General features: G+C 59.3%; 55 protein-coding genes (2 of these 55 running past the window's edge). 33 read left to right on the forward strand and 22 right to left on the reverse strand.

The annotated features are described in order from the left end of the window. From ACN0SW_RS06440 to coxB, 5 genes are all read right to left on the reverse strand, one after another. Positions 1-471, reverse strand: partial view of a cytochrome c oxidase subunit 3 gene (locus tag ACN0SW_RS06440; RefSeq protein ID WP_417727090.1) — the 5' portion only. It extends 330 nt beyond the left edge of the window; 471 of the gene's 801 nt are visible here — the first part of the coding sequence; the start codon lies at positions 469-471; its stop codon lies off the left edge, out of view. 25 nt (positions 472-496) lie between these two features. Then, positions 497-1,078, reverse strand: coding sequence for a cytochrome c oxidase assembly protein (locus tag ACN0SW_RS06445; RefSeq protein WP_417727091.1), 582 nt, complete (start codon positions 1,076-1,078; stop codon positions 497-499). Continuing rightward, positions 1,078-1,242 carry a hypothetical protein gene (locus ACN0SW_RS06450; RefSeq protein WP_417727092.1) on the reverse strand — a complete coding sequence of 55 codons (165 nt, stop codon included), beginning with the start codon at positions 1,240-1,242 and terminating at the stop codon, positions 1,078-1,080. The genes ACN0SW_RS06445 and ACN0SW_RS06450 overlap by 1 nt, the downstream gene beginning before the upstream one ends. Next, positions 1,239-2,195: a heme o synthase gene (cyoE, locus tag ACN0SW_RS06455; protein ID WP_417727093.1), complete on the reverse strand. Its 957-nt coding sequence runs from the start codon at positions 2,193-2,195 to the stop codon at positions 1,239-1,241. Before cyoE ends, ACN0SW_RS06450 begins: the two co-directional genes overlap by 4 nt. Positions 2,196-2,279: 84 nt before the next feature. Further along, positions 2,280-3,164 (reverse strand): cytochrome c oxidase subunit II, encoded by an 885-nt coding sequence (coxB, locus tag ACN0SW_RS06460; RefSeq protein WP_417727094.1) that lies wholly within the window; start codon positions 3,162-3,164, stop codon positions 2,280-2,282. A gap of 202 nt (positions 3,165-3,366) precedes the next feature. Here coxB and tldD point away from each other — a divergent pair, with 202 nt between their 5' ends. The 5 genes from tldD (at position 3,367) to ACN0SW_RS06485 (ending at position 10,507) form a co-directional block, all read left to right on the forward strand. Continuing rightward, on the forward strand, positions 3,367-4,791 hold the full coding sequence (gene tldD / locus ACN0SW_RS06465; RefSeq protein ID WP_417727095.1) for a metalloprotease TldD: 1,425 nt from the start codon (positions 3,367-3,369) through the stop codon (positions 4,789-4,791). A 244-nt stretch (positions 4,792-5,035) separates the two neighbouring features. Continuing rightward, a complete protein-coding gene (dprA, locus tag ACN0SW_RS06470; RefSeq protein ID WP_417727096.1) occupies positions 5,036-6,187 on the forward strand; it encodes a DNA-processing protein DprA in 1,152 nt (383 codons plus the stop codon). A 159-nt stretch (positions 6,188-6,346) separates the two neighbouring features. Beyond that, the gene (gene topA / locus ACN0SW_RS06475; RefSeq protein WP_417727097.1) at positions 6,347-9,052 is read left to right on the forward strand and encodes a type I DNA topoisomerase; all 2,706 of its coding nucleotides are present in this window, start codon (positions 6,347-6,349) and stop codon (positions 9,050-9,052) included. Positions 9,053-9,182: 130 nt separating this feature from the next. Then, positions 9,183-9,878: a CoA transferase subunit A gene (locus ACN0SW_RS06480; RefSeq protein ID WP_417727098.1), complete on the forward strand. Its 696-nt coding sequence runs from the start codon at positions 9,183-9,185 to the stop codon at positions 9,876-9,878. Further along, positions 9,878-10,507, forward strand: a complete 630-nt coding sequence (locus ACN0SW_RS06485; protein ID WP_417727099.1) for a 3-oxoacid CoA-transferase subunit B — start codon at positions 9,878-9,880, stop codon at positions 10,505-10,507. Before ACN0SW_RS06480 ends, ACN0SW_RS06485 begins: the two co-directional genes overlap by 1 nt. Before the next feature lie 34 nt (positions 10,508-10,541). On the opposite strand, the gene ACN0SW_RS06490 is transcribed toward ACN0SW_RS06485, so the two are convergent. Beyond that, a complete protein-coding gene (locus tag ACN0SW_RS06490; protein ID WP_417727100.1) occupies positions 10,542-11,360 on the reverse strand; it encodes a lytic transglycosylase domain-containing protein in 819 nt (272 codons plus the stop codon). 357 nt (positions 11,361-11,717) lie between these two features. Between ACN0SW_RS06490 and ACN0SW_RS06495 the strand changes: the two genes are divergently transcribed. From ACN0SW_RS06495 to metG, 16 genes are all read left to right on the forward strand, one after another. Next, complete coding sequence (locus tag ACN0SW_RS06495) at positions 11,718-11,921, forward strand: hypothetical protein (RefSeq protein WP_037245769.1); 204 nt, start codon at positions 11,718-11,720, stop codon at positions 11,919-11,921. A gap of 213 nt (positions 11,922-12,134) precedes the next feature. Continuing rightward, on the forward strand, positions 12,135-13,004 hold the full coding sequence (cpaB, locus tag ACN0SW_RS06500) for a Flp pilus assembly protein CpaB (protein WP_417727101.1): 870 nt from the start codon (positions 12,135-12,137) through the stop codon (positions 13,002-13,004). Positions 13,005-13,194: 190 nt separating this feature from the next. Beyond that, positions 13,195-14,613, forward strand: a complete 1,419-nt coding sequence (locus ACN0SW_RS06505) for a type II and III secretion system protein family protein (protein WP_417727102.1) — start codon at positions 13,195-13,197, stop codon at positions 14,611-14,613. Positions 14,614-14,627: 14 nt separating this feature from the next. After that, positions 14,628-15,284, forward strand: coding sequence for an OmpA family protein (locus ACN0SW_RS06510; RefSeq protein ID WP_417727103.1), 657 nt, complete (start codon positions 14,628-14,630; stop codon positions 15,282-15,284). A gap of 256 nt (positions 15,285-15,540) precedes the next feature. Further along, positions 15,541-16,785, forward strand: a complete 1,245-nt coding sequence (locus tag ACN0SW_RS06515; protein WP_417727201.1) for an AAA family ATPase — start codon at positions 15,541-15,543, stop codon at positions 16,783-16,785. A gap of 17 nt (positions 16,786-16,802) precedes the next feature. Continuing rightward, the gene (locus ACN0SW_RS06520) at positions 16,803-18,242 is read left to right on the forward strand and encodes a CpaF family protein (protein ID WP_417727104.1); all 1,440 of its coding nucleotides are present in this window, start codon (positions 16,803-16,805) and stop codon (positions 18,240-18,242) included. Positions 18,243-18,247: 5 nt separating this feature from the next. Further along, positions 18,248-19,216, forward strand: coding sequence for a type II secretion system F family protein (locus ACN0SW_RS06525; RefSeq protein ID WP_417727105.1), 969 nt, complete (start codon positions 18,248-18,250; stop codon positions 19,214-19,216). Between the two features lie 10 nt (positions 19,217-19,226). Next, complete coding sequence (locus tag ACN0SW_RS06530) at positions 19,227-20,213, forward strand: type II secretion system F family protein (protein ID WP_417727106.1); 987 nt, start codon at positions 19,227-19,229, stop codon at positions 20,211-20,213. 37 nt (positions 20,214-20,250) lie between these two features. Continuing rightward, entirely contained in the window at positions 20,251-20,775 is a 525-nt protein-coding gene (locus tag ACN0SW_RS06535) for a tetratricopeptide repeat protein (protein WP_417727107.1), read from the forward strand. 29 nt (positions 20,776-20,804) lie between these two features. Then, entirely contained in the window at positions 20,805-21,662 is an 858-nt protein-coding gene (locus ACN0SW_RS06540) for a tetratricopeptide repeat protein (RefSeq protein WP_417727108.1), read from the forward strand. A 9-nt stretch (positions 21,663-21,671) separates the two neighbouring features. Continuing rightward, positions 21,672-22,172 carry a prepilin peptidase gene (locus tag ACN0SW_RS06545; RefSeq protein WP_417727109.1) on the forward strand — a complete coding sequence of 167 codons (501 nt, stop codon included), beginning with the start codon at positions 21,672-21,674 and terminating at the stop codon, positions 22,170-22,172. 93 nt (positions 22,173-22,265) lie between these two features. Further along, positions 22,266-23,576, forward strand: coding sequence for an ATPase (locus tag ACN0SW_RS06550; RefSeq protein ID WP_417727110.1), 1,311 nt, complete (start codon positions 22,266-22,268; stop codon positions 23,574-23,576). Positions 23,577-23,682: 106 nt separating this feature from the next. Further along, complete coding sequence (locus ACN0SW_RS06555; RefSeq protein ID WP_417727111.1) at positions 23,683-24,285, forward strand: ImuA family protein; 603 nt, start codon at positions 23,683-23,685, stop codon at positions 24,283-24,285. Between the two features lie 34 nt (positions 24,286-24,319). Then, the gene (locus ACN0SW_RS06560; RefSeq protein ID WP_417727112.1) at positions 24,320-24,877 is read left to right on the forward strand and encodes a YceI family protein; all 558 of its coding nucleotides are present in this window, start codon (positions 24,320-24,322) and stop codon (positions 24,875-24,877) included. A gap of 476 nt (positions 24,878-25,353) precedes the next feature. After that, the gene (locus ACN0SW_RS06565; RefSeq protein WP_417727113.1) at positions 25,354-26,589 is read left to right on the forward strand and encodes an MFS transporter; all 1,236 of its coding nucleotides are present in this window, start codon (positions 25,354-25,356) and stop codon (positions 26,587-26,589) included. Positions 26,590-26,746: 157 nt separating this feature from the next. Next, a complete protein-coding gene (gene metG / locus ACN0SW_RS06570; protein WP_417727114.1) occupies positions 26,747-28,459 on the forward strand; it encodes a methionine--tRNA ligase in 1,713 nt (570 codons plus the stop codon). A 41-nt stretch (positions 28,460-28,500) separates the two neighbouring features. On the opposite strand, the gene ACN0SW_RS06575 is transcribed toward metG, so the two are convergent. Beyond that, positions 28,501-29,235 (reverse strand): hypothetical protein, encoded by a 735-nt coding sequence (locus tag ACN0SW_RS06575; protein ID WP_417727115.1) that lies wholly within the window; start codon positions 29,233-29,235, stop codon positions 28,501-28,503. Between the two features lie 91 nt (positions 29,236-29,326). On the opposite strand from ACN0SW_RS06575, the gene ACN0SW_RS06580 reads away from it, so the two are divergent. Further along, on the forward strand, positions 29,327-29,650 hold the full coding sequence (locus ACN0SW_RS06580) for a winged helix-turn-helix transcriptional regulator (RefSeq protein ID WP_417727116.1): 324 nt from the start codon (positions 29,327-29,329) through the stop codon (positions 29,648-29,650). A 132-nt stretch (positions 29,651-29,782) separates the two neighbouring features. Here the strand turns inward: ACN0SW_RS06580 and ACN0SW_RS06585 are convergent, their stop codons facing one another. Together ACN0SW_RS06585 and ACN0SW_RS06590 are read right to left on the reverse strand one after the other, a co-directional pair. Beyond that, positions 29,783-30,019 carry a YdcH family protein gene (locus ACN0SW_RS06585; RefSeq protein ID WP_417727117.1) on the reverse strand — a complete coding sequence of 79 codons (237 nt, stop codon included), beginning with the start codon at positions 30,017-30,019 and terminating at the stop codon, positions 29,783-29,785. 144 nt (positions 30,020-30,163) lie between these two features. After that, entirely contained in the window at positions 30,164-30,961 is a 798-nt protein-coding gene (locus ACN0SW_RS06590) for a pseudouridine synthase (RefSeq protein ID WP_417727118.1), read from the reverse strand. Positions 30,962-31,060: 99 nt separating this feature from the next. Between ACN0SW_RS06590 and ACN0SW_RS06595 the strand changes: the two genes are divergently transcribed. Next, the gene (locus tag ACN0SW_RS06595) at positions 31,061-31,729 is read left to right on the forward strand and encodes a Crp/Fnr family transcriptional regulator (protein ID WP_417727119.1); all 669 of its coding nucleotides are present in this window, start codon (positions 31,061-31,063) and stop codon (positions 31,727-31,729) included. 30 nt (positions 31,730-31,759) lie between these two features. Beyond that, a complete protein-coding gene (locus ACN0SW_RS06600; RefSeq protein WP_417727120.1) occupies positions 31,760-32,221 on the forward strand; it encodes a nucleoside deaminase in 462 nt (153 codons plus the stop codon). On the opposite strand, the gene ACN0SW_RS06605 is transcribed toward ACN0SW_RS06600, so the two are convergent. From ACN0SW_RS06605 to ACN0SW_RS06620, 4 genes are all read right to left on the reverse strand, one after another. Then, positions 32,213-33,178, reverse strand: a complete 966-nt coding sequence (locus ACN0SW_RS06605) for a LysR family transcriptional regulator (protein WP_417727121.1) — start codon at positions 33,176-33,178, stop codon at positions 32,213-32,215. The two genes, ACN0SW_RS06600 and ACN0SW_RS06605, sit on opposite strands and share 9 nt — an antisense overlap. Positions 33,179-33,184: 6 nt before the next feature. Continuing rightward, positions 33,185-33,742, reverse strand: a complete 558-nt coding sequence (gene phaR / locus ACN0SW_RS06610) for a polyhydroxyalkanoate synthesis repressor PhaR (RefSeq protein WP_417727122.1) — start codon at positions 33,740-33,742, stop codon at positions 33,185-33,187. A 138-nt stretch (positions 33,743-33,880) separates the two neighbouring features. After that, positions 33,881-34,330 carry a phasin, PhaP gene (locus ACN0SW_RS06615; protein WP_417727202.1) on the reverse strand — a complete coding sequence of 150 codons (450 nt, stop codon included), beginning with the start codon at positions 34,328-34,330 and terminating at the stop codon, positions 33,881-33,883. 141 nt (positions 34,331-34,471) lie between these two features. Then, complete coding sequence (locus ACN0SW_RS06620) at positions 34,472-36,274, reverse strand: PHA/PHB synthase family protein (RefSeq protein WP_417727123.1); 1,803 nt, start codon at positions 36,272-36,274, stop codon at positions 34,472-34,474. A 108-nt stretch (positions 36,275-36,382) separates the two neighbouring features. Here ACN0SW_RS06620 and phaZ point away from each other — a divergent pair, with 108 nt between their 5' ends. Continuing rightward, complete coding sequence (phaZ, locus tag ACN0SW_RS06625; RefSeq protein ID WP_417727124.1) at positions 36,383-37,657, forward strand: polyhydroxyalkanoate depolymerase; 1,275 nt, start codon at positions 36,383-36,385, stop codon at positions 37,655-37,657. 39 nt (positions 37,658-37,696) lie between these two features. Here the strand turns inward: phaZ and ACN0SW_RS06630 are convergent, their stop codons facing one another. From ACN0SW_RS06630 to ACN0SW_RS06640, 3 genes are all read right to left on the reverse strand, one after another. Further along, complete coding sequence (locus ACN0SW_RS06630; RefSeq protein WP_417727125.1) at positions 37,697-38,425, reverse strand: alpha/beta fold hydrolase; 729 nt, start codon at positions 38,423-38,425, stop codon at positions 37,697-37,699. 88 nt (positions 38,426-38,513) lie between these two features. Next, the gene (locus tag ACN0SW_RS06635) at positions 38,514-39,260 is read right to left on the reverse strand and encodes an alpha/beta fold hydrolase (RefSeq protein ID WP_417727126.1); all 747 of its coding nucleotides are present in this window, start codon (positions 39,258-39,260) and stop codon (positions 38,514-38,516) included. Positions 39,261-39,339: 79 nt separating this feature from the next. Then, positions 39,340-39,564 (reverse strand): hypothetical protein, encoded by a 225-nt coding sequence (locus ACN0SW_RS06640; protein WP_417727127.1) that lies wholly within the window; start codon positions 39,562-39,564, stop codon positions 39,340-39,342. 248 nt (positions 39,565-39,812) lie between these two features. Here ACN0SW_RS06640 and thrS point away from each other — a divergent pair, with 248 nt between their 5' ends. Beyond that, positions 39,813-41,759: a threonine--tRNA ligase gene (gene thrS / locus ACN0SW_RS06645; RefSeq protein ID WP_417727128.1), complete on the forward strand. Its 1,947-nt coding sequence runs from the start codon at positions 39,813-39,815 to the stop codon at positions 41,757-41,759. A gap of 12 nt (positions 41,760-41,771) precedes the next feature. Here thrS and ACN0SW_RS06650 read toward each other — a convergent pair whose 3' ends face one another. Together ACN0SW_RS06650 and aspS are read right to left on the reverse strand one after the other, a co-directional pair. Continuing rightward, a complete protein-coding gene (locus tag ACN0SW_RS06650) occupies positions 41,772-42,488 on the reverse strand; it encodes a GNAT family N-acetyltransferase (protein ID WP_417727129.1) in 717 nt (238 codons plus the stop codon). 68 nt (positions 42,489-42,556) lie between these two features. Next, positions 42,557-44,332, reverse strand: a complete 1,776-nt coding sequence (aspS, locus tag ACN0SW_RS06655; protein WP_417727130.1) for an aspartate--tRNA ligase — start codon at positions 44,330-44,332, stop codon at positions 42,557-42,559. A 238-nt stretch (positions 44,333-44,570) separates the two neighbouring features. Here aspS and ACN0SW_RS06660 point away from each other — a divergent pair, with 238 nt between their 5' ends. Continuing rightward, positions 44,571-45,803 carry a class I SAM-dependent methyltransferase gene (locus tag ACN0SW_RS06660; RefSeq protein WP_417727131.1) on the forward strand — a complete coding sequence of 411 codons (1,233 nt, stop codon included), beginning with the start codon at positions 44,571-44,573 and terminating at the stop codon, positions 45,801-45,803. A 1-nt stretch (position 45,804) separates the two neighbouring features. On the opposite strand, the gene ACN0SW_RS06665 is transcribed toward ACN0SW_RS06660, so the two are convergent. Next, entirely contained in the window at positions 45,805-46,929 is a 1,125-nt protein-coding gene (locus ACN0SW_RS06665; RefSeq protein WP_417727132.1) for an aminodeoxychorismate synthase component I, read from the reverse strand. Positions 46,930-47,089: 160 nt separating this feature from the next. Between ACN0SW_RS06665 and ACN0SW_RS06670 the strand changes: the two genes are divergently transcribed. The 3 genes from ACN0SW_RS06670 (at position 47,090) to ACN0SW_RS06680 (ending at position 51,694) form a co-directional block, all read left to right on the forward strand. Continuing rightward, a complete protein-coding gene (locus ACN0SW_RS06670; RefSeq protein WP_417727133.1) occupies positions 47,090-47,611 on the forward strand; it encodes a hypothetical protein in 522 nt (173 codons plus the stop codon). Between the two features lie 108 nt (positions 47,612-47,719). After that, on the forward strand, positions 47,720-51,019 hold the full coding sequence (gene carB, locus ACN0SW_RS06675; RefSeq protein WP_417727134.1) for a carbamoyl-phosphate synthase large subunit: 3,300 nt from the start codon (positions 47,720-47,722) through the stop codon (positions 51,017-51,019). Positions 51,020-51,268: 249 nt separating this feature from the next. After that, positions 51,269-51,694, forward strand: a complete 426-nt coding sequence (locus tag ACN0SW_RS06680) for a helix-hairpin-helix domain-containing protein (protein WP_417727135.1) — start codon at positions 51,269-51,271, stop codon at positions 51,692-51,694. 2 nt (positions 51,695-51,696) lie between these two features. Here the strand turns inward: ACN0SW_RS06680 and ACN0SW_RS06685 are convergent, their stop codons facing one another. Continuing rightward, positions 51,697-52,521 (reverse strand): SDH family Clp fold serine proteinase, encoded by an 825-nt coding sequence (locus ACN0SW_RS06685; RefSeq protein ID WP_417727136.1) that lies wholly within the window; start codon positions 52,519-52,521, stop codon positions 51,697-51,699. A gap of 162 nt (positions 52,522-52,683) precedes the next feature. On the opposite strand from ACN0SW_RS06685, the gene ACN0SW_RS06690 reads away from it, so the two are divergent. Then, entirely contained in the window at positions 52,684-53,022 is a 339-nt protein-coding gene (locus ACN0SW_RS06690) for a hypothetical protein (protein WP_417727137.1), read from the forward strand. 256 nt (positions 53,023-53,278) lie between these two features. Beyond that, the gene (locus ACN0SW_RS06695) at positions 53,279-54,973 is read left to right on the forward strand and encodes a type I secretion protein (protein ID WP_417727138.1); all 1,695 of its coding nucleotides are present in this window, start codon (positions 53,279-53,281) and stop codon (positions 54,971-54,973) included. Between the two features lie 28 nt (positions 54,974-55,001). Here ACN0SW_RS06695 and ACN0SW_RS06700 read toward each other — a convergent pair whose 3' ends face one another. Continuing rightward, entirely contained in the window at positions 55,002-55,832 is an 831-nt protein-coding gene (locus ACN0SW_RS06700) for an ABC transporter permease (RefSeq protein WP_417727139.1), read from the reverse strand. A 180-nt stretch (positions 55,833-56,012) separates the two neighbouring features. Between ACN0SW_RS06700 and ACN0SW_RS06705 the strand changes: the two genes are divergently transcribed. After that, the gene (locus tag ACN0SW_RS06705) at positions 56,013-56,615 is read left to right on the forward strand and encodes a GcrA family cell cycle regulator (RefSeq protein ID WP_417727140.1); all 603 of its coding nucleotides are present in this window, start codon (positions 56,013-56,015) and stop codon (positions 56,613-56,615) included. A gap of 46 nt (positions 56,616-56,661) precedes the next feature. Here ACN0SW_RS06705 and ACN0SW_RS06710 read toward each other — a convergent pair whose 3' ends face one another. Then, positions 56,662-56,869, reverse strand: the end of a protein-coding gene (locus ACN0SW_RS06710; RefSeq protein ID WP_417727141.1) for a TIGR04282 family arsenosugar biosynthesis glycosyltransferase. The gene runs 386 nt beyond the window's last position; the window shows 208 of its 594 coding nt (coding positions 387-594); its start codon lies beyond the right edge, outside the window — the gene reads right to left on this strand; its stop codon occupies positions 56,662-56,664.

The following is a 56,869-nucleotide window of genomic DNA, read 5'->3' on the forward strand; positions in this document are numbered from 1 at the left end:
ATGCACCAGCGCATGGTGCGCCCAAGTGGCGGCACAGCCAGAACAGAGCAGGATCAGCGTGTTGATCAGCGGCAGGTGCCAGGGGTCAAAGGTCTCGATCCCGACAGGCGGCCAGACGCCATCGACCATCGGAGAGTTTTCGCCCATCGGGTACATGGCATGCTTGAAAAAGCTCCAGAACCATGCGGCAAAGAACATCACCTCGGACATGATGAACATGATAAAGCCGTAGCGCAGGCCGATCCGCACGACGGGCGTGTGATCGCCGGTCTGTCCCTCATTCACCACATCGGCCCACCAGCCGAACATGACGTAGAGGACACCGACAACACCTGCCAGAAGCATCCAAGGCCCATGGTCATGGAAAAACAGGACCGCCCCGAAGAGCATGACGAACCCCGCCAGCGCGCCCAACAGCGGCCAGATGGAGGGGGGCAGAATGTGGTAATCGTGGTTCTTTTCGTGTGCCATCTTTGTCTTATCCCTCGTCGAAGGCTCAGTTCAGTTTTTTGTCGTTTTTGCTGTCCTGCTCAAGTGCAGCATGCGTCTCGGGCAGGTCAATCTCGTAGAACGTATAGGACAGCGTGATCGTGTGAACATACTGCCCCTCACGGTCGCTGACAATCTCGGGGTCGACGTAAAAGGTTACGGGCATCTGCACCCGTTCCCCCGGCTGTAGCACCTGCTGCTCGAAACAGAAACAGTCGATCTTGGTGAAAAAGCCGCCCGCCTCGTAAGGCGTCACATTATAGCTGGCCGATCCGGCCACCACACGGTCGGTGGGGTTGTAGGCCTCATAAAACGCCAGGCCGGTCTCGCCGATGCGCAGCTCCATCTGGCGCTGCATCGGTTTGAACTCCCACGGCATGCTGCGCTCTTTACTGGCGTCGAACCGGATTTTGACGGTCTGATCCAGCACATCTTCGCTCGCCACCTCAGAAACGCCCGTCGCGCCGCCAAAGCCGGTGACACGGCAGAACCAGTCATAAAACGGCACCGACGCCCAAGCGAGCCCGCCCATCAAAACAACCACGCCAACAGTCTGGGTCACGGTCTTGGTTTTCGGGTCGAGCGCCATCAGTTCGCCCCCTGTTCGATCTTGGGCACGGCAAAGGAGTCATTGGACACCTTGGCAATCGTCATCCCAAACACAAGGGCTACAAACCCTGCCAGCACCAGCCCAAGACCCAGATTGCGGCCAAACCGGCGCTTGTGCAGCTCATGCTCCTCGCGAAAGCTCATGCCCAACCTCCCAGACCCAGACCGCTCAGCGCCGCCTCGGTCAGAATCGCGGTGAAATGCGCGAAGAGATACCAGAGCGACAGGCGGAACGCCCGCCTTTCAACCCGGTAGTTGTCGGCCTCGGCCTGATCCTCGTCCCGCCGCCAGATCGCAATCGCATCGCGCAGGAAAAGCGCGTTGAACACCACCGCAACGGCCAGATAGACCGGTCCGCCGATGCCGGTAAAGGCCGCACCAATCGCCAGCGCCGCCAAGAGTATCGTGTAGACAAGGATATGCACCCGTGTCGCACGGCGGCCATGCGTCACGGTCAGCATCGGCACGCCCGCTTTATCGTAATCGCCCCGCATGAACAGCGCCAGCGCCCAGAAATGCGGCGGCGTCCACATGAAAATGAGCGCGAACATCAACACCGATTCAAGGCTGATTGATCCCGTCGCCGCCGCCCAGCCGATCATCGGAGGGAACGCACCCGCAGCGCCGCCAATCACGATATTCTGCGGCGTCCAGCGCTTCAGACCGATGGTGTAGATCACCACATAGAAAAAGATCGTAAACGCCAGAATGCCCGCCGCCAGCGCATTCGTGGCCAGCCACAGCATGACAACCGACATCACCGCCAGCGTGATCCCAAAGGCAAAGGCCTCGTCCCGCGTAACCTTGCCCGCCGGGATAGGCCGCTTCTGCGTCCGCTTCATCAGCGCGTCGATATCGGATTCCCACCACATATTGAGCGCGCCCGCAGCCCCCCCGCCCACGGCGATAAAGAGGATGGCGGCAAAGCCGATCACCGGATGCACACCCACCGGCGCGGCCAAGAGGCCCACCAGCGCCGTGAACACCACCAACGTCATCACCCGCGGCTTGAGCAGGGCAAAGAAATCGCCAAACCCGGCCTCACCCTCTTGGGTGCGGCTCACGGGGCTGGCTGTGTTCAGGCTCGCATCGCTCATCTGGCTCTCCGGTCGGGATGCACAGCGCCTGCACATCCCGGAAATGCTCGGTCGGGTGCGCAGAGACTGCGCACCCCTCTCGTCTTAGTTCGCCAGCGCCACGTCAACGCTGCGCGGCGTGCCGGCATATTCCTCGATCGCGCCGTCCAGCCACTTGGCATATTCCTCTTCGCTCACCACCTTGACGGTGATCGGCATATAGGCATGCGACTGACCGCAAAGCTCGGAACACTGGCCGAAATAGATGCCTTCTTTCTCAGCCTTGAACCAAAGCTGTGCCAGACGGCCCGGCACCGCGTCCTGCTTCACGCCAAACGCGGGAACGGTCCAGCTGTGGATCACATCGGCGCCGGTCACGGTCATGACCACGGTTTTGCCGACCGGAACCACAACAGAGGTATCTGTCGCCAGCAGGAACTCATCCTTGCCGAAACCCGCCTCGGCCAGCTGCGCCTCGACCTCGGGGGTCATGCGATTCTCTCCGCCCGTCGCCGGTGCACCGATCATATAGCTGTCAAAGGCGAAATCATGGTCGGTGTATTCATAGCCCCAATACCACTGATAGCCGGTCACCTTGATATTGATCTCTCCTTCGGGGATCTCCTGCTGCTTGAACAGCACCGGCAGCGAGAACGCGCCGATAAAGACGAGGATCACGATGGGGATGATCGTCCATGCGATTTCCAGCGGCGAATTATGCGTGAAACTCGCTGGTTTTGCATTGGATTTGCGGTTGTAGCGGATCATCACGACCACCAAAAGAGCGCTCACAAACAGCACGATGGAGATGATGATGACATTGATCATCCCGTCCAGCCATTGCAGATCCCGCGCAAGCTCGGTCGCCGCAGGCTGAAAGCCCATCTTGCCCTGTTCGGGCTTACCTATGATTTCAAGCCCCTCTTGAGCCATGGCAGGAAGGGTGAAGAAGGCGGTCATGGCCGCCATAAGGCTGGAAGTTAGTCGCATTTTACACCCTGATCGGTTGAAGCGGTTCATGTCTTTTTGCGAAGGTGGTCCCGCAGAGCGGCGGAATCCCATTGTCTCGGTGTCGTCTAAAACCATATTCTGCCCGAAACGACAAGAAAGACCATTGCGGCAAACGGACGCTTTTTTGATTTAAATCAAATTTACGCCCGCCTGAGGACCGCGCCGCAGAGAAAGAACCGCCATGACTGATACATCCTTTCGCCCGTTTGAGACCCTTTTGGACCGCTCAACCGCCCTCGCCCGCCTGCAAGACGCCACGCAAGGTGCCGACGATGGCGAGCTTTTTCTGGAACGTCGACGCGCCGAGGGGCTGATGTTCGACGACGGACGGGTCAAGACTGCCTCTTATGACGCCTCAGAGGGGTTTGGCCTGCGTGCCGTGCGCGGCGAGGTGACAGGCTACGCCCATTCCTCCGAAGTCACAGATGCGGCCCTGCGGCGCGCGGTAGAAACCGCGCGACTCGCGGTCGGTGCGGGTGGCGGCACGCTGGCCGCAGGTCCGATGCCCACGAATCGCCGCCTTTACACGGATGAAGATCCCATTGCCGGGGCGAGCTTTCCGGTAAAACTCGACACTTTACGCGAAATGGATGCCTTCGCCCGCGATCTCGACCCCCGCGTCGTGCAGGTCACGGCCTCGATTGCCGCCTCGTGTCAGGAGATTGTGATCCTGCGCCCCGATGGCACAGAACTCAGCGATACCCGGCCCATGACCCGCGTCAATGTTTCGGTGATCGTCGAACAGAACGGTCGCCGCGAGAACGGCAGCGCCGGAGGCGGCGGGCGCGTGGGCCTGGACGGCCTGCTTGATCGTGCCGACTGGCAGGCCAAAATTCTGGAGGCGCTGCGCGTGGCCCTCGTCAACCTCTCCGCCGAACCGGCACCTGCGGGCACCATGGACGTGGTGCTTGGACCGGGCTGGCCCGGCATTCTCTTGCACGAGGCGATCGGCCACGGGCTTGAGGGCGATTTCAACCGCAAGGGCTCGTCGGCCTTTGCCGGGCTGATGGGCCAACGCATCGCCGCCCCCGGTGTCACCGTGCTGGATGACGGCACCCTCCCTGATCGGCGCGGCTCAATCACCATCGACGACGAAGGCACGCCCTCGGCCCGCAATGTGCTGATCGAGGATGGCATTCTGGTGGGCTACATGCAGGATCGCCAGAACGCCCGCCTGATGGGCGTGGCCCCCACCGGCAATGGCCGCCGCGAGAGCTACGCCCATGCCCCGATGCCCCGCATGACCAATACCTATATGATGGGCGGCACCGCGACCCCCGCCGATCTCGTCGCGGAATTGAAAGACGGCATCTATGCCGTGGGCTTCGGCGGCGGTCAGGTCGATATCACCAACGGCAAATTCGTCTTCTCCTGCACCGAGGCCTACCGCGTGCGCAACGGCCAGATCGGCGCCCCGGTCAAAGGCGCCACCCTGATCGGTGACGGTGCCACCGCCCTCAAACAGATCCGCGGCCTGGGCAACGACATGACCCTCGATCCCGGCATGGGCAATTGCGGCAAGCAGGGCCAATGGGTGCCGGTGGGCGTGGGTCAGCCGACAGTGCTCATCGGCGGGCTGACCGTGGGCGGATCTGCGGCGGGGTAATTGTCTCCCCGCCCCCACCCCATTCACCGTTCCCAAAATACTCAGTTGCGCCCCGGCTCGGGGTGCGTACGCAAAGTGCGTACAGGCGGGACACTTTGTACACATTTATATTCCACTGATTTTAAATCCTGATCTCAAAGGCTTATGCGAATTTTTGAAAATTCCGGCACAGGGCGCGGTTTGGTTTACCTCCCATTAACCAACCGCGCGCTATCACTGATCCTGCAAGCAGGCGAGGTCACGGATGCCCGAAGTTACTCATCCTTCCACTCACCCCTCACTCCCACCCACCACGGAAGATGATCGGGTGTCGTGGCTTCGCCTCTTGCGCTCACGTCGGGTCGGCCCTGCTACATTTCACCGGCTGCTGAGCGAACATGGCAGCGCTCAGGCGGCCCTTGCCGCCCTGCCCGAGGTGGCCCGCGCCGCCGGTGTTGCAGATTACGCCGCCTGCCCCCTCGGCGTGGCAGAGGCGGAATTGCGCGCCGGTCGGGCCGCAGGCGCTCGGATGATCACCTTTGCAGATCCGGAATTTCCCATAAGATTGAAGGATTTATCGGATGCTCCCCCGCTTTTTTGGGTCATGGGCGATCCAGCTCTGCTTGCCCGCCCGATGATTGCCTTGGTGGGCGCGCGCAACGCCTCCTCACTGGGTACCCGCATGGCCAGATCGCTCGCCACGGATCTGGCGGCGCAGGGCTATATCATCGTTTCGGGCCTCGCACGCGGGGTCGATACAGCCGCCCATCTGGGCAGCCTCAAGGGCGGAACAGTGGCTGTCATGGCGGGCGGGGTTGATGTGATCTACCCTGCCGAGAACACAGGGCTGGCAGGCGAAATTCTGGCCAACGGCCTGCGCCTCTCGGAACAGCCCATCGGCCTCATCCCTCAGGCCCGGCATTTCCCAAGCCGCAATCGCTTGGTCAGCGGCCTCGCCCATGCTGTGGTGGTCGTTGAGGCCGCTACCAAATCTGGGTCGCTCATCACCGCCCGCACCGCCCTCGATCAGGGGCGCGAGGTGATGGCCGTGCCGGGCCACCCGATTGATGCGCGCGCCAGCGGCTGCAACATGCTCATCCGCGACGGGGCCATTCTGGTGCGCAATGCCCAAGACGTGATCGACGCCCTCCCACAGCTTCTCGCGCCCAAGGCGCCACCCCCGCCGCAGACCGAAATGCCCCTTGCGCCCGTATCACATCCCGCCCGCAGCCTGCGTGACATAGCCAGCCTGCACGCACAGATCCTCAACCGACTTGGCCCCTCCCCATTGGCCGAGGATCAGCTGATCCGCGATCTTGCCACCCCCGCGCACCGCGTCGCCCCGGCACTCCTTGATCTTGAACTTGACGGGCGCATCACCCGCCATCCCGGCGGGCTCTTGGCATTGGCACGTTAGGACCAAACGGCAGGCCCTATCGGCCTTATGATCTCGCAAAGCGCCAAATAGGGCCATAACGTCGCGGTTTTGCAACCCTTGCGGCAAGATTGACAATTCCCCTTGCCAGCCCACATGGTGCCCCGCCATAAGCCTCGACCAGAGTCGGAAGGAGTGTCCATGCCCGTTGTCGTTGTAGAATCGCCCGCCAAAGCCAAGACAATCAACAAGTATCTGGGCGACGGTTACACGGTTCTGGCAAGCTATGGCCATGTGCGCGACCTGCCCGCCAAGGACGGGTCCGTCGATACCGAACACGGCTTTGAAATGACATGGGAGATCGGCGCAGACAGCCGCAAGCACGTCAAGGCCATCGCTGACGCGCTCAAGGATGACAATGCCCTCATCCTCGCCACTGACCCTGACCGCGAAGGCGAGGCGATCAGTTGGCACCTCGAAGAAACCCTGCGCAAGCGCAAGGCGATCAACAAGGATACCCCCGTCAGCCGCGTTGTCTTTAATGCGATCACCAAATCCGCCGTAACCGAGGCGATGAAAAACCCTCGTCAGGTCGATGCCCCGCTGGTCGAGGCCTATCTCGCGCGCCGCGCGCTCGATTACCTCGTGGGCTTCAATCTTAGCCCGGTGCTCTGGCGCAAACTGCCCGGTGCTCGCTCGGCCGGACGAGTACAATCCGTCTGCCTGCGCCTGATCGTCGAGCGCGAGCTAGAAATCGAGGCCTTCACAGCGCGGGAATATTGGTCTGTCAAGGCCCAGCTCACCACACCACGCGGTCAGGAATACGAAGCGCGTCTGGTATCGCTCGCAGGCAAGAAGCTCGACAAGTTCGATCTGGAAAACGCCACACAGGCCGAATTGGCCGTGCAGGCCATCACGTCCCGCGCCCTCTCCGTTACGTCGGTCGAGGCGAAACCAGCCAGCCGTAATCCCTCTGCCCCCTTCATGACCTCGACCCTGCAACAAGAGGCCAGCCGCAAATTTGGCATGGGGGCCAAGCAATGCATGAGCGCAGCGCAACGCCTCTACGAAGCAGGCTACATCACCTATATGCGTACCGACGGGATCGATATGGCCCCCGAGGCCGTCATGGCCGCGCGCGACGCGATCAAGGATCGGTTCGGCCCAGAATATTTGCCGAAATCGCCCCGCATGTATAAAAACAAGGCCAAGAATGCCCAAGAGGCGCATGAATGTATCCGACCGACCGACATGACCCGCGATGCGGGCCACATCAAAACCTCGGACGCGGACCAGCGCAAGCTCTACGATCTCATCTGGAAACGCACCCTCGCCTGCCAGATGGAGGCGGCAAGGATGGAGCGCACCACCGTTGAAATCGGCAGCGCCGATGGTCAGGTGGGCCTGCGCGCCACCGGTCAGGTGATGCTGTTTGACGGCTTTCTCAAGGTCTACGAAGAGGGCCGCGATGACGTCACGGGGGACGATGACGACCGCCGCCTGCCGCAAATCATGCAAGGTGAACCCGCAGCCTTTGCCAAATCCTCATTGCGCGGCGAATTCGCCAAGGCGAACGAGGGGGCCGAGACAACCGCCGCCGTGCTTGCGCCCAACGAGGCGGTGCTTGGCCTTCAGCACTTCACGCAACCGCCGCCCCGCTACACCGAGGCGACGCTGGTCAAGAAGATGGAAGAATTGGGCATCGGACGCCCCTCGACCTATGCCAGCGTCCTGACCACGATTCAGGACCGCGAATACGTGCGCAAAGAGCAAAACCGTCTTTTCCCCGAGGATAAGGGACGGATCGTTACGGTCTTTCTGATCAATTTCTTCCGCAAATATGTGGGCTACGAATTCACCGCCAATCTTGAAGAGGATCTCGACCGCGTCAGCGCGGGAGAGGCGGATTACAAGGAAATTCTAGAGCGGTTCTGGCGCGATTTTTCTGCGGCGATTGCCGAAACCTCGGAACTCCGCATCACCGAGGTGCTCACTGTGCTCGACGCAGCCCTTGCGCCCACGCTCTACCCGCCCCGCGAGGATGGCAGCGATCCTCGTCAATGCCCACTCTGCGGCACCGGGCAATTGCACCTCAAAACCTCGCGCTCCGGCGGCTTTGTCGGCTGCGGCAATTACCCTGAATGCCGCTATACCCGGCCCATCGGCGGCGATGCCGGGGAAAACGGCGACCGCATCCTTGGAGAGGATGAAAACGGCATCGAAATTGCCCTGCGCTCTGGCCGCTTCGGGCCCTATGTGCAGCGCGGCGAGGCAACAGAAGAGAACAAGAAGCCCGACCGCGCCAGCCTGCCCAAGGGTTGGAAAGCCGAAGAAATGACGCTGGAAAAGGCGCTCACCCTGCTGAGCCTGCCGCGCGTGGTGGGCGATCATCCCGAGGGTGGCACGATTGCCGCCAATTTTGGACGGTTCGGCCCCTATCTCATGCATCAACTTCCCGATGAGGCCAAGCCGGTCTATGCCAATCTGAAGGATCCGGCGGATGTGTTCGACATCGGCATGAACCGGGCGGTAGAGCTGCTTGCAGCCAAGCGGGCAAATCCCGGTGGGCGCGGACGCGCCGCAGCCAAGGCGCTGCGCGATCTGGGCGAGCATCCCGAGCATGGCGGGCCGATCCAGATCCTAGAGGGCCGCTATGGCCCCTATATCAAGTGGGACAAAGTGAATGCCACCTTGCCCAAGGGGACCGAACCCGAGGACGTGACGATGGAGATGGCAATCGAGTCCATCGCCGCCAAAGCGTCCAAATCCGGCAAGGGGCGCAAGACGGCGGCCAAGAAACCTGCCAGCAAATCCACCACCGCCAAAAAGCCGGCAGCAAAGAAAACCACCATGAAAAAGCCCGCAGTGGCCAAGGCAACCGCCAAAAGGGCAGCTGCCGGGGAATAGACCCCGCGCAAAGCAGGCTCCGTGTCTAAGTAGAAATCCCTATTTCGCGACGATGCGGGGCGGGGCGCGTTGACTCGCATCCAGCTTGCACCGCATACGGGGGCAAACCACTGTCTGGAGGAGGTTCCACATGAAAAAGGTATACGGCTCGGCCGCCGAAGCGCTGGACGGGCTCTTGCGCGACGACATGCTGATCGCAGCGGGCGGCTTTGGCCTCTGCGGCATTCCCGAACTGCTCTTGGCCGCGATCCGCGACTCGGGCGTCAAGGATCTGACCTTCGCGTCCAACAACGCAGGCGTCGACGATTTCGGCATCGGCATCCTGTTGCAGACGCGGCAGGTGCGAAAAATGATGTCCTCTTATGTGGGCGAGAATGCCGAATTCATGCGCCAGTATCTCAGTGGCGAGCTGGAGCTGGAATTCAACCCGCAGGGCACGCTGGCCGAGCGTATGCGCGCAGGCGGCTGCGGCATCCCCGGCTTTTACACCAAAACCGGCGTTGGCACACAGGTGGCCGAGGGCAAGGAGCACAAGGACTTCAACGGCGAGACCTACATCCTTGAGCAAGGGATTTTTGCCGACCTGTCGATCGTCAAGGCATGGAAGGCCGACACCACCGGCAACGCGATTTTCCGCAAGACCGCGCGCAACTTCAACCCGCCCGCCGCCATGTGCGGCAAGGTCTGCGTGATGGAAGTCGAAGAAATCGTCCAGCCGGGCGAACTGGACCCCGATTGCATCCACCTGCCGGGCATCTATGTGCACCGCCTCGTTCAAGGCACACATGAGAAACGTATCGAACAACGCACCGTGAGGGCTGCATAATGGCTTGGGATCGCAATCAGATGGCCGCACGCGCGGCGCTCGAACTCCAGGACGGGACCTATGTGAACCTCGGGATCGGTATCCCGACACTGGTGCCCAATTTCATCCCCGAGGGCGTGCATGTCACGCTGCAATCGGAAAACGGCATGCTGGGCATGGGGCCCTTTCCGGTCGCGGGCACCGAGGACGCGGACCTGATCAACGCAGGCAAGCAAACCATCACCGAATTGCCTGACACCAGCTATTTCGACAGCGCCTCCTCCTTCGGCATGATCCGGGGCGGCAAGATCGCTATGGCGATCCTGGGCGCGATGGAAGTGGCCGAAAACGGCGATCTCGCCAACTGGATGATCCCCGGCAAGCTGGTCAAGGGCATGGGGGGTGCCATGGATCTCGTGGCGGGCGTGGGCCGCGTGGTCGTGGTCATGGACCACACCAACAAGCATGGCGAATCCAAGGTGCTGAAATCCTGCACCCTGCCGTTGACCGGCACGGGCGTGGTCAACCGGATCATCTCGAACCTTGGCGTTCTGGATGTGGTCGAGGGCGGGCTCAAGATCGTCGAGCTGGCCGATGGCGTGACCGAGGACGAACTGCGCGCCGCCACCGAGGCGACCATCGTGAACTAAAACCCGAGGGTCGGACGCTCTGAGTGTCCGGCCCTTACTTCATCGCCAAATTGAGCGCGCAGGCATCGGTAATCAGTTCCGGCTGCGTCTTGCACAGCCCGCGCGCCACCTCATAAGCGGCCAGAACCTTGGGAATGTAATCTCGGGTCTCGGCATAGGGCGGAACACCGCCATGCTGTTTGACCGCGTTCTCACCCGCATTATAGCCCGCCAAAGCCAGAACCACATCCCCGCCAAATTCCGTCATCAGCCAATCAAGATAGGCAACTCCGCCCCGGATATTCTGTGCTGGTGACAGGATATCGGTCACGCCAAACCGCCGGGCGGTGTCTGGCATAAGCTGCATCAACCCCTGCGCACCGGCGCTGCTGACCGCCGCCACTTGGCCAGAGGATTCAACCGCGATCACCGCGAGCACCAACGCAGGCGAGATTTGCGTGCCAATGGTCTCGCTCAGGATATGACGGCCCTCAGACAAGGCAATCTCCTGCACCGATTGCAGCCTTGGCGCAATAACCGCCTTGCCAGCCGGCGGTTTGCTCAGATGGTCCATCGCACTGCGCAGGCGCAAGATGCGATCCGCATCCCGATCTGCGGGCACGCCATCCCAAAACCAGCCATAAGCCGCGTCGTACGGGGCGCGCGGCAGGGCGGGCGCGGCACTGCTTGCCGATTTGCGCGGGGCTTCAGGGGCCAGCGGTGTCACTTGCACCAAAGGACCACGCCGCGCCCCAGACGCAGGGGCTTTTTCTCGTTTAAACGTAAAATCGGCAAAAGGCGGCGGTTCCTGCGCCACAATTGGCCCGGCTCCTGCTAGAATCGCAGCAGACACCAAAAGATTTAACAATTTCATAGCGGGCGCTGCTCTGCCTCTGACTGATTGTCAGCAGTATCGCAAAAATCCACACCTGACGCCAGCATTGTTCCAAATGGCGGTACCGCCCACCCACAATTGCGCCACAATTGAACCGTCAAACTCTTTTTTAGATAGATTATCAGACTTTCTTTTGATGTTTTTCAGTATCTTAAGATTTTTCATGTACTTTTGCGCAAACATTCGAAAATTGGTCCAATGACGCCAAATTCCCGCCTGATTTGCCCGGCTATATGGCATCACACCACGACGGCAGCGGGCCATAAAAAAACTGGGGGCCCAAAACCGAAGCGGGTGTGACAACACAAGCAACTGATCCTTTGGAGGGACCAAACCATGATTAAATTCTTCAAAAACTTCTCGAAAGACGAAGACGGCGCCGTAACGGTTGACTGGGTCGTTCTGACCGCAGCTGTCGTTGGTCTGGGTGTTGCTGGCGTGGCATCGGTTAATACCGGCATCACCGGTCTGGCCACCAAAATCGGAACCGAAGTCGGCACCACTGCTACGGTCACAAGCTTGGGCACGCTGGGTCAGTAATAATCTGACAAGGTCAGTATGACCTCACAAGCAATGGCCACGGATAGATCCTATCCGTGGCCATTTCCGTTCATGCCCATCTGCGTCCGCAATCCGGCCCAAGAGCGCGATATCGCCGCCGCTTGTCCCTGATTTTGACATAATCCCTCGATATTCAGGCTTTTGATTACCGGTATCGCGCCGGAACGTATCATTCGAAGGAAAGGATACCCCATGCGAGTTGTTTTCGGATTGGTGCTGATGTTAGGCCTCGGTCTCGCGGGTTTTGCCGTCTATATGGCCAAGAGCTATATCGACGGGTATCAGCGACAGCTGGCGGCAGAGCGCCAGCAACGCGCACCCAACATCGAGACCGTTGACATCTATGTTGCCAATCGCGCGCTCAAATATGGCGAAGCCCTGGACAAAGACGCCGTCCGCCTCACAGCTTTCCCGAAGAATTCACTTCCTGAAGGCGTATTCCGTACTTCAGAAGAGCTCTTTCCTGAAGGCGAAGCTGTCAAACGCAGAGCGTTGCGACGCATGGAACCGAACGAAGCAATCCTCGCCGTCAAAGTGACAGCCCCCGGTGAAGAGGTTGGTATCACCTCTCAGCTGGAGCGTGGCATGCGGGCCTTTGCCATCAAGGTGGATGTGAGCAGCGGCGTGTCAGGTTTCTTGCGTCCGGGTGACACAATCGACGTCTACTGGACTGGTAGCATCGGGGGCAACAATCTGCGCACCGAAGGCAATTCGACCGGAGAGGTGACCAAGCTGATCGAAACTGGGGTCAAGCTGATTGCCGTGGACCAAGTCGCGGACATGGATATGTCCGAGGCCGTGATCGCACGCACCGTAACTGTCGCCGCCAAACCACAACAAGTGGCGGCTCTGGCTCAGGCTCAATCGACCGGGCGGCTGTCTTTGTCTCTGGTCGGCGCGCTGGACGATACAGTGGCAGAGGCCATCGAAGTGGATCAGCACAGGTTGCTCGGAATAACGGCCGAGGCCGTGATCGAGCAGGCCCCGGTTTCCGAGACCTGCACCATCCGCACGCGACGCGGTGCCGAGGTGATCGTGACACCGATCCCCTGCACGAACTGAGACTGGCCCAGAAGGTCATGCAAGGCACCCGCGCTTGGGTGCCTTGCATGACAAAGTGATTTGGTCACACAAATTAGAAAAATAGACAAAACAGCATTGATTCTTGAAAAAAAAACGAAACTACCGCAAAGTATGTGAAATGCGGGCGAGAAGACCCGAAAAATGAGGCGTGATCGGAAAGGCAGGTCACATGAAATTGCGTGGATCTTTATACGCGGCCTTCTTTGGGCTGGCGTTGGTTGTCGGTCATGTGCCGCAATCTGCACAGGCGGAAAACATCCGGGTGGTGCGCAACGGTACGTCCAGCGTCCTCAGCGTCGCGATGAACAGAGCCGTGGTGGTTGAAAGCGAAACTCCCTTCGCGGAGCTTAGCATTGCAAATCCGGCCATTGCCGATTTCTCTACCCTGTCGGACCGTACAATCTATGTTTTGGGCAAGACACCGGGGCGCACCACACTCAGCCTGTTTGACGGCGTGGGCCAACTCATAACCAATATTGACGTGCACGTCAGCACCGACATCGAAGAGTTCAAGGAACGGCTGAAACAGATTCTGCCCAACGAGCCCATCGAAGTGCGCAGCGCCAACGACGGTATCGTGATCTCTGGCACTGTATCCAGTACGTCGCGCATGCAACGCGCTTTGGATCTGGCAGAGCGTTATGCCCCGGAACGGGTCTCAAACCTGATGTCGGTCTCCGGCAAGCAGCAGGTCATGCTCAAGGTCCGCTTTGCCGAAATGCAGCGCAGCGTATCCAAGGCGCTCTCCTCTTCATTTTCCCTCGACGCGCGCGGAGCCAATCAGGTCGGTGTGATCGGTGGCACCAACACAACCAACACCCAAGGGGGCGTACTGGGCACATTGGCCGGCGCCATTCCAGGCGTAAATGAAAACAACGCCGCTTTTGCCTTCGGCTTTGACGTAGGCTCGGTCGAGGTGGGCATCCTGCTGGAAGCGCTCGAAACCAAGGGCGTCGTGCGCACCCTGGCAGAGCCGAACCTGACCGCGCTGTCGGGACAAGAGGCCAAGTTTCTCGCGGGTGGCGAATTCCCGGTGCCGGTGGCACAGGACAATGACACCACCTCCATCGAATTCAAACCCTTCGGTGTCGAGCTGAACTTCGTGCCACGCGTTGTCGACGATGGTATCATCAACCTCGAAATGGCCGCCGCCGTTTCCTCCATCGACACGGCCAACTCCTTGGTTTCCAATGGGTTCGCCATCCCGGCCTTCCGCCGCCGCGACACCTCGACGACCGTGGCACTTCGGGATGGTGAGAGCTTTGCGATTGCCGGCTTGCTTCAGGATGATTTCCGCGACAACGCTGGTCAGGTGCCTTGGCTGGGTGATGTGCCCGTGCTGGGCTCCCTGTTCCGCAGCGCCGATTATCAGCGGTCTCAAACCGAGTTGGTAATCATCGTTTCCGCGCATCTGGTGTCGCCTGCTCGTGGCGAGGCTCTTGCGCTGCCGACAGATCGTGTAAAACTGCCCTCGGAAAAGGATCTTTTCCTCAATGGTCTCCTCGCCAAGGGCGTCAACGACCGTGGTGCTGTGGGTGAGGTGGCCAAGCAGGATTTCACCGGATCCTACGGCTATGTGATGGATTGAGCAGGGGACTGGAAATGAAACATGTTCTCGCAATCGTTGGCCTGATCGCCACCGCTGCCTGTATGCCGCAAGGCTCTGTATACCGCTCGTATTTCAGCGAAGCAGGCTCGCATGTGGACAGCGGCCATTTCGGAGAGGCGGTGATGAACAACCACCTCGTGATGACCGGCGACCGAAGCTATAGATTTGATCTGGCAAACCGCTTTGCCAACGAGGTGCTGAGCACTGTAAACTTCGCCTTCAACTCGGCAGAGCTGGATGCGGGCGCACGCGATACATTGCACGAGCAGGCCAACTGGATCCGGCAATTTCCCGAAGTACGCTTTCGTGTTTACGGTCATACGGACGCTGTAGGGTCCAATGCCTACAACAAGAGCCTCGGCATGCGCCGCGCTCAGGCCGTGGTCGCATTTCTCACCAGCCAAGGGATAAGCCGTGCACGGCTCGAGGCTGTCGCCTCCTTTGGCGAAACACAGCCGCTGATCGTGACCCAAGGCCGTGAACGCCGCAACCGGCGCACTGTCACAGAGGTCTCTGGCTTTGTCGACTCGCATCCGATCATCATGGATGGCAAATACGCAGAGGTTGTGTACCGCGAATACATAAGCAGCGCAGTGCCACGTTCAGATCTACTGATGGTTGAGGCATCTGGATCGACCACTTCCGAATAATAGTGTAAACACCCGTTTCTCCCTGTTCGGCTCTGTCGGACCCCCTCAAACCCGCCCCAATTGGGCGGGTTTTTTGTATCTTAACATCGCACAATTACGATCTTTTGGCCTAAATGTCGCCAATATTCCCGCGCATGTTCCCCAAGAGCCAAAAGTTTCCGTCGCAATTGGTGCTCAGCTGAATGGCCCGTATTTCCATATCCAGCAGGGATATTGGCTATCACCACCAAGCGATGGCAAAAACAGGACCAAGAGAATGACGAGTAACGTTATAAAACAGTCTGACCCTAGCCCGATCGTCGCCTGCACCATTAGCCGCGACGTACAGAACTTCGACCTGCTGATTGAGGACATGGAAGCCGCCTTGGGCGAGGCCTGGGGGGATCTCGGATTTGCCGAGGCCCTAGCCTTTTTCAACCAGCCGGACGCTGAGTTGCTGGAATTCATGGCCATCGCAATCGACGAGGCCGACGAAGAAGATCTCGTCATGTTGGGCGAAATCATCGCCTTGGCCAATAGAAAAGGGATCAAGGTCATTCTGATCGCAGAGGACGTGAGCCCCGCAGCATTGCATCAACTACTGCGTCAAGGTGCCGACGAATTCGTCCCCTACCCCCTTCCCGAAGGCGAGTTGCAGGCAGCGATTGAGCGTTTAAGGAACACCCCCGCGCCGGTTCATCTCGCGCCGGTGCAAACTCATGCGGCGCTGGCGTCCCCGACCGCCGGGGATGGCGTGATACTTTCGGTACAAGGTCTCTCAGGCGGTACTGGTGCCACCACTTTGGCTGTCAACCTCGCCTGGGAACTGGCCAATATCGAGAAAACCAACCCCCCTCGCGTCTGCCTGCTGGATTTCAGCCTGCAATTCGGTTCGGTATCGACCTACCTCGACCTGCCACGCCGGGATGTGGTGTTTGAAATGTGGTCCGACACAGAGGCGTTGGATGATGATGTCTTTCGGCAGGCACTGGTCGCCTTTGAAGACAAACTTTGGGTCCTCACCGCCCCGTCGGATGTTCTGCCGCTCGATATGATTTCATCGGACGACGTGAACAAGGTACTGGCCTTCGCACGCAAGCATTTTGACTATGTTGTCATCGATATGCCGGGAACATTGGTTCAATGGACCGAAGCGGTGCTGCATGCGTCGCAGGTTTACTTTACCACGCTTGAGTTGGATATGCGCTCGGCCCAAAACGCTTTGCGGATCAAACGGGCCCTGCAATCAGAAGATCTGCCAGTGGACAAGCTGCGCTACTGCCTGAACAAATCCCCGAAGTTCACGGATTTGAACGGCAAGAGCCGGGTCAAACGCATGGCCGAGAGCCTTGAAATACGGATCGAGATATTATTGCCGGATGGCGGTCGGGCGGTTTGCCAGAGTTCGGACCACGGTCTGCCGCTGGCGTCGAGTTCCGCCAAGAATCCATTACGCCGCGAAATCGCCAAGCTCGCCAGCTCCTTGCATGCTCTTGGCAAGAGCGACGCCGAAGCCGCCTAGAACAAGGGTAGAAACAGATGTTTTCCCGTTACAAGAAATCTGCTCCCAGTCGGGCACCCGCCAATGCAGCGCCCGTAGAACCTGCGAAAGCCGCTCCGGTCGAGGCTGTTCCACTGCAGTCTTTCCGCAAACCCGCCCCGCTTGTGGCCGCGAAACCTGTCGGCATGGACAAGGAGCGCAAGCGCAAGGAGCGGATCAGCGAAATCAAGATCGAACTGCACCGCGCCATGCTGGATCATCTCAATCTCTCCGCCCTCGACACGGCGACAGAGTCCGACCTGCGTGCGGAAATCAGCTCTATCGCGGGAGAAATCCTCGAGGAACAGGGCATCGTTCTCAACCGTGAGGATCGTGCTCAACTCACCCAAGAACTCTACGACGAGGTCAAGGGTCTCGGCCCGCTCGAAACCTTGCTCAAGGATGATACGGTCAACGATATTCTCGTCAACGGCCCGCATCAGATTTTCATCGAACGCGCGGGCAAGCTGGAACTCAGCGACGTCACCTTCAAGGATGAAAGACACCTCCTGCGCATCATCGACAAGATCGTGTCGGCGGTGGGTCGTCGGGTGGACGAATCCAACCCCTATGTTGACGCGCGCCTCGCCGATGGTTCGCGCTTTAACGCCATGGTGCCTCCCGTTGCGGTCGACGGCAGCCTCGTTTCGATCCGGAAATTCAAAAAGGACAAACTCGGGATCGACGATCTCGTGCGTTTCGGCGCGTTTTCCGAGGAGATGGCCGCCTACCTTCAGGCCGCTGTCGCCACGCGCCTCAACGTGATCGTCTCGGGCGGTACGGGTTCCGGTAAAACCACCACGCTCAACGCGCTCTCGTCCTTCATCGACAACGCCGAGCGGATTCTGACCATCGAAGACACCGCCGAATTGCAACTGCAACAGATCCATGTGGGCCGGATGGAAAGCCGCCCGCCAAACGTTGAAGGCAAAGGCGAGGTCTCCCCGCGTGACTGTCTCAAGAACGCGCTGCGCATGCGTCCTGACCGCATCATCGTGGGCGAGACGCGCGGCGAAGAAGTGATCGACATGTTGCAGGCCATGAACACCGGCCATGACGGGTCAATGACCACAATCCATGCCAACAACCCCCGCGACGGCATCAGCCGACTCGAGAACATGGTCGCCATGGCCGGACTTGAAATGCCGCTCAAGGCGGTGCGCAGTCAGATCGCCAGCGCCGTTAATCTCATCGTGCAGGCCAGCCGCCTTCAGGACGGATCGCGCCGGATGACTTCGATCACGGAGATCACAGGGATGGAGGGCGATGTCATCTCAATGCAGGAAATTTTCCGCTTCCAGCGTGTGGGACTCAGCCCCGAGAACAAGATCATCGGCCATTTCACCGCCACTGGTGTGCGCTCGCACTTCTCCGAACGCTTCCGGCTCTGGGGCTATGACCTGCCCCCCCATATCTACGAACCGATCGCAGCGGAGTAACGCAATTGACCCTCAGTGCAGAACCGATCATCTATGCGTTGATCTTCGTCGGCGTTCTCGTCCTTGTCGAAGGCATCTATCTCACCGTTTTTGGCCGCTCGATCAGCCTCAACAACCGCGTCAACCGCCGGCTGGAAATGCTCGACAAATCGGGCAACCGCGAAGAGGTGATGGAAAAGCTGCGCAAGGAAATGCAGCAGCACCTCAAGGCGCGCAAGCTGCCGCTTTATGCCATTCTATCGGACAAGGCCCAAAAGGCGGCGATTGCCTTTACTCCCAAACAGCTGATCATGTTGATGGTCGGGCTCAGTGTTCTGGCCTTTGTCGGCCTCTCGGTCGGCACCGACACGGCCGTTCCAGTGCGCGCCGTGGCGGCTGTGGGCATCGGCGTGGGAGGCATTTTTACTTGGATCAGCATGAAGGCGTCCAAACGTATGGCGTTGCTCGAAGAGCAACTGCCTGATGCCATCGAATTGATGGTTCGATCCCTAAGGGTCGGGCATCCGTTTTCATCCGCCATCGGCATCGTCGCAACCGAGGTCGGCGACCCGCTTGCCACTGAATTCGGGATCATCGCGGACGAGTCCGCTTATGGCCGCGATATGGGCGAGGCGCTCAAGGAAATGGCGGAACGGCTCGATATGCAAGATCTGCGTTTCCTCGCCATGGCGGTCACCATTCAGCAGCAATCTGGCGGTAACTTGGCAGAGATCCTTGCTGGTCTGGCCAAGGTGATCCGCGCCCGCTTTCGCCTCTTCCGCAGGGTCAAGGCAATCACTGCCGAGGCCAAATGGTCTGGCAAGTTTCTCTCAGGCTTTCCAATTCTGGCCCTGATCATCATCCAACTGATCAAACCTGACTACTATGACGAGGCGATGCTTCATCCTTACTTCATACCTGCGGTACTGGTCGTTGCTGTCTTTCTGGTCATGAACCTGATCGTGATGCGTGCCCTTGTGAACATCAAGGTCTGAGGAATAAACCATGGAAACTCTCTCTACCCTCAACGACATACTGACTGGCGCCCTTGGGCCGTTCGGACCTTTGATCGTGGTCGGCGGGCTGGGCGTGATGCTTGTGCTCGTGACCATTCCGATGATGCTCCGGCAAAAACAAGATCCACTGGAAAAACTCAAGCAATCGAACAGTCGCGGCACAAGTGAAACGAATAAGGCCAAAACCAACCTGCGTGCCGGAACGCAAAACAAAAAGCTCGATCGCTACGCCACTTTTCTCGAGCCGCAGGATGAGAAACAACTGAGCCAGATGCGTCTTAAACTGATGCAAGCAGGCTATCGGCATCGCGACGCGGTACGGTATTTCCACTTTGCCCAATTTGCACTTGGAATTGGCCTGCTGATCTTGGGCGTGATCTACTATGTTCTGTTCAAATCGGGCACAGAGACCAGCACGCAAGAAACATTGATGTACATCCTCGGGCCTGCGGGTGTCGGCTATATGATGCCTAAGTACTGGATAACCAAGCGTCAGCAGAAACGGCAGGAAGAAATCCAGGACGGCTTTCCCGACAGTCTCGACATGATGCTCGTCTGCATCGAGGCCGGTCAGTCCATGGATCAGTCGATCATCCGTGTTGCCAGTGAAATGCGCGCGTCCTACCCGGCCCTTGCAGAGGAATTCGAAATCGTCGCGCTTCAGATCAAGGCCGGGCGCGACAAACCTTCGGTACTGGGGGAAATGGCAGAGCGCTGCGGCGTTCAGGATATCTCGAGCTTTGTCACCGTATTGGTGCAATCGCAAACATTCGGGACATCGATTGGCGAGGCCCTGCGCGTCTACGCTGGCGAAATGCGTGACAAACGCGTCATGCGCGCCGAAGAAAAAGCCAACAAGCTGCCGACCAAGATGACATTGGCCACGATGATGCTTACAGTCCCACCATTGCTGATCATTCTGGTCGGGCCATCGGTTCTGGGCATCATGGAACTGCTCGCCATGGCCCAAAATTAAACGAGGCGACATGATAGGGCGGGCGACAGTACTTTTCATGTGCAGTTTGGCGCTTGCAGGATGTTTGGCGCCGGCACCGCCAGAGGGCCCCTACGCCCCCGGTCTCGCGTCCGGGGGCGAAGCCGTTGACGGCCTTGTGGTTGGTCACCGCCTGATGGATGCTGGCGAATACGAATTGGCGCACCAGGCCTTTACCCGCGCTGCGGTCAGCCATGGTATGACCGCTGATGTGCTCGCAGGTCTGGGCAGCGCCAATCTTGCGCTTGGTCGCCTTGGCACCGCCGAGCGCTTGTTGCGTGAGGCAATAGAATTGCCCGATGCCACTCCGGAAACCTGGAACAATCTGGGTGTCGTGCTGGTCGAACGGCGCCAATACCCCGAAGCAGAACAAATTCTGCGCCGCGCCTATGCGCTCGACAATGGCGAAAGTGACGCAATCCGTGACAATTTGCGCTTAGCGCTCGCAAAATCAGAAAATTCCGATTATGATGTTGAGGACGAGCAAGACTACAAACTGGTACGGCGGGGCAGTGGCGACTATCTGATCCGCAAGATACCGTGACGAGGCCGAGGCAGTAAAAGGACGCAAAAATGCGCCACCCTATTCTTGTTTCCCTGTGTGTGGCAGGCGCATTCGCCCTGTCCGCGTGTGAGCAGTCCAATGGAAATGACGTTGATCGCGCCTTTCAGGACATCAACGTTGTGGACGAAACCAATCTCAACGATGTGATGCTGACCGCCAGCGATCCGAATGAGGCGGTTGCCTATTTCCAGCGGGCAGTTGGAGAGAAACCAGACCGCATCGACCTTTTGCGAGGCATGGGCAAATCTCTTGTGCGCGCCAAACGCAATACCGAGGCTGTGGCGACATGGACCCGCATCACCGAGCACAAGGACGCCACTGACGAAGACCGCGTTGATCTGGCCGATGCCCTGATCCGCAACAACGAGTGGGAGCGCGCCGACACTGTGCTCGACAGCATCCCGCCCACCCATGAAACCTTCAAACGCTACCGGCTTGAGGCGATGATTGCCGACAGCAATCAGGATTGGAAAAAATCCGACAGTTTTTATGAAATTGCCGTCGGCCTGACCACGCAGCCCGCCAGCGTGATGAACAACTGGGGCTATTCGAAACTGACTCGCGGCGATTTTTCCGGTGCAGAACGGCTCTTTACCGATGCGGTGCGTCAGGACCCGGCCCTCTTCACCGCCAAGAACAATCTTGTTCTGGCACGCGGCGCACAGCGTAATTATTCGCTGCCGGTCCTGCCGGTTAGCCAATCCGAACGGGCGCAACTGCTCTACACCCTCGGTCTTTCGGCCATCAAACAGGGCGACACCACAATTGGTGAGGGTCTGTTGCGCGATGCCATCGAAACCCACCCACAGCATTTCGAGGATGCAGTGCGCTCTCTGCGCGCCCTTGAAACCAACGTGGCAGGCTAGGGTCGCCAGATGACGCTTGAGATTACGGCGCATGCCGCGCTTTGGTTCTTGCCGTTTGTCCTGCCGGTTTGCGCCTGGGTTGCCGTCAGCGATCTGCGCCGGATGAAGATCCCCAATACCGCTGTTCTGACGCTGGCGGGGATCTTTCTGGTGGTCGGGCTGATTGCGCTGCCGCTGGCCGATTACCCATGGCGGCTGGTGCAGCTGGCGGTCATGCTGGTCGCGGGCATTGCAATGAACGCCGTCGGTCTGATGGGGGCCGGTGACGCCAAATTCATCGCCGCCGCCGCCCCGTTCGTGGCGCTTGGCGATGCGGCCTCGCTCTGCCTGATCTTTGCCGCCACACTGCTCGGGGCGTTCGTGACCCACCGCATTATCAAACATAGCCCCCTGCGCCGTCTGGCTCCTGACTGGCAGAGTTGGGCCTCCGGCAAGAAATTCCCGATGGGTTTTGCCTTGGGCGGCACGCTCGCGATCTATCTGGGCCTCGGTGCTCTCTACGGGATCTGAACGCCTCAGGTCTGCCCGACGCTCTCCTTAATTTTTGCACCTTTGCATGCGACGGTTGCGCTATCGCAGTCCGACGCAGCACAGGCAGACCTCATGAACATGCAAGCCAGCACTGGCGTTCAGCCGCCCCCCCCCCCGAGTCGGCTGGAGGACATGCAATTACCTGTGGTGATGATGCGGGACATCCTGCTCAAGACCATGTTCCGCAAGAACCTCGATCTGGCCACGGACATCGCCGAGGCAGTTTGTTTGCCGCGCGCTGTCACACAGGAATTGATCGACATGGCGCGCAGCCAAAAGCTGATTGAGGCCACTGGCACGCTCAACGCCAATTCAGGCGGCGAAATGGGCTATCAACTGACGGATTCCGGAAAATCCCGCGCCCTCGACGCGCTCAGCCAATCGGAATATTTCGGCGCAATGCCGGTGCCGCTCGCGGTCTACCGCGAACAGGTCAAACGCCAGTCGATCCGAAACATTCAAATCACCCGCGAACAACTGACCAATGCCATGGGGCACCTGATCCTGCCCAAGTCCCTGCTCGATCACCTTGGCCCTGCGGTCAGCGCCGGGCGCTCGATCCTGATGTATGGCCCACCCGGCAATGGTAAATCCTCGATTTCGAATGGCATCCGCGACGCCATGGGCGACAAGATCTACGTGCCCCGCGCCATCGAATATTCCGGTCAGGTGATCACCGTCTATGATCCCATCGTACACTCAAAGGCCGAGGTCGAAATCGACGATCCCCATAGCCTGCGCCGCAAACGCACCTTCGACACGCGCTATGTCCGCTGCGAACGCCCGACCGTGATCACCGGCGGCGAACTCAGCCTGTCGATGCTCGATCTGGTCTACAACCCCACCGCCCGCACCTATCAGGCGCCGCTGCAACTCAAATCCACCGGCGGCATCTTTATCGTCGACGACCTTGGCCGTCAGGCGGAACCGCCACAGGCGCTGGTCAACCGCTGGATCGTGCCGCTCGAAGAGTCCAAAGACATTCTCGCCCTGCAATCGGGCGAGAAATTCGAGGTGCCGTTTGATACGCTGGTGATCTTCTCGACCAACTTTCACCCCAACGCGATCTTTGACAAGGCCGCGCTGCGCCGGATTTTCTATAAGATAAAGATCGACGGCCCCTGCCAATCCGACTTTCTCAAGATCTTTGCCATGGTCGCCCGCAAAAAAGGCATGCCGCTGGACGAGGCCGCGCTGATCTATCTGATCAAGGAAAAATACCCCACGATCGACAATGCCTATGCCAATTATCAGCCGGTGTTCCTGATCGACCAGATGATCTCGATCTGCAACTTTGAGGGCATTCCCTACCAGATGACCCCGGAACTGATCGAACGCGCCTGGGCCAACATGTTCGTGCGCGAGGAAGAGATTCTGCATTAGGCAACGCGCGGCCTGTTGCTGAGCGCTCATCTGCCCCCGCGCGGATCGCCTGAGATCAACGCCAGCCCCAATTGAGAACATTTCGTGAACACGTTATCCTCTCCCCATGACGATTCCACTTCTCACCCGCAACAGCCCCCGCCCCGCCCTCCGTCTTCTGGGCGCGCTTGATCTGCCGCTCGCCCGCCTGCACGAATGCTGCGGCCCCGCCCGCCATAGCTTTGCGATGCTGCTCCTAGGTGCCCTGCGCGGCCCGGTGCTCTGGATCACCCCGGCATGGGCGCGCGACCACCTCAACCCCGATGGCATCTGCGCCCTCACCGGACCGGAAAACGGCCCGGAAAAACTGATCTTTGTCGCGCCAGAGCGGCGCGAGGATCTCTTGTGGTGCATGGAAGAGGCGCTGCGCAGCGGTGCCGCCCCGCTCATCATCGCCGACCTGCCAGAGCCGCCCGCCCTCACCCCGGTGCGCCGCCTGCATCTCGCCGCCGAAGAAGGCACCACGCGCGGTCACCACCGCCCCTTGGGCCTGATCCTCACACCGGGCGAAGGCGGCGCACCGGGGGTGGAAACCCGCTGGCACATGGCACCGGCCCATGTGCCGGGCACCGACCGCTGGCACCTTACCCGCCGCCGCGCGCGCACCGCACCTCCTGCGGCATGGGCACTCGCGGGGCGACCCGGCGCATGGGCACTCAAGCAAACGTGACCGCCATTTAGCCGCATAGCGCGTATCCTGCCCCATGATCCGCTGTTTCGCCCTCGCCCTGCTCCTCATAGCAACCCAAGCCACCGCCGCCCCAGAGGCCTATCGCCTTGATGTGGCGCGCTCCACCGTGGGGTTTTCCTATGACTTTGGCCAAGGTGACAATCGTGGCACCCTGCCGATCAAATCGGCGGATATGCGGATTGATCTGCGCGACCTTGGCGCCAGTCAGCTCGCTGTAACGCTGGATGCGACCGGCGCACGGGCCGGGTTCCTCTTTGCCACGCAGGCGATGAAAGGGCCCGAGGTGCTCGACACCGCCCACCACCCCGACATCACCTTTCGCTCGACCGAAATCACCGGCACACCGCAAGCCGCGCGGATCACCGGCCTTTTGACAGTACGCGGAGTGACCCGGACGATCACCCTTGACGCTGGCCTCTACCGCCAACGCGGCACCGACCCGGATAATCTCGACCAACTGACGGTCCTCCTGACCAGCACGATCAACCGGAATGCCTTTGGCGCAAGCGGCTTTGCCACCCTCGTCGGGCCGATGATCGGGTTGCGGATCGTGGCACGGGTGGAGAGGTAGGGGCCCTCAGAAATGGAGAGCGCAGATTTAATTTGTTGATGGCAATGACCGCATTTTGCGGGCATTGACGATTATAGCACAAGGCCTTTTACAAAAGGATTTTCAATGGCAACGCCCCAATATCGTATTCGCAGACTGCGATGATCGAACCCTCTTTGACCTTCTGAACAGGGGAAAAGACACTGCGGACCTTGCGGCTCTTTTGGGAATGTCTGCGGCTGTCAAAGCCGGGTCGAATGGCTTGGAAGCCAGCTAGGACAAGCGCGGTTTGCGAAAGATAGCCCACCCTACAATTCGCTCAATGACCGGACCCGGTACGAGAATCCAATCCCCCGCCACCCTCCCAATTAACCGCCCACCAAAATCCCGTGATTTCCGCATCTTAACCTTGTTTCACGCGCGCCTGCCCGAAATCGACGCGGCCATGTCGAAAACGTATGGTCCCCCGCCCCTCGTCCTGCCATGGTAGCCGCACCATGCGCCTGATGATTTCCTTTGCCGCCCTCTTTCTCTCTGTCGTTCTGCTCCAGCTCTCGACGGGCGGCGTCGGCCCACTTGACGCGCTGTCCGGCCTTGCACTGGAGTTCACCACGGCGCAGATTGGCCTTCTGGGTTCGGCGCATTTCGTGGGCTTTTTCATCGGTTGCTGGTTCGCCCCCCGCCTGATGGGCACCATCGGCCATTCCCGCGCCTTTGCCGCCTTCACCGCCGCAGGCGCCATCGGCCTCTTGGCGCATATGCTGGTGATTGACCCCTATGCATGGGCCCTGATGCGCGTGGCCTCGGGTCTCTGTGTGGCGGGCTGCTACACCGTGATCGAGGCCTGGCTTCAGGCGAAGGTCACGAATGAGACCCGTGGGCGCACGATGGGTATTTACCGCGTGGTGGACATGGGCGCGTCGCTGGCGGCCCAGATGCTCATCTCTGTCCTCGCGCCGGCCTCTTACGTCTCCTACAACCTTCTGGCACTGCTTTGCTGCGCGGCCCTTCTGCCCCTCACCCTGTCGCGTCTGCGCGAACCTGAAACACCGGACGCGCCGCGCCTGCGCCCCCTGCTGCTCATCGCCTGCTCGCCTCTGGCCGCAGCAGGCGTGCTGGTCGCGGCCCTCTCCAGCGCCTCGTTCCGCATGGTGGGGCCGCTCTATGGCCAACAGGTCGGCCTTGCCGTCGACCAGATCGCAGGCTTTCTCGCGGTCTTCGTGCTGGGCGGGGCGGTGGCGCAATACCCGGTGGGCTGGCTCGCGGATCGCTATGATCGACGCTGGGTGCTGATTGGCCTCTCGGTGGCGGCGATCCTGTCCTCGGTCTCGACCGCCATGACCGAGAACCTCGACACGTTCGGCATCCTGATGACGGCCTTTTTCTTTGGCATGACCACCTTTCCGATTTATTCGGTCAGCGCCGCACATGCCCATGACTTTGCCGAGGCGCATGAACGGGTGGAACTCTCCGCCGCGCTCATGTTCTTCTTTGCCGTGGGCGCCATCGCCGCCCCGCTGATGGCCTCGACCCTGATCGAGGTCTACGGCCCCCCGGCCATGTTCGTGATGATTGCGGCAGGGCACGCGCTCCTTGTTGTCTTCGGCCTTTACCGGATGCGCGCCCGCCCCATTGCCGAACGCCGCACAGCCTATGTCTGGTCGCCGCGCACCTCTTTCCTGATCGGACGCCTCACGGGTCGCAGCCGCGACAAAGACGGGAACGAACGCTAAAGTAACGTCGGAAAGCGATAACAGCGCTTTCGGTGCGAAACTGCGGCAAATCAACAATCTACTACGTGACCGACGATTCAATGAAACGCCGAAACGCTGTAGAACTGCCCGCCAAACCGCGTTAAACGGGGCCAAACCGTCAAGGAACAGGCGCGACATGGCACGGCATCTCATCACCTCGGCAATTCCCTATATCAACGGGATCAAGCACCTCGGCAATCTCGTGGGATCACAGCTTCCGGCCGATCTCTTTGCCCGCTATCAGCGCAGCAGGGGCAACGAAGTGCTCTTTCTCTGCGCAACCGACGAGCACGGCACCCCGGCAGAGCTTGCCGCCGCCAAGGCGGGCAAACCGGTGGCCGACTACTGCGCTGAAATGCACGGCGTGCAGGCGGAAATTGCCCAAGGATTTCGGCTCAGCTTTGACCACTTCGGACGCTCCTCCTCGGTGCAGAACCACAAGCTGACCCAGCATTTCGCCAAACGCCTCTTTGAGGAAGGATTGATCCGCGAAGTGTCGGAAACCCAGATGTATTCGCCCACCGATGGGCGCTACCTGCCCGACCGTTACATTGAGGGCACCTGTCCCAATTGCGGCTTCGAGCAGGCACGCGGCGATCAGTGCGACAACTGCACCAAGCAGCTAGACCCGGTCGACCTGATCGACCCGCGCTCGGTGATTTCGGGGGCCACCGATCTTGAGATGCGCGAGACCAAGCATCTCTACCTCTGTCAGTCGCGGATGAAGGACGAACTCGAGGCTTGGATCGATAGCAAGACCGACTGGCCGGTGCTCACCACCTCGATCGCCAAGAAATGGCTGAATGACGGCGACGGCTTGCAGGACCGCGGCATCACCCGCGATCTCGATTGGGGCATCCCGGTCAAGCGCGGCGACGAGGATTGGCCGGGCATGGAGGGCAAAGTCTTTTACGTCTGGTTCGACGCCCCCATCGAATATATCGCCTGCGCGCAGGAATGGGTCGATGCGGGCAAGGGCACAGATTGGGAACGCTGGTGGCGCACCGACAAGGGGGCCGAGGACGTCCGCTATACCCAGTTCATGGGCAAGGATAATGTGCCCTTCCACACGCTCAGCTTTCCCGCCACGATCCTTGGGTCGGCCGAGCCGTGGAAGCTGGTAGATTACATCAAATCGTTCAACTACCTCAACTATGACGGGGGTCAGTTCAGCACCTCACGCGGGCGCGGCGTGTTCATGGATCAGGCGCTCGAAATCCTGCCTGCCGATTACTGGCGCTGGTGGTTGCTCAGCCATGCTCCCGAAAGCTCGGATTCAGAGTTCACATGGGAGAATTTCCAGGCCTCGGCGAATAAGGATCTGGCCGACGTGCTGGGCAATTTTGTCAGCCGCGTCACCAAATTCTGCCGCTCAAAGTTCAACGAAGAGGTGCCCGCTGGCGGCTCTTACAGCGATCTGGAAGAGGCGCTGATCGCCCGTCTCACGACCCGCATCCGAGAGTATGAAGGCCATATGGAGGCGATGGAGGTCCGCAAATCAGCAGGCGCGCTGCGCGCCATCTGGGTGGAAGGCAACGAATATCTGCAAGAAGCAGCGCCCTGGTCCACGTTCAAGCAAGATCCCGACCGCGCCGCCATGCAGACGCGGCTCGCGCTCAACCTCATCCGCCTCTACGCCGTGCTGAGCGCGCCCTTCATTCCCGACGCCGCCAGCGCGATGCTGGAGGCAATGCAAACCAGCGACGATAGCTGGCCCGACGATGTGCCTACCGCCCTCGAATGCCTTGCACCGGGCCATGCCTTTACCGTGCCCGAGGTGCTCTTTACCAAGATAACCGACGAGGCGCGCGAAGACTGGCAGGAACGGTTTTCGGGAACGCGCGCATAAACGCGCAAGGCGGCACAACACCGCCTTGCGCGCCTCATCTCTCAGGCGGCTGCGGGAACTCTGGAGGAGTGACGCCGCAGCTTGCTCAGAGAGACAAAGTGAAAGGCGAGGAAAATCGCCACGAAATAACCCGGAAACATCGCCAATGGATGCAGGTTGATGATGTTAGGAGTCGCATGCGCCATCAGATGCGCGAAACCTTCCGAGGTGGTAATCCCCACCAGCACTGCGACCACGAAATCCCCCAGCCCTATGATATTGGCGCGCAGCAGCTTGGCTCTTGCGTCCGGTGCGCCTTGGGTACAGGCGCGCCACGCCCGGTAGCCCTCGACCCCGGCCCAGATATCGCCCAGCCCGGCCAAAAGCGCGAATTGCCAAGGGATGACACCCGCCACCCAGCCTATCAGGAAAATCACCCCCATGATGCGCGGGATCTGAAAAGCGATGAGCAGCCCCGGATCGGTCTGCGCCACAATGGCCTGCCCCGTCCGAGTCCGCGTGGCCAAGAGCCAAAGTGTCCCGGCGCCACCCAGCATTGAAAGGAGAACCAAAGGCGGCTCTCCCATCGTCGCGGGCACCATGAACCCACCCGATTGCGACAGCGCCATTGCCGCAGCACCCCAAAGCGACAAGACACCCGCAGGCCACAGCACCGCCCGCGCAAGTGCAGCCCCGTCCATCCCTGCGCGCACGGCACCGACGGCCACAACAATCAGCGCGAGCGCCGGCAATAGAATCAAGAATGCATGCACATAGGCGAGAAAGATATCAAACATCAGCGAAACCTCCATTTTGATATCTTTTTGGTAGTTACTATTTATTTTATAGTCAATTCCTATTTTGAACCGAATAGCTATACTCAAACCTATGACGACACCCAACCGTAACAATTGCCCGATCTTGCGGGCCACGAATGCCATGGGCGACCAATGGTCGATCCTTATCCTGCGCGAGTTCTTTCTCGAAGGCCCGCGCCGTTTTCAGGATTTACAGGACATGCTCGGGCTTTCACCCAACACCCTCTCCAACCGGTTGAAAAAGCTGGAAAGCGCAGGAATCCTTGCGCGCCGCACCTATTCTGCCAACCCGCCACGCTCTGAGTATGTGCTGACCGAAACGGGCCGCGCACTCGGACCGGTTATGGGGGCGCTACGCCAATGGGGCGAGATATATACACGAGATCTGGAATAGTGCAGTGGTCTGGCAGGAACGGTTTTCAGGAACGTGGGACTGACCGTCGCCTCTCTGAAAATCGCTGTCCTGAAAATATAAAACGCGCAAGACGGTTTCGCCGTCTTGCGCGCGTCGGTCAATAAATCTGCCTCAGGCAGTAAGCCGACGATAAATCTCATCCTTCAGCGCCGCGCGCTTCTTGCGAATCTCGACCTCGGTCAGCTCTTCCACTGGCTCAACCAGCGTCTCAGCCCGATGCACGGCACGGTTCAGCTCGTGATATTCATCCGCCAATCGGGCGAAATGCGCATCCGCCTGTCTCATTTCGCTGATCTTTTCGGCCAGTTGCGGAAACTCTTCCAGCAACTCGTGGGGGGTATTGGACATCGCGCATCTCTCCTTCTTGATTGCTCGCCCTCAACCCTACGGATCAAACTCCGCCGTCTCCTTGATCCGGATCAACAAAAATCACTCTTGCATTCACCTTGGCAAAAAATACTCGGGCGCAACCCGGCTCAAAGCGCCGCCTGTTCAGCGCCGCCGCCGCTGCGGTTTGGGCCGGGTGGGCTTGGCCTCCACGGCCTCGGGCTCGTCTTTCATACCCAACTGATCGCGCAGCACCCGCGGGCGGATTTCCTCGACCGCGCCCGGCTTCAACTGTCCCAACTGAAACGGCCCATACGACAGCCGGATCAACCGGTTCACCACCAGCCCCACCGCCTCCATAGCACGCCGGATCTCACGGTTTTTACCCTCCCGGATTGACACGGTGATCCAGGCGTTTGCCCCCTGCTGACGGTCCAACGTGACCATCATCGGCTGAAACGCCTCTCCCTCCACCACCAGCCCCTTGCGCAGCGGCTCAAACGTGGCATCCGTGGGTCGGCCATTCACCCGCACCCGGTAGCGCCGCAACCAGCCGGTCGAGGGCAATTCCAGCTTGCGCTTCAGCTCGCCATCATTGGTGAGCAAGAGCAAACCTTCAGAGTTGAGATCAAGCCGTCCGACGCTCATGACCCGCGGCATATCCTCGGGCAGATCGTCATAGATCGTGCTGCGGCCCTGCTCGTCGCGCGTCGTGGTCACAAGGCCGGTAGGCTTGTGATAGAGCCACAGGCGCGGCGGCTCCGGCGCATCGAGCGCCCGACCATCGACCACCACCTTATCCGCAGGCGTGACATTCAATGCCGCGCGCAGAACCTTTTGACCGTTGACGGTGACGCGCCCCGCTTCGATCAGGCGTTCAGCCTCGCGACGGCTTGCGATACCGGCACGGGCAATGACCTTGGCGATTCGCTCGCCCGGCGGAGTGGAGTGGGATGTGTTCATGGGATGAGGCCATAGAGCAAACCGTTGTCTGGAAAAAGACCCTATCAGCACGCCGCCCCCGTCGCTATGGTTTCCACGCACGACGGAAGGGGGCGATCAATGGATTGGCAGTTTGGGCTTTCGATCGGGATTCTGGTCTATATGGCGTTCGTTTTCGATTTTTTCGGCTTTCTGGCGCGGGACGAGTTGCTCTTGCGGCTGCTGATGCTGGCGGCCAGCGTGCTCTATCTGTTCTACTACTATCATGTGGCCGATACGCCACTGTGGGATGCGATCACCACCAATGCCGTGCTCGGTGCGGCCAACCTTGCGATGATCGGGGTCGTGATTCTGGAACGCACGACCTTCTCGATGTCCAAGGAAACAGAGGCGCTCTTTCAACAGTTCCCGATGCTGACACCGGGCCAATTCCGGCGCTTGCTGAAATCCGCGCGGACGATCGCGGTGACCGCGCCGCGCACCCTGACCATGGCCGGCACGCCGGTGAAGCGGCTCTGGTATGTACATGAGGGGGCCTTGCGCATCGACAAGACCGGACAGGAAACGCTGGTCGAGGCACCGATGTTCGTGGGCGAGCTGGCGTTTCTGACCGGCGCGCAAGCAAGCGCCTCGGTCACGGCAGAGCCGGGCGCACGCATTCTGGAATGGGACGCGGCGGAACTGCACCGGCTCTTGCGCAAATCCTCCAAGCTGCACGTTGCCCTTCAGGCCCAGTTCAACGCCGATCTGGTGCGCAAGGTCACGCATTCCGCACCATTGGCCAATTGATCCTTCGGCGGATTGGACACATAAGGCGGCATGAGAGACACGACACATATGGACCGGGCGCTCGATGAAGCGCGGGCCGCCGGTGCCCGTGGCGAGGTGCCAGTGGGCGCGGTGGTGGTCGATGCCGCGGGCCGGGTCGTGGCGCAGGCGGGCAACCGCACCCGGGAACTGAGCGATCCCACAGCGCATGCGGAAATTCTCGCGATCCGCGCCGCGTGCGTAGCACTGGGATCAGAGCGGCTGGTGGGCCATGACCTCTATGTCACGCTCGAGCCCTGCGCCATGTGCGCAAGCGCGATATCCGCCGCGCGTATCGCCCGGCTCTACTACGGCGCGGATGATCCCAAATCCGGCGGCGTTGCCCAAGGGGCACGGGTATTCACGCATCCCCAATGCCACCATGTCCCCGAGGTGTATGACGGAATCGGCGCGCGGGCCTCCGAGGTGCTACTCAAGACATTCTTTCGCGACCGCCGCACGGCTTCAGAATAGCGACAACCCATCGGCCAGAAACGGATGCCGGGCCACGATGGGCGCCACGATCGTATCGCGGAGGATCGGCTTGAGCTTCTCCGCCAGCGTCGCAGGCATATCCTGCAATATCCCCTTGCGCGCGATCACGCTGATCGTGCGCGTGAGCGGCGCCATCGGCAACTCAAACACGTCGATCTGATCGGCAAAGCGCCGCGCCCGCATCAACGCCAGCGGCGTCAGGATCGACCACCCGGTCCCCTGCCCGACCAGTGCAAGAATGGAATGATAGCTGTCCAATTCAAACCGGTGCGGCAAGCTTAGGTTCTGTCGCGCCAGATGTGACGAAATCAGCCGCCCCATGTAATGCCGCTGCGTGTATTGGATAAGCGGCAGACGCTTGAGCTGCCGCAGCACGTCGCGCTCGGGTCGGATCACACCGCGCGGAGCCACCACGGCAAAGCCTTCACGCAAGACCGGATGTACCTCAACCCAATCCGCCTCGCCGCCCAGTTCCGCCGCCACGATCACATCCAGCGCCCGTGCGTCCAACTGGTCATACAAATGATGGCTTGCCCCGGTTTCCAACAGGAACTGACAGCCTTTCAACTCTCCGGCCATATGGGTCAAGAGCTGTGGCGTCACATCCGCCTCCAGATCCTCGATCATGCCCAGTCGAAACCGCGTCAGGGTCGAGAGATGCGACATGGCCAATTCTGCCCGCGCCTGCGCCGCTTCGTTCAGAATGACAAGCGCGCGCCGGTGCATGATCTCGCCTGCCGGGGTCAGTCGGATCGGCCGCGCGTTGCGCTGCAACAGCGTAGCCCCCACCGCCCCTTCGAGATTGGTCAGTTGCTGGCTCACCGCCGACGGGCTCGCCCCCAACCGCCGCGCCGCAGCCGAGATCGAGCGTTCATCGGCCGCCGCCATGAACACTTCGATCCCCCAGAGGGTTATCCGCCCCGGGCTCTCAACCATGCCAATCTATTTGCCCAATTTGGACAGTTTGTCCTGCAATTCAGCCAGTTGTTTCTTGATCTCGTCGAGACCCTCGTCACTCGCCTCCGAGGGTTTGCCACCTTGCGGCGAGGTGCTGCCCAGTCCCTTCAGCCCACCGGTCATCGCCTTCATAAAGGCTTCTTGCTGGGCACGCATCGCCTCCATGCCGGGCATCGCGGCCAGCGGACTGGCCTTGGTCAGGTTCTCCAGCATCTTGGATTGGCCGTCCCGCAGCATGTCGAAACTGGCCGCCAGAAATTCCGGCACGATGCTGGTGGCTTGCGTGGTATAGCTGCGCACCAGATCATTGAGCACATTGATCGGCAGCACGCTCTCGCCCCGGCTCTCATGCTCTGCAACAATCTGAAGCAGATATTGCCGCGTCAGATCATCCCCCGATTTGAGGTCAATGATCTGGACTTCACGCCCGTCGCGGATGAACTCGGCGATATCCTCAAGCGTAACGTAATCAGATGTTTCGGTGTTATAGAGCCGCCGGCTGGCATAGCGTTTGATCAGCAGCGGTTTTTTGGGGTCAGCCAAGGGGTATCCTCCCGGATAATGCAGCGCTGCAGCAGAGCTTAGACGCATGTGCAGAAAAAAGAAAGGGCGAGCCGCATGGCTCGCCCTTCGCAGTCCACACCCCTCAAGGGAGGGGATCAGGGTATGGGTCTGCTAACCTTACTTGGCCGCTGCGGTCGCCTTTTGGGTCGCTGCGGTTACGTCGTCTGCGGCTTTCTTGACAACCTTGGTGGCGTCTTCCTGAATGGTTTTGCCAGCGGCCAGCATCAGCTCGACGGTTTCCATCTGAACTTTCTTCGCCACTTCGGCAAACGCTGCCATGTTCTCGGCGGCCACTTCTGCATTGGCCGATGCGAAATCGGTCATCGCTTTGGCGTAATCAGCGGGCTCAGCTTTGGCTTTGGACATTTCGCTCAGCTTGGCGAGAGTGTCTTTGGTCCATTTGTTCGAGATCTCAGCCGATTTCTCAGCTGCGGTCAGAGCAACACCCGAGAGCTTTTCGCTCAGGGTCGCTTGGTTTTTGAATGCATCTTCCATTGCCTTGGTGTCGACAGGAAAGGTGCCCATGACGTCTTTGAACATCGTGGTGAAATCTTGTGCTTTTGCCATTGGTTCGGTCCTTTTAGCTTCTGGCGGGATGTTCCGCCGTTTCTGCAACTGCAACAACATATACATGCTGCAGTGCAGCATTTCAAGTTTTTTCTGCAGTGCAGCATTTCCCTGTCCCACGAAAGGAAAAAGCGCCAAAGATCAGAGAGTTGCCTTTTTGCGCACATAGGTTCCGGGGGACGGAGCCAGTGCCGGATGCTCCGAATCGCCCGGTTCCCGCGCCGCAACCATCTTGCCGGACCGCTTGGCCAGCCACGTTTCCCACCGAGGCCACCACGATCCCTCGTTATACTGCGCCCCCGCCATCCAGGCCTCGGCATCTCCGCTCAGATCGTCATTGGAGTAATGACCATATTTCTTCTTGGTCGGCGGATTGACGATCCCGGCAATATGCCCGGATTCCGAAACGATAAACGTCCGGTCCTTAGAGCCGGTCTGCTGAAAACCGCGATAGCAATCCTTCCAGGCCGCAATATGGTCGGTCTCACAGGTCACCGACATCAGCGGCACCTTGACGTCGCGGATGTGCAACCGCTCGCCACATAGATCAAAGCCATCGGTCACGAACTTGTTGCTCTGACACAGCCCGCGCAGGTATTGCACCGTCATCTTGCCCGGCAAATTGGCCCCGTCCCCATTCCAATAGAGCAGGTCAAACGCCGGTGGCGCTTCGCCCATCATATAACTGCGCACCGCGGGCTGATAAATCAGATCGCGCGAGCGCAGGAACGACATAGTGCGCCCCATGATGAACGACCGCAAAACCCCCTGCTGTTTCACCTCTTCCTCGATCCCATCAATGAAATCATCCTGAAGAAACGGCGTGAATTCCCCCTGTTCGGAGAAATCGGTCAGCGCGGTAAAGAACGTGGCGGATTTGACCGATTTGTCCCCGCGCTTGGCCATCAGCGCCAACGTCATGTGCAGCGTCGTGCCAGCGATGCAATAGCCAACCGTGTTGACCTGATCCTGCCCGGTGATCGCTTTGGCCTCGCGAATCGCCGTCAGGAATCCTTCTTCGATATAATCTTCCATGCCGACATCGGCATGGCTGACATCCGCATTGACCCAGCTGACCACAAAGAGCGTATAGCCCTGATCAACCACCCATTTGATAAGAGAGTTATCCGGCTTGAGATCGAGAATGTAGAACTTGTTGATCCACGGCGGGAAAATCACGATCGGGATTGCATGCACCTGCTCGGTCGAGGGGCTGTATTGAATAAGCTCCATCATCCGGTTGCGATAGACCACCTCGCCTTCCGTCGTGGCGATGTTTGCGCCCAGTTCGAATGCCTTGTCATCGGCCAGGCGCACCACGAGTTCGCCGTGATTGGCCTCCAGATCGGCAATCAGATTCTCCAGCCCTTTGACGAGGCTCTCCCCCTCGGTCGCGACGGCCCGCTCAAGCGCATCCGGGTTGGTGCCCAGAAAATTGGTCGGTGACATCATGTCGATGATCTGATGGGCGAAATAATCCAGCCGCCGCTTGTCTTTGGGGGGCAGATCCTCGACATCGCCCACAGCTTTCTCGATCGCCTGCGCGTTCAGCGCATATTGCTGCTTGATGTATTTGAAATACGGATGGCTGTTCCACAGCGGATTGCCAAAGCGCTTGTCCCCCGCCAACGGATCGGGCGCGTCCTCTTCGGCCACCGGCTCGCCCCGCAACATGATCTGCTGCGCCTCGATGAAATGCCGCACCGATTTGCCCCAGTATTCCAACTGCTGCTCATAGATCTTGCCGGGGTTTTCAATCGCCTCGGCCCAATAGGATTTCGCCGCCTTGGCAAACAGCTCTTGATTGGGACCGTTCAGCGTCGGGTTCGCAGGTTTACGCGCCGCAAGAGCTTGGATCAAACGCTGCGACAGCTGTTCGACCTTGGCGAGGTTCTCATTCAGTTTTTCCAGATTTTGCCCTGCGACATCGTCTTGCGTTGCCATTTTAAATATTTCCCCTTAACATTTTCTGCTATGCAGCATAGCGTCGCACGAACCGGAGGGGACCGCGCGACGAATAAACCGGGCCCATTGCCCGAACAGGAGACGAACATGCGCTACATGGCCACATACGACCTGATGGAATCCCTCCGAAATACCAATCAATGGTTGGGTGCCTCCGCCCTCTCCCTCGCATCTTATCCACTTTTCAGTATGGTGCCAAATCCTGCTTTGCAATGGATGGCAGCTTGGGGAGAAGTAACCGAACGCAGCTTCAAGCGTATGGTATCCAAGCCCGATTGGGGCATCCGCACCTTTACCCATGAGGATGGGCGCGACCACCTCGTCAACATCGAAACAGTTGTCGCGCGCCCGTTTGGCGATCTGATTCATTTCAACGTGTCGGGCCGTGAAGAACAACCACGCAAGATTCTGCTGGTGGCACCGATGTCGGGCCATTACGCGACGCTGCTGCGCTCGACCGTCAAATCCCTGATCGTGAATTGCGAGGTCTATGTCACCGACTGGCATAATGCGCGTGATATTCCCGTGTCCGAGGGTAAGTTCGACATCGAGGATTATACGCTCTACCTTGTCGATTTCATGAAGGCGCTCGGCCCCGACATCAACGTGATCGCCGTGTGCCAGCCCGCACCACTGACACTCGCCGCAACCGCCTATCTGGCGGAACTCGACCCGGACGCGCAACCCAGCACGCTGACCCTGATCGGCGGGCCGATCAACCCCGATGCGACCCCCACCGATGTGACCGATTTCGGTCGCCGCGTGACCATGGGCCAACTCGAAGAGACCATGATTCAGCGTGTTGGCTTCAAATACAAGGGCGTGGGCCGTCAGGTCTATCCCGGCCTGCTGCAACTTGCCTCTTTCATGTCGATGAACGCCGAACGCCATTCGTCGGCCTTTTCGGACCAGATCCTGCGCGCCTCGCGCGGCGAGGCCAGCGACAACGACGCCCATAACCGGTTCTATGACGAATATCTGGCCGTCATGGACATGACCGCCGAATTCTACCTCTCGACCGTGGAGCGGGTCTTCAAAGGCTTGGAAATTGCCGAGAACAGGTTTTATGTAAACGGTCACAAGGTGGATCTGGGCAAGATCACCCGTGTCGCGGTTAAAACTGTTGAAGGTGGCAAAGACGACATTTCGGCCCCCGGCCAATGCGTCGCAGCTCTCGATCTGTGCACCGGCCTCCCTGACGCCCTCAAGGCCAGCTATCTGGAACCCGAAGCGGGTCACTACGGCATCTTTGCCGGTCGCTCATGGCGCAACAACATCCGCCCCTTGGTGCTTGACTTCATTGACGCCAACGCGCGCAAGGCTCCTAAGCCTGCAAACAAGAACACGCGCGCTTCGGCCTGATAAAACGGGCGGCGGGTTTGCCTGCCGCCCCGCTCTTCTTCACGCATCCACCCGCCGCTGCAACACCAGAGGTTGCCGCAGCCAGCCGCGCAGCGCCGCCGTCGTAACGTCGGGCCGTTCCAACACCGGCAAATGCCCTGCCCCTTCGACCACCACCAGATTGGCGTAGGGAATGAGATCAGCCATGAACCGATGGCGTTTCACTGGGGTCAGCCCGTCTTCCTCACCGCAGAGCACCAGAACAGGCACCTGACAACGCCGCAAGACCGCCTGATAATCGCGTCGCCGTTGCAGAGCACGCACCTGCCGGATGATGGTTTCAGGCCCCAATGCCTCGGCCATACGCACCACCTCAGCCATCACCTCGGCACGCTTTGGCCCAGACGCCAAAGACTCAGGCCGTAACAACATCTGCGCGGCCTCGGCCACGGCCCCGGTCTTGAGCTTGATGATCAAGGGCTCATAGGCCGTCGCAGATTGCGGGGTCTCGGCCAGCGCATTGGTGTCCATCAGCGCCAGACGCGTCACCCGGTCCGGGGCGCGGCGCAAGATCTCCATTGCCACGATCCCGCCCATCGACAGCCCGGCCAAGGCAAACCGTCGCGGCAACACATCAAGCAGGTCCGAGGCAATCTCTTCAATCCGGTCGCCCCCGGTGATCGGTGCCACGGTCACAGCCATGTCCGGGCTAAGCGCTGTCAACTGCGGCGCAAAGAGGCGCGCATCACACATCATTCCGGGCAGAAACACCACCGGCTCACTGCTCATCCGTCACTCCTGCCTCTGACCCGTCTCACTGAGCCTGCACTCGGGCACCACAAAACACCAGTTGCGCGACCCCGGCAAGGCGCACGCCTCATGCCGCGCTCACCTCCGCAACCGCCGCGCCAATCAGCGCCAGACATCCGGCATCAGAAAAGCGATGATCCGCTCCCTTGACCAGCGTCAGCCGTATATCCGGCCCACGCGCATGGTCCAAAAGCTGCAAAGCGACGGACTTATCCACATCCATATCGCAGGTTCCTTGTAGAAATCGAACAGGAAAGGGCAAATCCAACGGCGTGCGCAAAACCAGATTATCGCGGCCCTCCTCAATCAGCCGCCGCGTGATCACATAGGGTTCGCCATACTCCGACGGCAGCGCCACCTGCCCTTCTGTCATCAACGCCCGCCGTTGCGCCGCGTCAAAGTTGCCCCACATCGAATCCTCGGTGAAATCCGGAGCAGCGGCAATCGTCACCAGCCCCGCCACGCGCCGCGGCATCGCCCGCACCAGCAAGAGCGAAATCCAGCCCCCCATCGACGAGCCAACCAAAACCTGCGGCCCCTCGGTCAACGTCTCGATCACTGCGCGCGCATCCGCCGCCCAATCGCCAATCGCGCCAGCCTCGAAATCCCCCGACGATTGCCCGTGCCCGGAATAATCGAACCGCAGAAACGCCCGACCTCTCTCGCGCGCCCAATCCTCGAGCCAGAGCGCCTTGGTGCCCTGCATGTCCGACTTGAACCCGCCAAGAAACACCACACCGGGACCATCCCCCGCGTGCCGGTGATAGGCAAGCCTGCGGCCCTCAGGCCCATCCAGATAGTCAGGGTCCGACATCACATCCTCCGTTTCAGCAACAGTGCGATCATGCACGTCGCAACCGGAAGGATCAAACCAGATTTACCCGGCCCCGCGTTCAGCCGCCGATATAGGCACCGCGCCGTGGCCGGTAGAATACTTTTTGATTGTGCAGACGCCCCAACAGATCATGGATCTGGCGCAGCGCCTCATCGGGATTGCCGAGCGTATCCGCCAGCGCGTCAGGTTGCCCCGACAGTTCCGCCTTGGTCTGGCGCAATGCGGTCTCGATCAGGTCCATATCCTCGACCGACAATTCAAATCTGGAATTATACTGCGGCATTTTTGGCCCCCATCTGATTGAGAACATAACAATTTACATGTCCGATATACGGCATCTAGGGACTCAAATCCGACATGTCCACAGATTTCTCCTGACTCGCAGCAAAAGGGAGAACGTATGCTTTTGCATGCAAATTTCGGCATCAAAACGCCCTCCTATTGACCTTGCGCGTTGAAGAGGGCATGTGACACAGGACAAACCCGCAACCGGGCGTTCCGTGGGCGCCAAACCGACGAGGAGCCAAGCAGATGGCCCAGATTTCCCTCACCTTCCCCGATGGCAATGCACGCAAGTATGACGCGGGCGTAACCCCTGCCGAGGTCGCCGCCAGCATTTCACCCTCGCTGGCCAAGCGGGCAATTTCCGCCCATGTGGAGGGCGCGCATTGGGATCTGCAATGGCCCATCGACCGTGACGCGGCCATCGCCATCAACACGATCAAGGATGACGCGCCCGCGCTCGAACTCATCCGCCACGACCTCGCTCATATCATGGCCCGCGCGGTGCAAGAGATTTGGCCAGATGTGAAGGTCACCATCGGCCCGGTCATCGCGAATGGCTGGTATTACGATTTCGACCGCTCAGCCCCCTTCACGCCCGAAGATCTCAATCTCATCGAGAAAAAGATGAAAGAGATCATCAACCTGCGTGACCCCGTGCGCACCGAAATCTGGGATCGCGACCGCGCGATCCAGCATTATCGCGACACCGGCGAACCTTATAAAATCGAACTGATCGAGGCGATTCCCGGCAATGAGCCGCTGCGGATGTATTGGCACGGCGACTGGCAGGATCTCTGCCGGGGTCCGCATCTGCAAAACACCGGTCAGGTGCCCGCCGACGCCTTTAAACTGATGAGCGTGGCCGGGGCCTATTGGCGCGGCGACAGCACCCGTCCGATGCTGCAACGCATCTATGGCGTGGCATTTCAGAACCGCGATGCCCTCAAGGATTATCTGAACTTTCTCGAAGAGGCAGAGCGCCGCGATCACCGCAAGCTTGGCCGCGAAATGGACCTCTTTCACATGCAGGAAGAGGCCCCCGGTCAGGTATTCTGGCACCCCAACGGCTGGACCGTCTACACCACGCTTCAGGATTACATGCGCCGTCAGCAGCGTCGCGGCGGCTATGTCGAGGTGAACACCCCGCAGGTGGTCGATCGCAAGTTGTGGGAGGCGTCAGGCCACTGGGAGAAATATCAGGAAAACATGTTCATCGTCGAAGTGGACGAGGACCATGCCCGTGAAAAGGCCGTGAACGCACTAAAGCCGATGAACTGCCCGTGTCATGTGCAGATTTTCAATCAGGGTCTCAAATCTTATCGCGAGCTGCCATTGCGCATGGCCGAGTTCGGATCATGCAACCGCTATGAACCCTCGGGCGCTCTGCACGGCATCATGCGCGTGCGCGGTTTCACCCAAGACGACGCGCATATCTTCTGCACCGAGGATCAGATCGAGGCGGAAACCGCGCGTTTCATCGCCTTCCTGTCCGGCATTTACCGCGATCTGGGCTTTCCGGATTTCGAGGTGCTGTTTTCTACCCGCCCCGATGTCCGCGCGGGTAGCGACGAGGTCTGGGACAAGGCCGAGGCGGCCCTCCTGTCAGCCACCCGCGCCGCCGGGATCGAACCCAAGGTGAACCCCGGCGAGGGGGCGTTCTATGGGCCCAAGCTGGAATTCACCCTAACCGACGCCATCGGGCGCAAATGGCAATGCGGCACGCATCAGGTTGATTTCGTCCTGCCCGAACGGCTGGACGCAACCTATATCGGCACCGACGGGGCCAAGCACCGCCCGGTGATGCTGCACCGCGCCGTGTTGGGCAGCTTCGAGCGCTTCATCGGCATCCTGATCGAGGAACACGCCGGTCGTCTGCCTTTCTGGTTGGCCCCGCGTCAAGTGGTGGTCGCCTCGATCGTCTCCGAGGCGGATGACTACGTTACAAAAGTCGCCCAACACCTTACAAACCTTAACATCCGCGCCGAGGCCGATACCCGCAACGAAAAGATCAATTACAAGGTCCGAGAGCATTCCGTGGGTAAGGTGCCGGTGATCCTCGCCTGCGGCCCGCGCGAGGTCGAGGACGGCACCGTATCCCTGCGTCGTCTGGGGGAAAAGGACAGCCGCGTGGTGCCCTTGGATCAGGTCGCCGCAGAACTGGCGCGCGAGGCGACACCGCCAGACCTGTTGTAATCGCAGGGAAATTCAGCGCTGCGCCGGATCAGAGGCCACCCGAACCAACCGCGTGAGGCTACTAAGGCTCTCGCGTTGGTGCCCTTCCGCGTCGAAATTGGATGGGTCAAGCCACAGCGAAAACGCCTCTTTCAACGCGGGCCATTCGGCGTCAATCGCGGCAAACCATGCCGTGTCGCGATTGCGGCCTTTGACCACTGTCGCCTGGCGGAAAATCCCTTCGTAACTCAACCCCAACCGCTGCGCCGCTCGTCGTGACGGCATGTTCAGCGCGTCGCATTTCCACTCGAACCGGCGATAGCCCGCCTCAAAAGCCCATTGAATCAAAAGGAAAATCGCCTCCGTCGCGGCGCGGGAGCGCTGCAGGCAGGGGGCGAAATTGATATGCCCCGCCTCGATTGTGCCCGCTTGCGGCGTGATCCGCAGATAACTGGCCACACCGCCCAGATGCCCATGATCGAGGTCGGTAATGGCATAAAACAGCGGGTCGCTGCCCCCCGCCGCCTCCCGCGCCCATCGGTGCAACTGCGCTGCTGACGAGAACGGCCCATAGGGCAGGTAATCCCAGATCGTATCATCTACAGAAAACGCGCGGTGCAAATCCGCCGCGTGTCGGTCCGCATCCAGCCGATCGAGCCGCGCATAACGCCCCACAAGGGGCGCGCCATCCGGCGCGGGCGGCGGTGTCCAGTTCGTCAGCTTTGGTCCAACTGGCCGATTTTTAGTCATTTTTTTGGGCCTTGCACAAGTTCCTTGGCGCGACTTTGCCCGAATATCGCGCCAAGGGAAAGCCCCACCTAGTCTTGCGGTATGACCCGCAGGCCCAGTTCCATCAACTGATCCGAGGTCGGGTCCGACGGCGCGTTCATCATCAGGTCTTCGGCTCGCTGGTTCATCGGGAACATGATCACCTCGCGGATATTCGAGGTACCCGCCAGCAGCATCACGATCCGGTCAATGCCTGCGGCACAGCCCCCATGCGGCGGCGCCCCGTATTGGAACGCGTTGACCATGCCGCCAAAGCGCTTGCGCACCTCTTCCTCGCCATAGCCTGCGAGTTCAAACGCCTTGATCATGATGTCGAGCTTGTGGTTGCGGATCGCGCCCGAAACCAGCTCATAACCATTGCAGGCAAGGTCATATTGATAACCCAGAACCTTGAGCGGATCGCCATTCAGTGCCTCGATCCCGCCCTGCGGCATCGAGAAGGGGTTGTGCGAGAAATCAATCTTGCCGGTGGTCTCATCGGCCTCATACATCGGGAAATCGACGATCCAGGCAAAGGCAAAGCGGTTTTGATCCGTCAGCCCCAATTCATCGCCAATCACGGTGCGCGCCTTGCCTGCGACCCGCTCGAACGCCTGCGGCTTGCCACCAAGGAAGAACGCAGCATCGCCCACGCCAAGCCCAAGCTGCGCGCGAATGGCCTCAGTGCGCTCAGGGCCGATATTCTTGGCGAGGGGCCCTGCGGCCTCCATCGCGCCATCAGTTTCTCGCCAGAAGATATACCCCATCCCTGGCAGACCCTCTTTCTGGGCAAACGCATTCATGCGGTCACAGAACTTGCGGCTGCCGCCCGTGGGGGCGGGAATGGCGCGGATCTCGGTACCATCCTGTTCCAGCAGCTTGGCAAAGATGGCAAAGCCGGACCCTCGGAAATGTTCAGAGACATCCTGCATCTTGATCGGGTTGCGCAGGTCGGGCTTGTCGGTGCCATACCAAAGTGCTGAATCCGCATAGGAAATCTGCGGCCATTCGGTATCAACAGTCGCCCCCGCGCCAAACTCTTCGAAAATGCCCTGAATGACCGGCTGGATTGTGTCGAACACGTCCTGCTGCTTGACAAAGCTCATTTCAAGGTCGAGTTGGTAGAAATCGGTGGGCGAACGGTCGGCACGCGGGTCTTCGTCGCGGAAACAGGGCGCGATCTGGAAATACTTGTCGAACCCGCTGACCATGATCAGCTGTTTGAACTGCTGCGGTGCCTGCGGCAGGGCATAGAACTTGCCCGGATGCAGGCGGCTCGGCACCAGAAAGTCGCGCGCGCCCTCGGGGCTGCTTGCCGTGATGATCGGCGTCTGAAATTCACGGAATCCTCTATCCCACATCCGGCGGCGCATCGCGGCCACCACATCCGAGCGCAGCACCATATTACGCTGCATCGCCTCGCGGCGCAGATCGAGATAGCGATAGCGCAGGCGGGTCTCCTCGGGGTATTCCTGATCGCCGAACACCTGAAGCGGCAATTCATTGGCTGCTCCAAGGATTTCCATGTCGCGGATGAAAACTTCGATCTCGCCGGTGGGGATCTTGGCGTTGACCAGTCCCTCATCACGAGCTTTCACCTCGCCATCGATTCGGATGCAGAATTCGCTGCGCAGTTTCTCAACCTGCCCAAAAACCGGGCTGTCGGGGTCACAGATTAACTGCGTGACGCCATAGTGATCGCGCAGGTCGATGAACAAAACCCCACCATGATCGCGGATGCGATGCACCCAACCGGCAAGGCGGACGGGCCCGCCTACGTCTGTTTTGGTCAGATCTGCGCAGGAATGGCTGCGATATGCGTGCATGTTTGCTCTCCGGTCCCGGGTCTGGGGTATCGTCTTGGGTTCGGGCCGATACACCTTGGCAGGGCGGCAAAGTCAAGGGTGCGGCGGGGGCCGTGACCGCAAAACCGTTTACACAAAAGGCAATCTGAGTAAAAATACCTGACACATGAGCAGTGACGCCCGGAAAACACGGGCAACATGACTGGTTTGGTACGCCGTTGAAATGCGCCACGGTGGGTGCGGGGAAATGGGGTGTTGTATGTGGACCAAGGCTCTGGATGGGTTGCTGACCCATTTTTTTAAACAAGGACACCTGAGCGTGACCTATCCCGACGGGGTCTCGCGGCACTATGGCGCGGGCACGGCTGGTGACAGGATTGCGGTGACGCTGCATGATCCGACCCTGCCCCGGCGCATCGTACTGTCGCCCGACATGGCGGCGGGCGAGGGCTATATGGATGGCACTCTGACCATTGAAGGCGATGATCTCTATGGGTTTATCAGCCTAGCTATGATCAATATCGCGGCGCAGGGACAGCCATGGTTTAGACGCCCGCTGGAGGCGGTACGCTGGTTCAAGCGGCGTCTGGATCAATTCAACCCGGCACCACGGTCGCGCGCCAATGTAGCCCATCATTACGACCTTTCAGGCGAGCTATACGATCTCTTTCTAGACTCAGACCGGCAATATTCCTGCGCCTATTTTGCTCAGCCGGATATGACCCTGGAAGAAGCCCAAGCCGCCAAAAAGGCACATATTGCGGCGAAACTGCTCATCGAGCCGGATATGCGGGTGCTCGATATCGGATGTGGCTGGGGTGGAATGGGGCTTACGCTGGCACGCGATTTTGGCGCGTATGTGACAGGGATCACGCTCTCGCAGGAACAGCATACGATTGCCAATCAGCGGGCGGAAATGGCGGGACTCGCGGACAGGGTGCGCTTTCATCTGATGGATTACCGCGATGTGAAGGGACAGTTTGACCGCATCGTTTCCGTTGGCATGTTCGAGCATGTGGGCGTGCCGCATTACGACGCCTATTTCGCCACGGTCGAGCGGCTGCTGGCCCCTGATGGCATCGCGCTCATCCACACCATCGGGCGCGCGGGACCGCCGGGAGCGACAAGCCCCTGGATCCTGAAATACATCTTTCCGGGCGGATATTGTCCGGCCATGTCTGAAGCGGTGGCAGCCGTCGAGCGGCACAGGCTGATCACAACAGATGTCGAAGTGTGGCGCCTGCACTACGCGGAAACCCTGCGCCATTGGCGCGACCGCTTTGAGGCCAATATAGACAAGGTGCGCGCGCTTTATGATGAACGGTTCTGCCGGATGTGGCGCTACTATCTGATCGCGAGCGAGCTTACCTTTCGCCTCAATGATCAGGTCGTGTTTCAGTTCCAGTTGGCGCCGAAACAGGACACCGCGCCGTTAACGCGCGATTACCTTTACTGCCCAGAAAATGCGCCGCTGCGCCACGCGGCCGAATAGATCAGGCCGGGACTCGGGCCAAGGCGCGGGCAAAACGCGCTTTCCACAGCGCCTCTTCATATTCGCCCGCTGCCGTGCTGTCATAAACCACACCGCCGCCGACGTTGAGGGTCGCGTGCCCATCGTCAACCATCAGCGTGCGAATGCCGACATTGAACTCAGCGCGCCCGTCAGGGGCCGCCCAACCAATTGAGCCACAATAGATATCGCGAGCACGCTGCTCCAGATCTGCCAAGATCTGCATTGCGCGCAATTTCGGAGCGCCCGTGATGGATCCGCAGGGAAAGAGTGCCCCCAGAATCTCCGACAGGCCCATGCCCGGCATAAGATCAGCAATGATAAGCGAGGTCATCTGGTGCAGGGTCTCGTAGGTCTCGACCGAGAAAAGCTCTGGCACGCGCACCGACCCCGGTACGCTCACGCGGCTGATATCATTGCGCAAAAGGTCAACGATCATCAGATTCTCGGCCCGGTTCTTGGCATCTGATTGCAGAAAGAACCGGCGGCGGGCGTCCTCAGCGGCATCCGGACTGCGCGGCTGCGTGCCTTTCATCGGACGGGTTTCTATGCGACCGTCGGCATGAGTTCGAAAGAACAGCTCTGGCGAACGTGAAAGAATCGCAGGCAAGCCAACCGCCTCAACCAAAGCGCCATAGCGCACAGGCTGAACATCGCAGAGCGCAGCATAAAGCGCCTGTGGTGTACCCTCTACGGTCATACGCAGAGGAAAGGTCAAATTGGCCTGATAGATATCACCGGCACAAATATAGTCATGCACTGCCTGAAATGCCCGTGCATACCGCGTCTGATCCCAGTCGGGCACGAAATCACCAAGTGACGCCAACCCGCTCTTCAAAGATGCCGCAGCGCTTGGTGGCGCGTATGCGCCGAATTGCAAAAGCGGCAAACGGCGACGCACGGGCATATAGGGCGCAAGCCGTGGTTCCAGCGCATAACCCAGTTCATAGCTTGCAAACCCGGCCAGCCAATGTCCCTCTGACCGCGCCTCATCTAGTGCTCTGAGCGCTTGTGGAACCTCTTCGGGCGTGTGCGCCACGATCAAGCGATCCGCCTGCGCGAACTGGCAGGCATCCCCATCAGGCCCATGATCGAAACGAATCTGCACAGCGCATCCTCTTGGCAACTGTTTCGTATTTAGGCCTGCCAAGCGCAAAGCACACCCTTAAATACGTCGGTTTAATCCAGTTTTGCGGTCCGACGCCCGCTTGACAGACTAAGGCAGGCGGGGGACGCTGATTTAGCAATGGACAAGAAAGGGCCTGAAAATGCGGCAATGGATCGGCTGTGTTGTTTGCGTCTGGCTCTCTGCCACTGCCGCCCATGCCGGGCAGGTGTCCATCGGTTTCGAAGGTCCCGGCGAGGGCAAAGCCCCTGTCGAGATGCCTGAAGACGGATACCGAATCGTCACCCGCGACATCATGATCTCAAGTGCGGCAAAATCTGGTGACGGCACTGATGGTCCCAATGAAGTCGAGAGCGAAATGAACGCAAGGGGCGCGATTGCGGTCCTGCGCGAGACCCCGTTCACCTTTATCTCACTCGACTGGCAGTCCGAAACCGGGGCGCCGCAGATTGTGGTCGAGGGATATTCTGGCGCGGTGATGGTGGCGCGGGACCGGTTCGTGGCAAGAGGCATCGGGACAGGCTTCTCGACTTTTGCCGCAGACGCGCTCCGCGGCCATTCGATAGACCGGCTGATCCTCTATCTGCAACGCGACGGCAGCGGCATGGGCGCTCTCGACCGGGTCATTCTGGAAGATGCGGCAGAGTTGCCCGAAACCTCCTGAGCAAGGCGCGGGTTTGCCCCTTGCACCCAAGCCTGTGATGGCTATAACCCCACCAATTTGCGCAGGTGGGGCGGCCCCTCCTGCCCTTCCAGCTGCCCGGGGATCGATATGCCAAAAAGAACCGATATTTCATCCATCATGATCATCGGAGCGGGGCCCATCATCATCGGACAGGCCTGCGAATTCGATTATTCCGGCGCTCAGGCCTGCAAGGCACTGCGCGAAGAGGGATACCGGGTGATCCTCGTCAATTCAAACCCCGCGACGATCATGACCGATCCAGAGCTGGCAGACGCCACCTATATCGAGCCAATCACCCCAGAGGTCGTGGCCCGGATCATCGAAAGGGAACGCCCCGACGCGCTCCTGCCTACAATGGGCGGCCAAACCGGGCTGAACACCGCCCTTGCGGTGGCGGATATGGGCGTGCTGGAGAAATTCGGCGTGGAATTGATCGGCGCCAATCGACAAGCGATTGAAATGGCCGAAGACCGCAAACTCTTCCGCGAGGCGATGGATCGTTTGGGGATCGAGAACCCCAAGGCCACCATCGCCAACAACATGGAAGAATGCATGGCGGCGATTGATTATGTGGGCCTGCCCGCGATCATCCGTCCGGCCTTTACCCTTGGCGGCACCGGCGGAGGTGTGGCCTATAATCGCGACGATTACATTCATTACTGCAAGACCGGGCTTGATGCCTCGCCCGTCAGCCAGATCCTGATCGACGAAAGCCTCTTGGGCTGGAAAGAGTTCGAGATGGAAGTGGTCCGCGACAAGGCAGACAATGCGATCATCGTCTGCGCGATCGAAAACGTCGATCCGATGGGCGTGCATACCGGCGATTCGATCACCGTGGCCCCGGCGCTGACGCTGACCGACAAGGAATACCAGATCATGCGCAACGGCAGCATTGCCGTTCTGCGCGAGATCGGGGTGGAAACCGGCGGCTCCAATGTGCAATGGGCCGTAAACCCCGAAGACGGGCGCATGGTGGTGATCGAGATGAACCCCCGCGTGTCGCGCTCATCGGCTTTGGCTTCCAAGGCGACCGGGTTTCCGATTGCCAAAATCGCGGCCAAGCTGGCGGTCGGCTATACGCTCGACGAGTTGGACAATGACATCACCAAAGTCACGCCCGCGTCATTTGAGCCGACCATCGATTATGTCGTGACGAAAATCCCGCGCTTTGCCTTCGAGAAGTTTCCGGGGGCCAAGCCCAATCTGACCACGGCAATGAAATCGGTCGGCGAGGCGATGGCGATTGGCCGCACCATCCATGAGAGCCTGCAAAAGGCTCTGGCGTCGATGGAAACCGGCCTTACCGGCTTTGACGAGGTCGAGATCGAAGGCGCGCCCGACAAGGCCGCCGTGATCCGTGCGCTCTCTGTGGCCACACCCGACCGGATGCGTACCATCGCGCAGGCGATGCGCCACGGCCTGAGCGATGATGAGATCAACGCCGCGACCGCCTTTGATCCGTGGTTCCTCGCGCGTATCCGCGAGATCGTCGAGGCCGAAGAACGCATCCGCCGCGACGGGCTGCCTATGAACGAGAACGGCCTGCGGCAACTCAAGATGCTAGGCTTTACCGATGCCCGTCTGGCCAAGCTGACAGGCCGCGACGAGGCTCAGGTGCGCCGCGCGCGCGTTAATCTGGGTGTGCGCGCCGTGTTCAAGCGGATCGATACCTGCGCCGCAGAATTCGAGGCACAGACGCCCTATATGTATTCCACCTACGAGGCCCCGATGATGGGTGAGGTCGAATGCGAGGCACGCCCCTCGAAAGCCAAGAAGATCGTTATTCTTGGCGGTGGTCCGAACCGGATCGGTCAAGGGATCGAATTCGATTACTGCTGTTGTCATGCCTGTTTTGCGCTGTCCAAAGCCGGCTATGAAACTATCATGATCAACTGCAACCCCGAGACCGTGTCGACCGACTATGACACCTCGGACCGGCTCTATTTTGAGCCGTTGACCTTTGAGCATGTTATGGAAATCCTGACCAAAGAGCAGGAGAACGGCACATTGCATGGCGTGATCGTGCAGTTTGGCGGGCAAACGCCGCTGAAACTTGCGCGCTCACTCGAGGCTGAAGGCATCCCGATCCTTGGCACCACGCCCGACGCCATTGATCTGGCCGAAGATCGTGAGCGTTTTCAGGCGCTCGTGACCAAACTGGGACTAAAGCAACCTCATAACGGCATTGCCAGCACCGATGCGCAGGCGTTGGCCATTGCTGAAGACATTGGGTTCCCGCTGGTTATTCGCCCTTCCTATGTGCTCGGCGGCCGCGCGATGGAGATCGTGCGCGATATGGCCCATCTGGAACGCTACATCAACGAGGCTGTCGTGGTCTCGGGCGACAGCCCGGTTCTGCTCGACAGCTATCTTTCCGGGGCCATTGAATGCGACGTGGATGCACTTTGCGATGGCAAGCGGGTGCATGTGGCCGGGATTATGCAGCATATCGAGGAGGCGGGCGTGCATTCCGGCGACTCCGCCTGTTCGCTGCCCCCCTATTCCATGAGCGAGGCGACCATTGCCGAGATCAAGAAACAAACTGAGGCGCTCGCGTTGGCGCTTAATGTTGTGGGGCTGATGAATGTGCAATTCGCGGTCAAGGGCGAAGACATCTATCTGATCGAAGTCAATCCCCGCGCCAGCCGCACCGTGCCCTTCGTCGCCAAGGCAACTGACAGCGCCATTGCGTCGATCGCCGCGCGCCTGATGGCGGGCGAGGCAATGGAGGCGTTCCCGTTCCGCGGCCCCTACCCCAAGGACACCAAGCCCGGCACCCTGCCGATGGCCGATCAGATGACACTGGCCGATCCCAACATGCCGTGGTTCTCGGTCAAGGAGGCGGTACTGCCCTTTGCCCGCTTCCCCGGCGTCGATACGATCCTTGGGCCCGAAATGCGTTCGACCGGCGAAGTGATGGGCTGGGATGTGTCCTTCCCGCGCGCCTTCCTCAAGGCGCAAATGGGTGCAGGCGTTGACCTGCCCGAGAGCGGCCGTGTGTTCATCTCGATCAAGGACATGGATAAGCAACCGCAGATGATTGAGGCCGCTCAGGTTTTGGTGGACCTCGGGTTCGAGATCATCGCCACGCGCGGGACAGCAGCCTTTATGTCTGAGGCGGGTATTGCCTGCGAGATCGTGAACAAAGTCTATGAAGGCCGTCCCAACATCGTGGACATGCTCAAGGACGGGCAGATTGCACTTGTGATGAACACCACAGAGGGCACTCAAGCGGTCGAAGACAGCCGCGAAATCCGCTCTGTCGCGCTCTATGATAAAATCCCCTATTACACGACCATGGCCGGATCCCACGCCGCCGCCTTGGCCATCAAAGCTCGGCAAGAGGGTGAGTTGACTGTGCTTCCGTTACAAGGAAGTGCTGCCTAAACACTGCAAATGACTATCTGATTGAAACGGCTCGCTTTTGGCGGGCCGTTTTTGTGTGTCCGGCGGTCATCAACGATTATTTACGATGCATATGAATCGCATAGATCTATAGGATCAAAACTTGATTGCTGACGGCCTAGATGCCAAACGGATCATGCACTAAAAAAGATCACAAAGACAATCAGTTGATCCTCCGCATCCAAGGAACAGGTCGCAACTGACAACAGTTTACTCGACAGGAACTACAACATGTCAAACTTGAATGATATTTCCGGTATCGGCCCCTCAATAGCCACAGGCCTCGCCAACATAGGAATCACCACGACAGAGCAACTGAGCAGCGCCAAAGCGGGCAGTCTTATTCAAGTGCGCGGAATTTCCGAACGGCGTGCACAGAACTTCATCGCTATGGCCAAGACACTCTTGGCAATACCCGAACACAAGGACGACATCGCTGAGAAAGCCTCCAAGGCAGAGGTTAAAGCAGCAGAGACGTCAAAGCCTGCGAAAGAGAAGTCAAAGTCGAAAAAAGCAAGCAAAGCAAAGGCCAAAAAAGACAAGGCCAAGAGCAAGATAAAGGCGACTGAGGGTAAGCAATCCAAGAAGGGCAAGGTCAAGAAGGCGGGCAAGTCAGCCTCGGACAAAAAGACCAAGAAGGCCAAAAAGAAGACGTGACGTCAACCGCGGCGCACCGGCGGATCAAACGGTAGAAACTCGACCGCCGACTGTTTGATCGGCGCGGGATAGAGTTTCATCAGGTCGAGCACCTCTGTCGGCAGGCCAACTTGGATGGGCAGCCCCAGTTCAGCGGCTTCAGTGGCCGTCAAAGCATAATCATGCGTCCATATTCCCGACGCAAGCGTTTCGGCCAGTGCCTCGGCCTTGGCTTGTTCCATGCGCGGCGACATCAACTCGATGGCACCACGCTTGACCTGACGGATGGCCTTGTCACTGATGTCAGCCAACACAAGTGTGACATCTGAAACATGTGCAATCGGTTTGGCGTCTCGAGCGGCGAGGATCGAGGCCGCAGACACACCCATGATCTGCGGATCAATCGGCCCCAACATAGAGAACTCTCCCATCACGATCTCATCGGCAGCAAGAGCAATCAGCGTCCCGCCGGACATTGCATAGATCGGCACAAACACCGTCACCTTGGCTGGATGGGCCTCGACCGCGCGGGCGATCTGCATGGCAGCCAGGACCAAACCACCGGGCGTATGAAGCACGATGTCAATGGGGGTGTCATGCGGTGTCGTTTTAATCGCAGAGATAATGGATTGGGCATCCTCCAGCCCGATCATGTTCGTCATGTTGAACCCAAAGATACTACGCTTCTCCTGACGATGAATCATTGTGATCACCCGGCTTTTGCGCCGCCGCTGGATTGCACGGATTGCTTGCTCACGGCGAAAGGCAAATAGCCGCCCCGTCAACAGCGGTTGCAACATCAGGACGAGAAACGTCAAAAAGATCAGATTGGAGAACGAAAACTCCATATTAAATGGCTCCTGCGGTTCGGGGTTGGCACAAGTGACCTGCAACAACTGTCGCAGTCTCAGGCAATGTTGTGAATTGAAAATTCCGCTATTTTCAGGCAAACATCCCTGCACAACAAAGGCCCGGAAAAGGGCAGAGTAAAAATAGCAGAGGCACAGGCAATGAAGCGATGGATGATGCTGAGTGCGGTTTTGGCACTGACTGGTTGTGGCGGGGCCAATGGGTTTCGTGGCGATACCGGCAGTGTGCCGATGGCCACTGGCCCGATCAGCACGGCCTGCATGCAATCCGACCGCAAGGCACGAACACGCACCCTCTGCGGATGTATTCAGGCGGTTGCAAACGACACGATGAGCGGAACACAGCAGCGCCGGGCCGTTCGTTTTTATCGCGATCCACAGGCCGCTCAGGATATCCGGCAATCCAAACGCTCCGGCGACGAGCGGTTTTGGGAGGCCTATAGTACCTATGCTCAGCGGGCTGAGCAGGTTTGCCGCTGACATTTCTGGTGGCGGGCCGGCCCGGGACGGGCCTCCGCTTCAATGCGAATGCCTGTGCGTAACCGCATACGATCCGCATTGCGAGCCGAACTCTTAGAATAACGCATGTGTAGTGCTCATATTTTCGGCAGATGGTATCTCTTTTTGAGTAAAGCAACTTATAGTTGTTTTATGAATCAGTTTAATAACCTAAGATAGATTTCGTAGCGCTGAGAAACGAGCGAGGTAATTGGTGTGAACTGATCGGAGGCTTGTCATGACATTCCAATTGTCGATTTCGGACATCGCCGCGACCCCTTATTCCAGCGCTCATTTTGGCGGAAACCTTCTTGCTACCAGTGATATCGTTGGAGAGAATGGCACCTTTGATGACACGGCTGCGGCACTCAACATCACGTTTCTTCGTTATCCCGGTGGCGCCCTCACCGAGAGTTGCGCCTGCATTTATGAAGCAGATCGTCTGACAGGCGAACAGGGTCCATCTGACACGTCAGAAGTCCTGCTCCCCCTTACTGAAATGTTCGCCTACGCCAGCGAGGTGGTCATGGCCCTGACCATTGTGTTGCCAACCCGTGAATTTCTGAGCGAAGAGACTGACGCGAGTGGAAATCGTTTAGCCGCTGTTGACGAAGATGGAGTCCGACAATTCATAAGGGATGTGGCGGAGGGAAAATTCGGGACCACCCCGGAAATTCAAGCCTTTGAAATTGGAAACGAATACTGGGGCAGCGGCGAGATGAATGCCGTTGAATATGGTCGCGTCGCCACAAAGATGGCTGTGATCGTCAATGACGAACTGTCCCGGCAACCAAATGCCGATAGTTTTGCCGCGACGGATATTCTCGTTCAGATGGGGGCCAATATTGGGGCTTCTGACCTGTCCGAGATGTTTGACGGCACGGCAGAACAGCAACTTGCCGCTGCGAGCCAGACCTTTGATCTTTCACTTTCCGGCAGCAAATACATTTATTCCTCGGGCGAGGTCGCGTGGACCAAGGTTAATAACGCAATCATCATGAGTCAGTTCGACACCGAAACGGAACGCGACGCCATTGATGGGGTCGTCGCACACATCTACTCGCGCGGTGAAGACGTTCCGGGCAGCCGATATTTCGAACTGTCGCAGATCAAGGACACATGGCTCGAAGAAATGCCCGAACTGAGCGTTTATGCCACGGAATGGAACCTCAAGCGCTCGGTCGGGGAGACCCGCAATGACGAATTCGGGCTGAAACAGGCGCATGAGATGCTCAACATTGTTGAGGCCTTTGAATGGGGTGGCGTCGACGCAGCCCATGTCTGGGCTGTTCAGTTGAACAGCCGCACAGCGCTCGCCGGCGTCGAGGGTGAAGCAGATATGCGCGTAGCCGGGGAAATGTTCCGGTTAATGAACAAAACCCTGCCTGGCACGCGCCCGCTCTCCCTCGATGGCAGCCAAGGTCGCGAAACAGAACTTGAGGGCGTGACTGCGGATGTTCATGTATTTTTTGCTGATAACCGCCTTGTGACATTCCTCGCCTCAACCTCAAATGAAACCGAGGAACAGATCGTCGACTTCAACAATCTGGTGACAGATGCCGGGCTGGTTTCGATCACGCGCCTCGGGGTGGCACCGGGAGAGAACCCTACAACCACCACCGCAGAACCGCAGGTGACAGAGGAGAACACAGGCGCGTTATTCAGTGATGGCGTTTTGATAAGCGATCTCGCACCTCGGGAAATTCTCGTGATCGAGATGTTTGACCCATCCTACACAGAGGACGTGCTGAACATTAGCGGAGGACCGGATCAAAGAGACGACGATCTGGACCTGCCGATAATCCCGCCAGAAGAACCAGAAAGTAATCTGGGAAATCCCCCTCTCGAGTCAGACGCCGAGAGCGGCGGAGATGACGCGGGGCTTTTCTCTACCTTGATCGGCGTCTTGCCACTTCTGCTCTTTGCCGGATGATCCGCTTTCCCGTCCAACCCAGCATGGCTCAGGCCTTAAGCCGATAACCCGTGGCCAGCATACGCCAAGCAATCAGGCAAATCACCAGCGTTGACCCAGCCCCCACCGCAAGCCCAAGCATGGGATCACTGTCAGACACTCCGATAACGCCATATCGAGCCCCATCGATCAAATAGAAAATCGGGTTGAAATGGGTGATCGAATAGAGCACCGGCGGCAGGGCCTCGACCGAATAGAAGGTGCCTGAAAGGAACGCCAAGGGGGTTACGATAAAATTGGTAATCGCAGCCATCTGATCAAACTTGTTGGCAAAAATTCCTGCAACGATGCCAATCCCGCTCAGAAACCCCGCCCCGAGCAGCACAAAGCACAGCGCCCAGAGCGGGTACGCAAGACCAATCCCAAGGAAAATCCATAGCCCAAGCCAAATCGCGACGGCAACCAACAGTCCGCGCCCGATCCCCCCGGCCAGATACCCCAAAACCAACTCTCCCGCGGAGAGAGGCGGCATCAGCGTATCAACAATGTTGCCCTGCACCTTGGAAATCACGATCGACGACGATGTATTGGCAAAGGCGTTCTGAATGACGGTCATCATCAGGATACCCGGCGCAATGAACGTGGTGAACGGCACTCCCATCACATCACCGCGTGTTGGTCCTATAGCGATACTGAAGATCAGCAGAAAAAGACCGGCCGTGACCAGAGGAGCCATAATCGTCTGGGTCCACACAGCCATAAAGCGGCGTGTTTCGCGTTCGGCAAGGGTCGCCAAGCCCAGCCAGTTGACCCGTCCAAATCGCCGCGCGCCCATTACCGCCGGTGTAGGCATACCGCCGCGTTTTGCGTGATCTGTCATTTGCCACTCCCTGTTTCCGCAGTTTTAGGCTCTTTTCCGGATGTTTCTCCGACGTCGGGCACCCTGCCCACGATTCGATGCCTTGTAACTCACACGCCAGTGACTAGAATAGGGCCTTGATCAGATTTGCAAGGCGGCGGGCCCGGGGCCCGGTCCGCCTTTTGACCGAAGGAAACCCCGATGTCCTGGAACGACGAACGCGTTGAATTGCTGAAGAAGATGTGGGGCGAGGGTCAGTCCGCAAGCCAGATCGCAAAGGAGTTGGGCGGCGTGACCCGCAATGCGGTTATAGGCAAGGTCCATCGCCTTGGACTGTCCAATCGCAACGGGACAGGCTCAACCGCGACAGCGGCCCCCAGCACCCCTGATTCCAAGGCCAAGCCCTCGGCGCCCAAGGCGGCCGAGGCCCCGCAACCCAAACCAAGCCCTAAGCCTGCAACCAAGGTGGAAGCCAAGCCTGAGGCTGCGAACGATCCTCTGCCTGTAGCCCCGGTCAGCCGGGTCAAGGCGATCATCCCTGCTGGCCAACCCTTGCCCCCGCAACCCTCCGCCAATGAAATTGACCCCGAAGCCTTGGCAAAGGTAAGCGAGGTCGAGAAGAAGGCCAAAAAGCTGACGCTGATGGAGTTGACCGAGCGCACCTGTAAATGGCCTGTGGGCGATCCCGCCACGCCGGATTTCTGGTTTTGCGGTCTACCTGTGCAATCTGGCAAGCCCTATTGTGAGGCCCATGTCGGTGTCGCATTCCAGCCCATGAGCAGCCGCCGCGATCGCAAACGCTAAAGCGGTTCCAATATCCTACAGCGTTTCGACTATCTTAGCGGGAAACTCAAACGCTGTGGGATTTGGTGTCCTTCAGATCACGCGCTGCATCCACATCCTGCAAGGTATCGACCAACCCAATGCGTGCACCGCCTAGGGTGTTGATCGTGTCACTTAACGCATGCGCAGTTGACCAGCGCACGCCCGCAAAGAGGGTGGCAGGGATGGCGCGTGATCGTTTCAATCCGACCAGCCAATAGCCGCCGTCAAGGGCA

Source organism: Roseovarius sp. (assembly GCF_048262375.1).
GTDB lineage: Bacteria > Pseudomonadota > Alphaproteobacteria > Rhodobacterales > Rhodobacteraceae > Roseovarius.

Excerpts from the sequence above, each read along its gene's own strand:
- ACN0SW_RS06560 (WP_417727112.1), top strand. The coding sequence starts at position 24,320 with ATGATCCGCTGTTTCGCCCTCGCCCTGCTCCTCATAGCAACCCAAGCC.
- ACN0SW_RS06485 (WP_417727099.1), top strand. The coding sequence starts at position 9,878 with ATGGCTTGGGATCGCAATCAGATGGCCGCACGCGCGGCGCTCGAACTC.
- ACN0SW_RS06670 (WP_417727133.1), top strand. The coding sequence starts at position 47,090 with ATGCGGCAATGGATCGGCTGTGTTGTTTGCGTCTGGCTCTCTGCCACT.
- ACN0SW_RS06690 (WP_417727137.1), top strand. The coding sequence starts at position 52,684 with ATGAAGCGATGGATGATGCTGAGTGCGGTTTTGGCACTGACTGGTTGT.
- ACN0SW_RS06580 (WP_417727116.1), top strand. The coding sequence starts at position 29,327 with ATGACGACACCCAACCGTAACAATTGCCCGATCTTGCGGGCCACGAAT.
- dprA (WP_417727096.1), top strand. The coding sequence starts at position 5,036 with ATGCCCGAAGTTACTCATCCTTCCACTCACCCCTCACTCCCACCCACC.
- ACN0SW_RS06650 (WP_417727129.1), bottom strand. The coding sequence starts at position 42,488 with ATGACTAAAAATCGGCCAGTTGGACCAAAGCTGACGAACTGGACACCG.
- ACN0SW_RS06515 (WP_417727201.1), top strand. The coding sequence starts at position 15,541 with ATGACGAGTAACGTTATAAAACAGTCTGACCCTAGCCCGATCGTCGCC.
- ACN0SW_RS06600 (WP_417727120.1), top strand. The coding sequence starts at position 31,760 with ATGAGAGACACGACACATATGGACCGGGCGCTCGATGAAGCGCGGGCC.
- ACN0SW_RS06590 (WP_417727118.1), bottom strand. The coding sequence starts at position 30,961 with ATGAACACATCCCACTCCACTCCGCCGGGCGAGCGAATCGCCAAGGTC.
- ACN0SW_RS06490 (WP_417727100.1), bottom strand. The coding sequence starts at position 11,360 with ATGAAATTGTTAAATCTTTTGGTGTCTGCTGCGATTCTAGCAGGAGCC.
- ACN0SW_RS06445 (WP_417727091.1), bottom strand. The coding sequence starts at position 1,078 with ATGGCGCTCGACCCGAAAACCAAGACCGTGACCCAGACTGTTGGCGTG.
- tldD (WP_417727095.1), top strand. The coding sequence starts at position 3,367 with ATGACTGATACATCCTTTCGCCCGTTTGAGACCCTTTTGGACCGCTCA.
- ACN0SW_RS06615 (WP_417727202.1), bottom strand. The coding sequence starts at position 34,330 with ATGGCAAAAGCACAAGATTTCACCACGATGTTCAAAGACGTCATGGGC.
- thrS (WP_417727128.1), top strand. The coding sequence starts at position 39,813 with ATGGCCCAGATTTCCCTCACCTTCCCCGATGGCAATGCACGCAAGTAT.
- topA (WP_417727097.1), top strand. The coding sequence starts at position 6,347 with ATGCCCGTTGTCGTTGTAGAATCGCCCGCCAAAGCCAAGACAATCAAC.
- ACN0SW_RS06695 (WP_417727138.1), top strand. The coding sequence starts at position 53,279 with ATGACATTCCAATTGTCGATTTCGGACATCGCCGCGACCCCTTATTCC.
- aspS (WP_417727130.1), bottom strand. The coding sequence starts at position 44,332 with ATGCACGCATATCGCAGCCATTCCTGCGCAGATCTGACCAAAACAGAC.
- ACN0SW_RS06660 (WP_417727131.1), top strand. The coding sequence starts at position 44,571 with ATGTGGACCAAGGCTCTGGATGGGTTGCTGACCCATTTTTTTAAACAA.
- ACN0SW_RS06640 (WP_417727127.1), bottom strand. The coding sequence starts at position 39,564 with ATGCCGCAGTATAATTCCAGATTTGAATTGTCGGTCGAGGATATGGAC.
- ACN0SW_RS06505 (WP_417727102.1), top strand. The coding sequence starts at position 13,195 with ATGAAATTGCGTGGATCTTTATACGCGGCCTTCTTTGGGCTGGCGTTG.
- coxB (WP_417727094.1), bottom strand. The coding sequence starts at position 3,164 with ATGCGACTAACTTCCAGCCTTATGGCGGCCATGACCGCCTTCTTCACC.
- ACN0SW_RS06585 (WP_417727117.1), bottom strand. The coding sequence starts at position 30,019 with ATGTCCAATACCCCCCACGAGTTGCTGGAAGAGTTTCCGCAACTGGCC.
- ACN0SW_RS06480 (WP_417727098.1), top strand. The coding sequence starts at position 9,183 with ATGAAAAAGGTATACGGCTCGGCCGCCGAAGCGCTGGACGGGCTCTTG.
- ACN0SW_RS06630 (WP_417727125.1), bottom strand. The coding sequence starts at position 38,425 with ATGAGCAGTGAGCCGGTGGTGTTTCTGCCCGGAATGATGTGTGATGCG.
- ACN0SW_RS06635 (WP_417727126.1), bottom strand. The coding sequence starts at position 39,260 with ATGTCGGACCCTGACTATCTGGATGGGCCTGAGGGCCGCAGGCTTGCC.
- ACN0SW_RS06620 (WP_417727123.1), bottom strand. The coding sequence starts at position 36,274 with ATGGCAACGCAAGACGATGTCGCAGGGCAAAATCTGGAAAAACTGAAT.
- ACN0SW_RS06575 (WP_417727115.1), bottom strand. The coding sequence starts at position 29,235 with ATGTTTGATATCTTTCTCGCCTATGTGCATGCATTCTTGATTCTATTG.
- ACN0SW_RS06595 (WP_417727119.1), top strand. The coding sequence starts at position 31,061 with ATGGATTGGCAGTTTGGGCTTTCGATCGGGATTCTGGTCTATATGGCG.
- ACN0SW_RS06540 (WP_417727108.1), top strand. The coding sequence starts at position 20,805 with ATGCGCCACCCTATTCTTGTTTCCCTGTGTGTGGCAGGCGCATTCGCC.
- metG (WP_417727114.1), top strand. The coding sequence starts at position 26,747 with ATGGCACGGCATCTCATCACCTCGGCAATTCCCTATATCAACGGGATC.
- ACN0SW_RS06530 (WP_417727106.1), top strand. The coding sequence starts at position 19,227 with ATGGAAACTCTCTCTACCCTCAACGACATACTGACTGGCGCCCTTGGG.
- ACN0SW_RS06510 (WP_417727103.1), top strand. The coding sequence starts at position 14,628 with ATGAAACATGTTCTCGCAATCGTTGGCCTGATCGCCACCGCTGCCTGT.
- ACN0SW_RS06565 (WP_417727113.1), top strand. The coding sequence starts at position 25,354 with ATGCGCCTGATGATTTCCTTTGCCGCCCTCTTTCTCTCTGTCGTTCTG.
- ACN0SW_RS06495 (WP_037245769.1), top strand. The coding sequence starts at position 11,718 with ATGATTAAATTCTTCAAAAACTTCTCGAAAGACGAAGACGGCGCCGTA.
- ACN0SW_RS06705 (WP_417727140.1), top strand. The coding sequence starts at position 56,013 with ATGTCCTGGAACGACGAACGCGTTGAATTGCTGAAGAAGATGTGGGGC.
- carB (WP_417727134.1), top strand. The coding sequence starts at position 47,720 with ATGCCAAAAAGAACCGATATTTCATCCATCATGATCATCGGAGCGGGG.
- ACN0SW_RS06700 (WP_417727139.1), bottom strand. The coding sequence starts at position 55,832 with ATGACAGATCACGCAAAACGCGGCGGTATGCCTACACCGGCGGTAATG.
- phaZ (WP_417727124.1), top strand. The coding sequence starts at position 36,383 with ATGCGCTACATGGCCACATACGACCTGATGGAATCCCTCCGAAATACC.
- ACN0SW_RS06550 (WP_417727110.1), top strand. The coding sequence starts at position 22,266 with ATGAACATGCAAGCCAGCACTGGCGTTCAGCCGCCCCCCCCCCCGAGT.
- ACN0SW_RS06520 (WP_417727104.1), top strand. The coding sequence starts at position 16,803 with ATGTTTTCCCGTTACAAGAAATCTGCTCCCAGTCGGGCACCCGCCAAT.
- ACN0SW_RS06680 (WP_417727135.1), top strand. The coding sequence starts at position 51,269 with ATGTCAAACTTGAATGATATTTCCGGTATCGGCCCCTCAATAGCCACA.
- ACN0SW_RS06450 (WP_417727092.1), bottom strand. The coding sequence starts at position 1,242 with ATGAGCTTTCGCGAGGAGCATGAGCTGCACAAGCGCCGGTTTGGCCGC.
- ACN0SW_RS06545 (WP_417727109.1), top strand. The coding sequence starts at position 21,672 with ATGACGCTTGAGATTACGGCGCATGCCGCGCTTTGGTTCTTGCCGTTT.
- cyoE (WP_417727093.1), bottom strand. The coding sequence starts at position 2,195 with ATGAGCGATGCGAGCCTGAACACAGCCAGCCCCGTGAGCCGCACCCAA.
- ACN0SW_RS06555 (WP_417727111.1), top strand. The coding sequence starts at position 23,683 with ATGACGATTCCACTTCTCACCCGCAACAGCCCCCGCCCCGCCCTCCGT.
- ACN0SW_RS06685 (WP_417727136.1), bottom strand. The coding sequence starts at position 52,521 with ATGGAGTTTTCGTTCTCCAATCTGATCTTTTTGACGTTTCTCGTCCTG.
- ACN0SW_RS06535 (WP_417727107.1), top strand. The coding sequence starts at position 20,251 with ATGTGCAGTTTGGCGCTTGCAGGATGTTTGGCGCCGGCACCGCCAGAG.
- ACN0SW_RS06605 (WP_417727121.1), bottom strand. The coding sequence starts at position 33,178 with ATGGTTGAGAGCCCGGGGCGGATAACCCTCTGGGGGATCGAAGTGTTC.
- cpaB (WP_417727101.1), top strand. The coding sequence starts at position 12,135 with ATGCGAGTTGTTTTCGGATTGGTGCTGATGTTAGGCCTCGGTCTCGCG.